This is a genomic window from Pseudoduganella sp. jia 9 (genome assembly GCF_055502615.1).
The window spans coordinates 171,978-229,648 of sequence record NZ_JBUPWE010000011.1 but is presented as its reverse complement, the minus strand read 5'-3'; the positions used below and the strand labels follow the sequence as shown (position 1 = coordinate 229,648).

45 protein-coding genes and 1 tRNA gene (1 of these 46 only partly in view) are annotated in these 57,671 nt (G+C 67.5%); 35 read left to right on the top strand and 11 right to left on the bottom strand.

Going from position 1 to position 57,671, the window contains the following annotated elements:
- Positions 1 to 178: 178 nt before the first annotated feature.
- Entirely contained in the window at positions 179 to 1,087 is a 909-nt protein-coding gene (locus ACY34H_RS16400) for a LysR family transcriptional regulator (protein WP_464978533.1), read from the bottom strand.
- 117 nt (positions 1,088 to 1,204) lie between these two features.
- Between ACY34H_RS16400 and aceB the strand changes: the two genes are divergently transcribed.
- Positions 1,205 to 2,794, top strand: coding sequence for a malate synthase A (aceB, locus tag ACY34H_RS16395; protein ID WP_464978532.1), 1,590 nt, complete (start codon positions 1,205 to 1,207; stop codon positions 2,792 to 2,794).
- A gap of 55 nt (positions 2,795 to 2,849) precedes the next feature.
- Here aceB and ACY34H_RS16390 read toward each other — a convergent pair whose 3' ends face one another.
- Together ACY34H_RS16390 and gloB are read right to left on the bottom strand one after the other, a co-directional pair.
- Positions 2,850 to 3,497: a DsbA family protein gene (locus ACY34H_RS16390; RefSeq protein WP_464978531.1), complete on the bottom strand. Its 648-nt coding sequence runs from the start codon at positions 3,495 to 3,497 to the stop codon at positions 2,850 to 2,852.
- A gap of 11 nt (positions 3,498 to 3,508) precedes the next feature.
- The gene (gene gloB / locus ACY34H_RS16385; RefSeq protein ID WP_464978530.1) at positions 3,509 to 4,297 is read right to left on the bottom strand and encodes a hydroxyacylglutathione hydrolase; all 789 of its coding nucleotides are present in this window, start codon (positions 4,295 to 4,297) and stop codon (positions 3,509 to 3,511) included.
- A gap of 107 nt (positions 4,298 to 4,404) precedes the next feature.
- Between gloB and ACY34H_RS16380 the strand changes: the two genes are divergently transcribed.
- The 4 genes from ACY34H_RS16380 to ACY34H_RS16365 all read left to right on the top strand — a co-directional run bounded on the left by ACY34H_RS16380 (position 4,405) and on the right by ACY34H_RS16365 (position 6,619).
- On the top strand, positions 4,405 to 5,175 hold the full coding sequence (locus ACY34H_RS16380) for a class I SAM-dependent methyltransferase (RefSeq protein ID WP_464978529.1): 771 nt from the start codon (positions 4,405 to 4,407) through the stop codon (positions 5,173 to 5,175).
- Positions 5,168 to 5,608 carry a ribonuclease HI gene (rnhA, locus tag ACY34H_RS16375; RefSeq protein WP_137312780.1) on the top strand — a complete coding sequence of 147 codons (441 nt, stop codon included), beginning with the start codon at positions 5,168 to 5,170 and terminating at the stop codon, positions 5,606 to 5,608. Before ACY34H_RS16380 ends, rnhA begins: the two co-directional genes overlap by 8 nt.
- A gap of 170 nt (positions 5,609 to 5,778) precedes the next feature.
- Positions 5,779 to 6,477, top strand: coding sequence for a DNA polymerase III subunit epsilon (gene dnaQ / locus ACY34H_RS16370; protein WP_464978528.1), 699 nt, complete (start codon positions 5,779 to 5,781; stop codon positions 6,475 to 6,477).
- Between the two features lie 67 nt (positions 6,478 to 6,544).
- Positions 6,545 to 6,619 (top strand) — tRNA-Val (locus ACY34H_RS16365).
- Positions 6,620 to 7,310: 691 nt separating this feature from the next.
- Here the strand turns inward: ACY34H_RS16365 and ACY34H_RS16360 are convergent.
- Positions 7,311 to 8,018, bottom strand: a complete 708-nt coding sequence (locus ACY34H_RS16360; RefSeq protein ID WP_464978527.1) for a choice-of-anchor J domain-containing protein — start codon at positions 8,016 to 8,018, stop codon at positions 7,311 to 7,313.
- Positions 8,019 to 8,734: 716 nt separating this feature from the next.
- Between ACY34H_RS16360 and ACY34H_RS16355 the strand changes: the two genes are divergently transcribed.
- From ACY34H_RS16355 to ACY34H_RS16345, 3 genes are all read left to right on the top strand, one after another.
- The gene (locus tag ACY34H_RS16355; RefSeq protein ID WP_464978526.1) at positions 8,735 to 9,688 is read left to right on the top strand and encodes a tyrosine-type recombinase/integrase; all 954 of its coding nucleotides are present in this window, start codon (positions 8,735 to 8,737) and stop codon (positions 9,686 to 9,688) included.
- Positions 9,689 to 9,867: 179 nt separating this feature from the next.
- The gene (locus ACY34H_RS16350) at positions 9,868 to 10,881 is read left to right on the top strand and encodes an aldo/keto reductase (RefSeq protein WP_464978525.1); all 1,014 of its coding nucleotides are present in this window, start codon (positions 9,868 to 9,870) and stop codon (positions 10,879 to 10,881) included.
- 207 nt (positions 10,882 to 11,088) lie between these two features.
- A complete protein-coding gene (locus ACY34H_RS16345) occupies positions 11,089 to 11,889 on the top strand; it encodes a hypothetical protein (protein ID WP_464978524.1) in 801 nt (266 codons plus the stop codon).
- A 10-nt stretch (positions 11,890 to 11,899) separates the two neighbouring features.
- On the opposite strand, the gene ACY34H_RS16340 is transcribed toward ACY34H_RS16345, so the two are convergent.
- Together ACY34H_RS16340 and ACY34H_RS16335 are read right to left on the bottom strand one after the other, a co-directional pair.
- Positions 11,900 to 12,454 (bottom strand): FxDxF family PEP-CTERM protein, encoded by a 555-nt coding sequence (locus ACY34H_RS16340; RefSeq protein WP_464978523.1) that lies wholly within the window; start codon positions 12,452 to 12,454, stop codon positions 11,900 to 11,902.
- Between the two features lie 136 nt (positions 12,455 to 12,590).
- On the bottom strand, positions 12,591 to 14,885 hold the full coding sequence (locus ACY34H_RS16335) for an FdhF/YdeP family oxidoreductase (RefSeq protein ID WP_464978522.1): 2,295 nt from the start codon (positions 14,883 to 14,885) through the stop codon (positions 12,591 to 12,593).
- A 118-nt stretch (positions 14,886 to 15,003) separates the two neighbouring features.
- On the opposite strand from ACY34H_RS16335, the gene ACY34H_RS16330 reads away from it, so the two are divergent.
- Positions 15,004 to 15,735 (top strand): hypothetical protein, encoded by a 732-nt coding sequence (locus ACY34H_RS16330; protein ID WP_464978521.1) that lies wholly within the window; start codon positions 15,004 to 15,006, stop codon positions 15,733 to 15,735.
- 19 nt (positions 15,736 to 15,754) lie between these two features.
- Here ACY34H_RS16330 and ACY34H_RS16325 read toward each other — a convergent pair whose 3' ends face one another.
- Positions 15,755 to 16,225: a cyanophycin metabolism-associated DUF1854 family protein gene (locus tag ACY34H_RS16325; protein ID WP_464978520.1), complete on the bottom strand. Its 471-nt coding sequence runs from the start codon at positions 16,223 to 16,225 to the stop codon at positions 15,755 to 15,757.
- Entirely contained in the window at positions 16,212 to 18,494 is a 2,283-nt protein-coding gene (locus tag ACY34H_RS16320) for a cyanophycin metabolism-associated ABC transporter (protein ID WP_464978519.1), read from the bottom strand. The genes ACY34H_RS16325 and ACY34H_RS16320 overlap by 14 nt, the downstream gene beginning before the upstream one ends.
- Before the next feature lie 284 nt (positions 18,495 to 18,778).
- Here ACY34H_RS16320 and ACY34H_RS16315 point away from each other — a divergent pair, with 284 nt between their 5' ends.
- From ACY34H_RS16315 to ACY34H_RS16285, 7 genes are all read left to right on the top strand, one after another.
- On the top strand, positions 18,779 to 20,956 hold the full coding sequence (locus tag ACY34H_RS16315; protein WP_464978518.1) for a cyanophycin synthetase: 2,178 nt from the start codon (positions 18,779 to 18,781) through the stop codon (positions 20,954 to 20,956).
- A gap of 49 nt (positions 20,957 to 21,005) precedes the next feature.
- The gene (cphA, locus tag ACY34H_RS16310) at positions 21,006 to 23,576 is read left to right on the top strand and encodes a cyanophycin synthetase (RefSeq protein WP_464978517.1); all 2,571 of its coding nucleotides are present in this window, start codon (positions 21,006 to 21,008) and stop codon (positions 23,574 to 23,576) included.
- A 95-nt stretch (positions 23,577 to 23,671) separates the two neighbouring features.
- Positions 23,672 to 25,033, top strand: a complete 1,362-nt coding sequence (locus ACY34H_RS16305) for an acetylxylan esterase (RefSeq protein WP_464978516.1) — start codon at positions 23,672 to 23,674, stop codon at positions 25,031 to 25,033.
- Positions 25,034 to 25,078: 45 nt separating this feature from the next.
- On the top strand, positions 25,079 to 25,612 hold the full coding sequence (locus ACY34H_RS16300) for a hypothetical protein (protein ID WP_464978515.1): 534 nt from the start codon (positions 25,079 to 25,081) through the stop codon (positions 25,610 to 25,612).
- A 329-nt stretch (positions 25,613 to 25,941) separates the two neighbouring features.
- Complete coding sequence (locus tag ACY34H_RS16295; RefSeq protein ID WP_464978514.1) at positions 25,942 to 26,436, top strand: FxDxF family PEP-CTERM protein; 495 nt, start codon at positions 25,942 to 25,944, stop codon at positions 26,434 to 26,436.
- 164 nt (positions 26,437 to 26,600) lie between these two features.
- A complete protein-coding gene (locus ACY34H_RS16290) occupies positions 26,601 to 26,972 on the top strand; it encodes a DUF2784 domain-containing protein (protein WP_464978513.1) in 372 nt (123 codons plus the stop codon).
- 56 nt (positions 26,973 to 27,028) lie between these two features.
- On the top strand, positions 27,029 to 28,195 hold the full coding sequence (locus ACY34H_RS16285) for a tyrosine-type recombinase/integrase (RefSeq protein ID WP_464978512.1): 1,167 nt from the start codon (positions 27,029 to 27,031) through the stop codon (positions 28,193 to 28,195).
- 24 nt (positions 28,196 to 28,219) lie between these two features.
- On the opposite strand, the gene ACY34H_RS16280 is transcribed toward ACY34H_RS16285, so the two are convergent.
- The 3 genes from ACY34H_RS16280 to ACY34H_RS16270 all read right to left on the bottom strand — a co-directional run bounded on the left by ACY34H_RS16280 (position 28,220) and on the right by ACY34H_RS16270 (position 31,355).
- Positions 28,220 to 29,017, bottom strand: a complete 798-nt coding sequence (locus tag ACY34H_RS16280) for a phosphate/phosphite/phosphonate ABC transporter substrate-binding protein (protein ID WP_464978511.1) — start codon at positions 29,015 to 29,017, stop codon at positions 28,220 to 28,222.
- On the bottom strand, positions 29,014 to 29,970 hold the full coding sequence (locus ACY34H_RS16275; RefSeq protein ID WP_464978510.1) for a fatty acid desaturase: 957 nt from the start codon (positions 29,968 to 29,970) through the stop codon (positions 29,014 to 29,016). The genes ACY34H_RS16280 and ACY34H_RS16275 overlap by 4 nt, the downstream gene beginning before the upstream one ends.
- A gap of 341 nt (positions 29,971 to 30,311) precedes the next feature.
- Positions 30,312 to 31,355, bottom strand: coding sequence for an AfsR/SARP family transcriptional regulator (locus ACY34H_RS16270; protein ID WP_464978509.1), 1,044 nt, complete (start codon positions 31,353 to 31,355; stop codon positions 30,312 to 30,314).
- Positions 31,356 to 31,575: 220 nt separating this feature from the next.
- On the opposite strand from ACY34H_RS16270, the gene ACY34H_RS16265 reads away from it, so the two are divergent.
- The 19 genes from ACY34H_RS16265 to ACY34H_RS16175 all read left to right on the top strand — a co-directional run.
- Positions 31,576 to 32,214 (top strand): Pvc16 family protein, encoded by a 639-nt coding sequence (locus tag ACY34H_RS16265; protein ID WP_464978508.1) that lies wholly within the window; start codon positions 31,576 to 31,578, stop codon positions 32,212 to 32,214.
- A complete protein-coding gene (locus ACY34H_RS16260) occupies positions 32,211 to 33,599 on the top strand; it encodes a hypothetical protein (protein ID WP_464978507.1) in 1,389 nt (462 codons plus the stop codon). Before ACY34H_RS16265 ends, ACY34H_RS16260 begins: the two co-directional genes overlap by 4 nt.
- Before the next feature lie 17 nt (positions 33,600 to 33,616).
- On the top strand, positions 33,617 to 36,817 hold the full coding sequence (locus tag ACY34H_RS16255; protein ID WP_464978506.1) for a phage tail sheath family protein: 3,201 nt from the start codon (positions 33,617 to 33,619) through the stop codon (positions 36,815 to 36,817).
- Positions 36,818 to 36,844: 27 nt separating this feature from the next.
- Positions 36,845 to 37,285 carry a phage tail protein gene (locus tag ACY34H_RS16250; RefSeq protein ID WP_464978505.1) on the top strand — a complete coding sequence of 147 codons (441 nt, stop codon included), beginning with the start codon at positions 36,845 to 36,847 and terminating at the stop codon, positions 37,283 to 37,285.
- Between the two features lie 81 nt (positions 37,286 to 37,366).
- Complete coding sequence (locus tag ACY34H_RS16245; protein ID WP_464978504.1) at positions 37,367 to 39,367, top strand: phage tail sheath family protein; 2,001 nt, start codon at positions 37,367 to 37,369, stop codon at positions 39,365 to 39,367.
- Positions 39,367 to 39,921, top strand: coding sequence for a phage tail protein (locus ACY34H_RS16240; protein ID WP_464978503.1), 555 nt, complete (start codon positions 39,367 to 39,369; stop codon positions 39,919 to 39,921). Before ACY34H_RS16245 ends, ACY34H_RS16240 begins: the two co-directional genes overlap by 1 nt.
- Positions 39,922 to 39,947: 26 nt before the next feature.
- Positions 39,948 to 40,145 (top strand): hypothetical protein, encoded by a 198-nt coding sequence (locus ACY34H_RS16235; RefSeq protein ID WP_464978502.1) that lies wholly within the window; start codon positions 39,948 to 39,950, stop codon positions 40,143 to 40,145.
- An 18-nt stretch (positions 40,146 to 40,163) separates the two neighbouring features.
- The gene (locus ACY34H_RS16230; RefSeq protein ID WP_464978501.1) at positions 40,164 to 40,856 is read left to right on the top strand and encodes a CIS tube protein; all 693 of its coding nucleotides are present in this window, start codon (positions 40,164 to 40,166) and stop codon (positions 40,854 to 40,856) included.
- Between the two features lie 18 nt (positions 40,857 to 40,874).
- Entirely contained in the window at positions 40,875 to 42,134 is a 1,260-nt protein-coding gene (locus ACY34H_RS16225) for a phage late control D family protein (RefSeq protein WP_464978500.1), read from the top strand.
- Positions 42,131 to 42,634, top strand: a complete 504-nt coding sequence (locus tag ACY34H_RS16220) for a phage baseplate assembly protein V (protein ID WP_464978499.1) — start codon at positions 42,131 to 42,133, stop codon at positions 42,632 to 42,634. Before ACY34H_RS16225 ends, ACY34H_RS16220 begins: the two co-directional genes overlap by 4 nt.
- Before the next feature lie 12 nt (positions 42,635 to 42,646).
- A complete protein-coding gene (locus ACY34H_RS16215) occupies positions 42,647 to 43,345 on the top strand; it encodes a hypothetical protein (protein ID WP_464978498.1) in 699 nt (232 codons plus the stop codon).
- 16 nt (positions 43,346 to 43,361) lie between these two features.
- A complete protein-coding gene (locus ACY34H_RS16210) occupies positions 43,362 to 43,763 on the top strand; it encodes a GPW/gp25 family protein (RefSeq protein WP_464978497.1) in 402 nt (133 codons plus the stop codon).
- Positions 43,764 to 43,807: 44 nt separating this feature from the next.
- Positions 43,808 to 45,808 carry a putative baseplate assembly protein gene (locus tag ACY34H_RS16205; protein WP_464978496.1) on the top strand — a complete coding sequence of 667 codons (2,001 nt, stop codon included), beginning with the start codon at positions 43,808 to 43,810 and terminating at the stop codon, positions 45,806 to 45,808.
- The gene (locus ACY34H_RS16200) at positions 45,805 to 48,036 is read left to right on the top strand and encodes a phage tail protein (RefSeq protein WP_464978495.1); all 2,232 of its coding nucleotides are present in this window, start codon (positions 45,805 to 45,807) and stop codon (positions 48,034 to 48,036) included. Before ACY34H_RS16205 ends, ACY34H_RS16200 begins: the two co-directional genes overlap by 4 nt.
- A gap of 12 nt (positions 48,037 to 48,048) precedes the next feature.
- The gene (locus ACY34H_RS16195; protein ID WP_464978494.1) at positions 48,049 to 49,647 is read left to right on the top strand and encodes a hypothetical protein; all 1,599 of its coding nucleotides are present in this window, start codon (positions 48,049 to 48,051) and stop codon (positions 49,645 to 49,647) included.
- A 16-nt stretch (positions 49,648 to 49,663) separates the two neighbouring features.
- Positions 49,664 to 51,436 (top strand): hypothetical protein, encoded by a 1,773-nt coding sequence (locus tag ACY34H_RS16190; RefSeq protein ID WP_464978493.1) that lies wholly within the window; start codon positions 49,664 to 49,666, stop codon positions 51,434 to 51,436.
- Between the two features lie 100 nt (positions 51,437 to 51,536).
- On the top strand, positions 51,537 to 53,930 hold the full coding sequence (locus tag ACY34H_RS16185; RefSeq protein WP_464978492.1) for a tail fiber domain-containing protein: 2,394 nt from the start codon (positions 51,537 to 51,539) through the stop codon (positions 53,928 to 53,930).
- Between the two features lie 10 nt (positions 53,931 to 53,940).
- Positions 53,941 to 55,605 (top strand): hypothetical protein, encoded by a 1,665-nt coding sequence (locus tag ACY34H_RS16180; RefSeq protein WP_464978491.1) that lies wholly within the window; start codon positions 53,941 to 53,943, stop codon positions 55,603 to 55,605.
- Positions 55,605 to 57,671, top strand: the 5' portion of a protein-coding gene (locus ACY34H_RS16175; RefSeq protein WP_464978599.1) for an ATP-binding protein. The gene runs 162 nt beyond the window's last position; the window shows 2,067 of its 2,229 coding nt (coding positions 1-2,067); it begins with the start codon at positions 55,605 to 55,607; the stop codon falls past the right edge of the window. Before ACY34H_RS16180 ends, ACY34H_RS16175 begins: the two co-directional genes overlap by 1 nt.

Sequence of the window (57,671 nt, the reverse complement as noted above, 5' to 3'; positions counted from 1 at the left end):
CTCGGTTTCCGGGGATTTTTTTTCGCCTGTTGTCGGGAGATCCCGGGGCGACGATTCATGGCCAAACGCTTCGTGGATGGCCAAATGCTTCGTGGATGGCCAAACCGTCGCAGCACCATCGGCCGGATCGCCGGGCATTCATCGGCGAAGCGACAGGGATTCTGCTCCGCCAGTCCTGTCAGCCTTTGGCCCAATATCCCGGCTGCCCGTAGGTGCGCCGCAGGAAGTCGACAAACACGCGGATCCGCAGCGGCAAGTGCCGCCGCTGCGCGAATACCGCATAGATATTGTCGTTGCCCGGAGCGGCAAACTCGTCGAGCACGGTCACCAGGCGCCCGGCCTGGATGTCGACGCCGACTTCCCACATCGAACGCCACCCAAGGCCTTTGCCGGCAAGTACCCAGTCATGCAGGACCGCGCCGTCATTGCAGCTCATATTGCCGGTGGTGCGCAACGTGACGTTCTTGCTGCCATCGCGGAATGTCCAGCCGCGCTGGCTGCCGGCGCTGCTGATCGCCATGCAGTTGTGGCGCGACAGGTCATCGAGCGTTTTCGGTACGCCGTGGCGCTGCAGGTAGGACGGTGCGCCGACGACCACGCGGCGGTTGTCCGCCAGCTTGACGCTGACGAGATTGGAATCCTCCAGGGTGGCGATGCGGATTGCCACGTCCACCCCTTCGCCGATCAGGTCGACGACCCGGTCATTCAGGTTCAGCGTCACCGTCACATCGCGGTGCTCCGCCACGAACGAAGGGATCAGCGGCGCCACATGGTGGCGGCCGAACCCTGCCGGCGCGGAGATCAGCAGGTGACCGGTCGCGCGTGCGCTGCGCTCGGCGGCAGCCGCTTCCGCGCTTTCCAGGGCCGCCAGGATGCGCTGGCAATCCTCGAGGAAGGCGGCGCCTTCGTCGGTCAGCGCGAGCTTGCGCGTGGTACGCTGTAACAGCTTGACGCCCAGCCGCTGTTCCAGCGCATCGAGGCGGCGGCCGATCACGGCCGGTGCGATACCTTCGGCGCGCGCCGCGGCAGACAGACTGCCCCGCGCGACCACTTCCACGAACGTGGAAATTTGCTTGAACTGTGCCATGCGGTCGATTTATGACAAATTCGCACAGATGAAGTGATTATTTGTCTTGTTTAGATAAGTTTGCAGTCAATATACTGCAAGGCATCCAATTTCACCAGAGCACAAAAGGAGATCGACATGAGCATCACGTTACCGGCAGGTATGGAAATCAGGGGCGAGATCAAGCCCGGCTATGAAAGTGTTCTGACGCCGGAAGCGCTGGCCCTGGTGGCAAAACTGTCGCGTGCGTTCGAACCGCGGCGCCAGGAATTGCTCGCGGCGCGTGTCGAGCGCGCGAAGCGCCTTGATGCCGGCGAGCGTCCCGACTTCCTCGCCGAAACCGCGCACATCCGTGCCGGCGACTGGACGATCGCGCCGATCCCCCAGGCCCTGCAGTGCCGCCGCGTGGAGATCACCGGCCCGGTCGAGCGCAAGATGGTCATCAATGCCCTGAACTCCGGTGCCGACAGCTACATGACGGACTTCGAGGATTCCAATACGCCGAACTGGGATAACCAGCTCACCGGCCAGATCAACATGATCGATGCCGTGCGCGGGACGATTTCGATGGAGCAGAACGGCAAGTCCTACAAGCTCAACGACAAGACGGCGACGCTCGTCGTGCGTCCGCGCGGCTGGCACCTCGACGAGAAGCACGTGCTGGTCGACGGCAAGCGCATCTCCGGCGGCGTATTCGATTTTGCGCTGTTCATGGTCCACAACGCGCGCGAGCAGCTGGCCCGCGGCGCTGGCCCGTATTTCTACCTGCCGAAGATGGAATCGCATCTCGAAGCACGCCTGTGGAACGACATCTTCGTGATGACGCAGGACGAACTGGGCCTGCCGCAGGGAACCATCAAGGCAACCGTGCTGATCGAAACGATCCTGGCCGCGTTTGAAATGGACGAGATCCTGTACGAACTGCGCGAACACAGCGCCGGCCTGAACGCGGGCCGCTGGGATTACATCTTCAGCTGCATCAAGAAATTCAAGGTGGACAAGGACTTCTGCCTGGCCGATCGCCCGAAAGTGACGATGACAGCGCCGTTCATGCGTGCCTACGCGCTGCTGCTGCTGAAAACCTGCCACAAGCGCAATGCTCCGGCGATCGGCGGCATGTCGGCCCTGATCCCGATCAAGAACGATCCGGACAAGAACGAAACCGCGATGGCCGGCGTTCGCAACGACAAGTCGCGCGACGCTACCGACGGCTACGACGGCGGCTGGGTCGCCCACCCGGGCCTGGTCGGCCTGGCGATGGCCGAGTTCACGAAAGTGCTGGGCGATGCGCCGAACCAGATCGGCAAGCAGCGTCCGGACGTCGAAGTGACTGCGGCCGACCTGCTCGACTTCCAGCCGGAGGCGCCGATCACCGAGGCCGGGCTGCGCTACAACATCAACGTCGGCATCCATTACCTGGGCAGCTGGCTGGGCGGCAATGGCTGCGTGCCGATCCACAACCTGATGGAAGATGCCGCGACCGCCGAAATCAGCCGCTCGCAAGTGTGGCAATGGATCCGCTCGCCGAAGGGAGTACTCGACGACGGCCGCAAGGTCACGGCCGACATCGTGCGGGCGATGATCGCCGAAGAACTGCCGAAAGTGAAGGACTCCGCACCGGACGGCGGCAGCCCGAACTACGAGCGAGCCGCGCAGATCTTCGAACAGATGTCGACCTCCGAGTCGTTCGCCGAGTTCCTCACGCTGCCGCTGTACGAGGAAATCTGATCGCCGGCCGGTTCCCGGCCTCTCCGTGGCCCGCTCCGGGCCACGTTTTCCTGCCTCACACCCCGCGCTCGGCCAGTGCGGGGCGGCCCAGGAATTCCTTCAGCCTCGACTCGTCGATCCGATGCCCGGCAATGCGGCGCAGCAGCAGGTCGATGCGGTCACCACCCCAGAACAGCTCGCCCATATAAGCGAACGTCGGCACGCCGAAGACGCCGGCTGCCGCCGCGTTTTCCGTCGCGTCGATCAGCGCCTGCTTGATTGCGGGTTCGCCCGCGGTGGCCACCAGAGCATCACCGTTCAGGTCGCACTCGGCGGCCAGCGACTTCAGCACGGCCGGGCTGGAAAGATCCAAGCCCCGCTCCCAGCAAGCCTGCGAGAGCATGAAGGTAAAGCGGCGCCGGCTCGTCAGCGACGGTATCGCCAGGCACATCCGTAGTGCCAGCAGGGGATTGAAGGGGTGGCCCGGCGGGCCGCGGAACGGCAAGCCGTGCGCATCGGCGATCCGCATCACGTCGCGGAACAGGAATTCCCGCTTGGCCGGCACTTCGGCCGGGCCTTTCGTGCCGTGCGCCTTCAACAGTCCGGCCAGCAGCACGGGTTCCATTTCCAGGTGCACGCCCGCGGCTTCGATGCGGGCGATCTGCTTGGTTGCCAGCCAGGCATAAGGGCTGATCGGGTCGTAGTAAAACCGGACTTTCTCCATAGGTAATCCTGTCAAAAATGGTTTTTCCATTCGCGCAGCGCCGCGAATACGGCCAGCGGCGCGGCATCGGCCGTCACCTTGCCCGCCGTGGCGAGGCGCTGCGCGATCACTTTTTCGCGGTAGCGCAGGAAAGGATTCGTTGCGCGCTCGACGGCAATGGTGCTCGGCACGGTTGGCACGCCGCGCTCCCGCTTGCCGGCCTCCAGTGCCACACGCGCCTGCAAGTCATCGTTACCAGGTTCGACCGCCAGGGCGAACCGCAAGTTCGATAGCGTGTACTCGTGCGCGCAAAAAACCTCGGTATTTCCCGGCAGTGCCGCCAGCTTGTCCAGCGATGCGGCCATTTGCGCCGGCGTTCCCTCGAACAGGCGGCCGCAGCCGCCCGCGAACAGCGTATCGCCGCAGAACAGCCAGCGCTTCCCTGCGCCGCCGGCACCGTCGGCACCCTCGGCAACATAGGCAATGTGGCCCCGGGTGTGGCCGGGCACGTCGAGCACCGCCAGTTCCAGGCCCAAGCCCGGCAGCGTGATCCTGTCGCCTTCGTCCAGCGGCTGGGTGACGGCGTCGATACCGTCGTGCCGCGGCCCGTACACGGGCACGTCGAACCGCTGCAGCAGGGCAGGCACACCGCCGATATGGTCACGATGATGGTGGGTGAGTAGAATGGCGGTAAGCGTCAGCCCGCGATCGCGCAGCGCCGCCAGGATCGGTTCGGCATCGCCGGGATCGACGACCGCGGCGTGGCGGTCATCGTGGATCAGCCACAGGTAGTTGTCGTCGAATGCGGGAACGGGAAGCACGCGCAGTGCCGCTGGCGTTGCGGCTGCCGTTGCCGCAGCCGTTGCCGTTGCAGCATCTGCTGCGGGCGAGGATGTAGTGTCGATCGAGGTCATTGCCAAGGAAACGCATGGATAGCGCAGCATCCGAAAAATCCATTATAGCGCTGGACAGCTGGCTTCAAACGCCGGCTGGCTGCTATGTGCGCGCCTGGGAGCAAAGCCGCCTCGATGCGCTGACTGCCGACATCTTCGGCTATAACGCGCTACAGATCGGCATGCCGCAGGTCGATGCGCTGGCGGCCAGCCGGATGCCTCACAAGTGGCTGGCCGACACGCTGCCGGGCCGCTCCGTGGAAACGCCCGGGCGGCAGATCGCGCTGACGCTGGACCCGATCGAACTGCCGTTTCCGTCGCAAAGCCTGGACCTGGTCGTGCTCCCGCATGTGCTGGAATTCGCGGCCGAACCGCACCAGGTGCTGCGCGAAGTGGAGCGCGTGCTGATTCCGGAGGGCCAGCTGATCATCTGCGGCTTCAATCCGGCCAGCCTGTGGGGGTTGCGGCAGATGCGGGGCAGGGTGACGGGCACCCGCTACCTGCCGCGCGGCGAGCAGATTTCGATGCCGCGCATGAAAGACTGGTTAAAATTACTGAACATGGGCGTCAGCCACAGCCACTTCGGCTGTTATGCTCCTGCCTGCCGCACGGAACACTGGCTGGCCAGGTACGCCTTCATGGACCGTGCCGGCGAGCGCTGGTGGCCATATTTTGGCGCTGTCTACCTCGTCCAGGCGATCAAGCGGGTCAAGGGGATGCGGCTGATCGGGCCGGCATGGAGCAGGAAAAAGGCAAAGTCCCCCGTGGCGGTGCCTGCAACGAACAAACACAAGGATCATGGATAAAGTCGAGATTTTTACGGACGGTGCGTGCAAGGGCAATCCCGGCACCGGCGGTTGGGGTGCGCTGATGGTGGCGGGCGAAGCACAGAAGGAACTGTTCGGCGGTGCGCTGAACACCACCAATAACCGGATGGAGCTGCAGGCGGTCATCGAATCGCTCAATGCGTTGAAGCGGCCTTGCGAAGTGGTGCTGCATACCGACAGCCAGTACGTGCAAAAAGGTATCAGCGAATGGATCCATGGCTGGAAAGCGCGCGGCTGGAAAACCTCGACGAAGGAACCGGTGAAGAACGCCGACCTGTGGCAGGCGCTCGATATCGCGCAATCGGTGCACAAGGTCGACTGGCGCTGGGTGCGCGGCCACAACGGCCACCCGGGCAATGAACGGGCCGACATGCTGGCCAACCGCGGGGTGGATGCGGTACGCGGCAGGTAGCGCCTGGCCGCGGCTGTTTCACCGCAATTTGCCGCGCGCTTCCCTTCCAGTACACCTGAGCATTGCCAGCCACATTACTTCGCCGCATTACTTTCGCATTACTTTTCGTATTACTCTTCCTATTGCTCTTGTATACTGCGCGGCTCTTCCAGAAAAAAGCATCCTGCACCATGCGCCAGATCGTCCTCGATACCGAAACCACCGGTATCAACCCCAAGCTCGGCAACCGCGTCATCGAGATCGGTTGCGTCGAGCTGGTTGACCGCAAGCTGACCGGCAACAACTTCCACCGCTACATCAATCCCGACCGCGAGTCGGAAGAGGGCGCGCTGGCCGTGCACGGGCTGACGACGGAATTCCTGTCGGATAAGCCGCGTTTCAGCGCCATCGTCGAGGAACTGCGCGAATACATCCGCGGTGCCGAAGTCATCATCCACAACGCGCCTTTCGACCTGGGTTTCCTGAACCACGAGTTCCGCATGTTGAACCTGCCATCGTTCGACGAGCATATCGGCGGTGTCATCGATACGCTGGTACAGGCAAAGGAACTGCGGCCCGGCAAACGCAATTCGCTCGACGCGCTATGCGATCACTACGGCATTTCAAACGCCCACCGCAAGCTGCACGGCGCATTGCTCGACGCCGAGCTGCTGGCGGACGTGTACCTGGCGATGACGCGCGGGCAGAACAGCCTGGGCATGGATATCGAAGTGGAAGAGGTATCGTCCGGCCTGGATCTCGAGCAGGTGGCGCTGGCCGAAATCCTCGTCGTCTGCGCCTCCGGCGACGAGCTCGCCGCGCACGAGGACCTGCTCAACGGCCTGGACAAGGCAGTGAAGGGCACATGCGTCTGGCGTGCCGCGGCCTGATGCGGCCATCGCCAGCTCAGCCGGTGCTTGACCTGGCACAAGGCGACACCTATAATAACGCTTCTTCGGGAGGTTAGCTCAGGGGTAGAGCACTGCATTCACACTGCAGGGGTCGCAAGTTCGAAACTTGCACTTCCCACCAGGATTTGGTTCACCATCAAAGGCTTGCAACGCTGTGTTGCAGGCCTTTTTTGTATTGTGCGCAGCGTTTCTCGGCCGGGCGACGTGCGGTGGCAAACCGCTGCGGGAGGCGAGCCGATATCGGAAAAAGTCGGCCCATATTCAGTTGCGAAATTCGGTTGCGAAATTCGGTTGCGAAATTCGGTTGCGAAATTCGGTTGCGAAATTCGGTTGCGAAATTCGGTTGCGAAATTCGGTTGCGAAATCTGTTTCTCGTCGACAGCGATGCACGCGGCCGATAGCAGATGGCAGGCCTGTTTCCCGCACCACTGGGACCGGGGAAAAAAATTGTCTTCAATCGGAATGCGCGAGAAAGGCTTGCTGGTTTTTATTAACGGAGCTCGAGGCTCGCACAAGTCCAGGCCAACAATGCGGCGCGCTGTCAGGTTGTTTGAACGGCTGTTCTCTCGTTTGCAACCGCCAGTGCGGAAAATGAATATCGCGGTAACTCATCGAAATTAATATCAGCGCCGCGCTGGAGGATGCCCGGTATTAAAGGATTGGCGAAAGAATCATCGACCTGCTTGCGGTGAATAACGTTTCGATTTCTTGCTGTACTCCTGCTTCACGCATGGGTCGGGCCGTCGATGGCCCGACCGCGGATGCCGGCGCGCCGCTGCCGCGGTGCGCCGCTGAACGCTAGACGCTGAACGCTAGACGCTGGCTTTGCGCCTGCGCATGAAGGCGAGCAGGCCGACGCCTGCGCCCAGCATCATATAGGTGCTCGGCTCCGGCACGGCGGACACCGATACCGAATCGATACCGATATAGTTCGAGTCGTTGCCGAATGCGCCGCCATCCGTGACAGAGTAGCGGAACGCGAATGCGCCACTGGTGGCGCCGGACAGGCCGCTCAGTGTCACGCTGTACTGCGTCCATTCCTGGGGATAGCCGTCAGCCTGCTCATCTGGATTCACGCTCAGAAGTAGTGTGCTGAACGTGCCGACGCTGTTCTCGTCGTCGCCCACGTCGGTACCGCCGACACTGCTGAAACGAACCTCCAGGGTGTCCGACCAGATGGAGCCCTCGGCCGTACGGGTAAAGAACGACAGGGTGTCACCATTGTTATAGGTACCGGTCGGCATAATCAGCCAGGTGCTGATCGGGCCGGCGAGGTCTACGGAGTTGTAATTGGCCGCCAGATAAGAATCCCCCGCGCCTTCATAAGCGTCGAACACTTCGGTGCTGCCCTGGTACCAGCTGGTAGTACCAGGTGGGTTGCTGAGGTTGTTGATGGTCCAGCCCGAGGGCACGCCATCGTCGAATCCTTCGGTCAGCGCATCGGCGGACGCGGCGCCGCTGAAGCCGAGGGAAAATGCCAGTGCCAGTGGGAGTAGAGCGGATTTAAAGGAAACAGCCATCGATAATCTCCATCAAAAGGTTGAGGTGACATTGTTGCAACAGCTGTCTCTACAGTAGCACCATGGTTAAATTAAAGTAAAGTTAAAAAATAAACTTTAGAAATGCTTTTCATGTTTTCAGTATTGCCTACTTAAATGAAAGCTTGAGGCGCATGAAGTTTCGATTGATAGAAAATACCAAGCGTGAAGGGAAGGCAGCTTGTTGCCAGCCATTTTCAAATGAAATCTGAGCCGAGACCGAAGAAAATTCGGTACAGGGCTTTCGCTGTTGCAGAGGGTTAATACTATGCATGCCTTCAAGTCAGGGCCATGGCGTTGCGTGAAAGACGAAAGCCATCGATATTTCCGTCCTGTGAAGAGGTAGCGATTCGACGGTAGGTGGTAATGAAATATCTCTTGAAAATGAGCATTTAAAAATGCTGCCACATTCTCGAGCCGGGCATATTGTCTGTGAACGTGATACTGGCGAGGTCGTTGCGGACGCCGAACGCCCGCGGTCATCGATCAAATATTGGTGGCCGAATCCCGTCACGATCCAGGAGCATTACCGGCGCAGCGAGCTGCAACGCACATAATAAATGCAACTAACCGAAAGATTGGTCATTTCAGCGACATCGCCATCCTCGACACTCAGGCACCATGCCTCCAGACAATTGCCGGGCTATCGCAAGCGGGGCGAGACCAGGCACGATTCACCCCGGTGATAAGATACAGCCATGAATATCAGCGCCTGGGACCGCAATCCCGTTACAGCATTCGAGCAGTTCCTCGACAGTGCCGCTTTCGCGCAGACCGCCAAGCGTGCCGCACCGCCGTTGTCCACCGCATCGGCAGAGGTGTACACCTTCATGTTCGGCCGCTTTGCCAAATGGCTGCGCGCGCACGGCCACCTGATGTCCAGGCTGCAGCCGGGCGACCTGCTGGAGTTCCTTGCCACCCGCGACGCGCGCAACCGTCCGCTGCACAGCAAGATCGCCTACCGTTACCTGCGTCTGCTGGAGCGATGCTACGAGCACATCGGGCGGGTGCCGAATCCGGCCAGTGCCGCCATTGCGATGATGGCCGCCGACCGCCCGGTGCGAGACCGCGAGATGGTTGCACTGTCGCCTGTGCAGGCGGACCAGGTGGTCGCCAGAAAGCCGGAGGCGACGTCGTGGAAGCGGCAGCGGGACCGGGCGATGCAACTGGTCATGCTGTGCGCGGGATTGCGCGTGGCGGAAGCAATCGGGCTGCTGACCGGCGAGGTCGCCGCCGAACCGGAAGAGGATGGCACGCTGCGCATCCGCCTCACGCCGGCGGGCAAACAGCCGACCAGCCATCCGCACGAAACCTTCCTGCAGGCGCATGCCGTGGACGAACTGCGCGATTGGCTCGCCACGCGCGAGCGGCTCGGCATTCCTGGCAGCCTGGCTTTCCCGGCGGATCCGGAAGGCCGGCCACTGCACAAGAGCACGGTTTACCGGCAGGCACGCAGTGCATTGAAGGAAGCGGGCGTGGCGATCCCGCACGTCGGCGGCCGCACCCTGCGCAATGGCTTCGCGGTCGTGGAACTGACCGCCGGCACGCCGGAAGAGGCGATGCGCAAGCGCCTCGGGCTGGCGCGCGCGCCGGCGCTGGACACCTACCTCAGTGCAGCCCGCAGGCAGCGCGAAGGCAAGGGATCTTCCTGATCCGTGCCCCTGGCGCTGCCCCCGCGGCGGCATGATCTTCCGGATACCACCGTGGGATGTCTGCCGTGCGGCGCCCGATGAATCATGCGTCCTGTGAATCGTGCATCCTGTGAATCGTGCGCCCGCCCGCCGCGGTGTAGCATGAGCTCGTCGCGAATCGCCGCGCATCGAGCAACCGGATGAAGGGACGCAATGTGAACCAGCGCTATCGACCGATCACGCACCTCGGCCTGGGCGGCACCGGCCTGGGCGACATGTACCATGCCACCGCCGACGCAGCCGGCGCCGCCACCGTCGATGCCGCCTGGGATGCCGGCATCCGCTATTTCGACACCGCGCCGCATTACGGCACCGGCTTGTCCGAACAGCGCTTCGGCCAGGCGCTGCGCCGGCGCCCGCGTGGCGACTATACGCTGTCGACCAAGGTAGGCCGCCTGCTGGTGCCGGACGTGGCGGGCGACATCGCCAACCCGTTCGTGTCGTCGCTGCCGTTCAGGCGCGTGCTCGACTACACGGCCGACGGCGCGCGCCGCTCGGTCGAGGACAGTCTCCAGCGCATGGCAACCGGCAGCATCGACATCGTCTACGTGCATGACCTGTCGCCGGACTTTTTCGGCAACGAGTTCGAGCATTATTTCCGTATCGCCGCCGGTCCCGGCGGCGCTTTCGCAGGCCTTGTCAGGATGCGTGAGGAAGGCCTCATCAAGGCGTGGGGGCTGGGCGTGAACACGGTCGAACCCTGCATGCGCGCGCTGCAGCAATCCGATCCGGATATTTTCCTGCTCGCCGGGCGCTACACGCTGATGGAACAGACACCGCTGGAAGCACTGTTCCCGCTGTGCGCCGAGCGCGGCGCCCACGTGGTGCAGGGAGGGCCGTTCAATTCCGGCTTTCTTGCCGGCGGCAACCACTACGACTACGGGCCTGCCAACCCGGCGCAGCACCAGCATCGCGAGCGCCTGCGGCAAGTAGCGGCGCGCCACCATGTCGACCTGGCCGCGGCCGCGCTGCAGTTCGGCCTGGCGCACCCGGTCGTCGTGGCCACCATACCCGGTGCGAGCAGTCCCGAACACCTGCGCCGCAATGCCGCCTTGCTCGATATCGCGATTCCCGACGTCTTCTGGCACCAACTGCTGGCCGAGGGATTGCTGCCGCCGGAAGCGCCGATCCCGTCCCGGATACCGGGGCGGTAGTCTGCGCCAGGTCACGCGGAACAGGTGGCCCGGTAACGCCGCGCCGCCGTCCGGCGTTCCTGCGCCACGCCAGGCGCAAAAATCGTACTCTACCGTATGCGCGAACATTCTTCCATTCCACCAGAGCAACCTGGACCGTCGGCTGACTCCGCCGACGGCGCAGCTGCGGTCCCCGATTCCGCCGGCAGGCAGGCGTCCACGGACAGCATGGACTTTTCCCCGCCGCCGGCCGCGCCCGTGACGGACCAGACGTCCGCTGGCCGATGGCGGCAGCGATGGCTGTGGTTGATCCTCGCACTCGTCATTCTTGCGACCGCCGCGGCAGCGGCCGCACTGGCGCGCAAGTGGCAGGGCGAGCAGGCATTGCGTCAGGTTGCGCGCGCAGTTGCGCTGCCGGGTGCCGTGCCTGCGCAAGTCGTTCCGGCCGAGAAGGCCCGGCTCGCGGAGGCAAGCGGGAACGGACCCGCGCCGGCCGGCGAGCCTGGTGCAACGGTGGTGTCGCGGGATGCCGCGCTCCCGGCCACGGCAACGCAGCAGACCCGGGCCGGCCCGGCACCGGCGCAGCAAAACGATATCGCAAGCGATCCAGCGCCAGGGCAGGGTGGACGTCTGGACGCGGATTCTCCCGTAGGCACGGTCACACCGATCGCTGCCGACAGGGCAAGCGCGGTCGCTGGAGCGGACGCAGGTGCGCAGCCGCCACAGCGCGATCGCGCGGGACACAACGGCGAAAAAGGCAGCGGCGCTGCGCAGAAGGGGGCGGCAAAGGGCGTATCGAAGGGAACGTCCAGGGGAACGGCAAAGGCAACGGCAAAGGAAACGTCAAAAGGAAAGCCAGCCGGAACGTCGAGGGAGGCGTCGAAGCGCGCGGTGCGCGCCGGCAGCGGAACATTCAAGCGCTGCCCGCCGCTCGGTACGAAAGGCGCGGTGATGTGCCGCTGGCACATCTGTAATGGCGGCGCGGGCAAGGAGCCGGCTTGCCGGCCCTACCTGGAACGCCGTCCATGAGCAATGCCGGTCACCGGCGCCGGCGCGCCAGCAGCGCAAGAACGCCGAGCCCGCCCGCCAGCATGCCATACGTCGCCGGTTCCGGAACCGCCGGCGTGAACGACAGCGAAATGTCGAGCGATGCGTCGCGTACCGCGTTGCCGGTGGCGAGCAGCGTATAAGTGCCCGGCCCCAGGGTGCCCAGGAAGCTCGAGTGCGCAAAGCCGCCGAGCACGCCTTCAAATGCATCGCTGGCCACCACGGTCGATGTGGCATCGAGAATGTCGATGTTGACACCCACCAGCCGGGGGCCCTGGCCCTCCGCGGTATCGATGATCCAGCCGGCCAGTCCGTTGAAATGGGCATCGTCGGCCAGCGTGAAGGTGGTGGTCTGGTTCAGGCTGCCGTGCTCGGTGGTAAAGGTGTCGACGAACAGGTTATCGCCGGGATCGAGCGGTACGGCAAGCACGGCGCTTGCCGTCAGGTTGCCGTAGTAAACCGATTGCGTATCGGCGAAAGCAGGGGTTGCCGACAATGCGGCAAGCGCAGTCGCCCCGGCCCATCTGGTGAGGACAGATGCAGGCATGATTACTCCAGTCACAAGTAGTTGAGGTTGGGTTGCGCGCTACTCCAGCGTAGTCCCGGTGGTTCTTTTGTCAACCTCGAGAACCTGTTATTTTTTAAGGAACCTCAACTGCCTCGGACTGGTGTGTACGATCCGGTCAATGCACGGCTGCGCGCCGTACCAGCACATCGATGGATTTCGCCGCCGGCACCTTGCTGTCGATGGCGTGATGCCACAGCGGGATCAGCGGATTGCATTCCGGGTAGTAGCCGGCCACGCAGCCTGCCGGTATGTCGTACGGCACCACGGTCAGGCCGCGCACGTGGCGTGGCGCGTCGTCGCTGACGGCGGTGAGCAGGTCGACCACGTCGCCTTTCTCGAGATGCAGCCGCGTCATGTCGGCGCGCGACATGAACAGCACCATGCGGCTGCCGCTGACGCCGCGGAAGCGGTCCTCGTGGCTGTAGATCGTGGTGTTGAACTGGCCGTCGCTGCGCACCGTGAAGAGCCGCAGCGCCGCTGGATCCGGGCTGTCCGTGTCGGCGTCGACCTGCAGCGATTCCGGCACGGTGAACTCGGCCCGCTTGCTGGGCGTGTCCCATACACGCTCGGCGGCCCCGAGCGGCTTGCGGAAGCCGCCCGGCGTCCACATCCGTGCGCTGAAATCCTTGAAGATGTCGGGATAGGTGGTTTCGATCGCCTTGCGGATGCGTCCGTAGTCGGCCACCCAGGCATCCCAGTCCACCTTCGGGTTCGGCGCCAGCGTCGCCTTGGCGATGCCCGCGACGATGGCGGGTTCGGACAGCAGCGTTGCCGCCGCGGGCTCGGCCATGCCCCGCGAGCCGTGCATGTAGGCCGTGCTGTCTTCGATGGATACCGCCTGCGGAATGCCGCGCTGGCGGTCGATTTCGATCCGGCCCAGGCAGGGCAGGATGTACGACGCCTTGCCGTGGATGACGTGATTACGGTTCAGCTTGGTGGAAATCTGCACCGTCAGCGGCAGCTCGCGCCACGCCGCTTCCATCCGCGCGGTATCCGGCACGGCGCGCACGAAGTTGCCGCCCAGCGCGATGAAGGCCGGCACCTTGCCGGCCAGGATCGCCTCGCACGCTTCCACGGTGTTCATGCCGGTCTTGCGCGGCGGTTCGAAGCCGTACTGTTCCTTCAGCTTGTCGAGCGGCGCCAGCTCGGGCTTTTCCGTGATGCCGACCGTGCGCTGGCCCTGCACGTTCGAGTGGCCGCGCACCGGGCAGATGCCGGCTCCCGGCTTGCCGATGTTTCCGCGCATGAGCAGGAAGTTGACCATCATCGTGACGTTCTGTACGCCATGGCGGTGCTGCGTCAGGCCCATGCCATAGATGCCCAGCACCGCGGCGGACCGGCAGTAGACATCGGCGGCCGCCTCGATCGCGGCCCGGCTCAGCCCGGCTTCCGTCTCGATGGCGGCCCATGAACAGTCGCGCACGGCCTGTTCGAACTCCGCGAAGCCATGCGTATGCTCCTGCAGGAACGGCATGTCCAGCACGCGCTGGGCGCCGCCGTCACGGGCCGCGTCGTCGTGCGCCAGCACGGCCTTGCACAGCCCCATCAGGGCAGCGGTGTCGCCGCCCGGCTTTACCTGGTGGTACTGGGTGCTGATCGGCGTTTCCTGGCCCGTCAGCATTTCGACCGGCGATTGCGGGTTCGTGAAACTGACCAGGCCGCGTTCGCGCAGCGGATTGAAGGTAATGATGGGCACGCCGCGCTTGCGCGCCTCCTGCAGCTGGTGCAGCATGCGCGGGCTGTTGACGCCCACGTTCTGGCCAAAGAAGAAAATGCAGTCGGTATGCTCGAAATCGTTCAGCGACACGGTGCCGACCCCGACGCCGATGGTCTTCTGCAGCCCGACGGACGTGCTCTCATGGCACATGTTCGAGCTGTCCGGCAGGTTGTTGTTGCCATACATGCGCGCCATCAGCTGGTACATGTACGAAGTTTCCAGCGATGCCCGGCCGGAAGTATAGAACACCACGTTCTCGCGGTCGCAGGCCTGCAGTGCCGCGCCGATCTCGGCGAATGCCGTGTCCCACTCGATGGGGCGGTACCTGTCGCTGGCGGCATCCCAGCGCAGCGGCACTGTGAGGCGGCCCAGGTCTTCCAGCGCGTGATCGCTCCAGCTTTCCAGTTCGGTGACGGTATGCCGTTCGAAGAAATCGGCGCCGATCGACTTGCTGGTGGTTTCCCATGCGGTGGCCTTCGCCCCGCTTTCGCAGAATTCGAACGGGTGCGGATTGGCGGGCTTGGCCCAGGAACAGCTGACGCAGGCGTAGCCATCCGGCTTGTTCTGCTTGAGCAGCAACCTGCTGTCCTTCAAGGGCACGTGCTCGTGGAACAGGATATTGGTCACTTCCTTCACAGAGCCCCAGCCGCCCGCAGGCATGTCCGCCGACTCGATCTTCAACTCGTCGCTCATGGTTCCTCCTCGATGACGAGCCACGGTAGCGCCGCACGGCCCCGTGGTCGGTGCGCAGCCGCACAATGCCGTCCATCATTGTGCGCCGCGTCATGCGTTGCTGGAGTATCCTGTCGGGATGGAACCGGACAGTCAAATACCAGGGACGCCGCCAGGCGAAGCGGCATCGCCGGACGCGGCGCATTTCTCGGCCGCCTCATCAGCCACCTCATCTGCCACCTCATCTGCCGCATTCGCCGCTACCACCTCGCCGTCCTACCGCAGGATCGCCTGGGCGGCAACGGCTTTTCTCGCGGCCGCCATCGCTGCCGCGGCGGTCTGGGGCGTGCAGACCTGGCGAACCAACCGTGCCATCGCAAATGTCGAGAGTTCGGTAGCTTCCCGGCCATCGCCTGCCGCGGCCGCCCGCGCGGCGCCGGCAGACACGGCAATGCCGCCGATGCCGTTCGGTCCCGCGCGGACGGAGCAGCCGGAGCAGTCGGAGCAGGGCGGCCCGGCGCAAACGGTCGCCGCGGCGCCCGTCACGGCCGACCGGCTGCCGCCGCTGCTCCTGCCTGGCCAGCCGGTAGCGGCCGCCGTGCTGCGCGACCTGCCCGAGTGGGTGGCCGCTGACATGACGCCGGTGCAGACATCCGGTGCTTCCGGCGACGAATCCGCGGCGCCCGCGGTGCCGCAGGCGCCGACGCAACCGCGGCGCGAGCGCACCGAGGCCGCACCCCGCAAGGACCGTTACGGCGCCGTGTTCGCGCGCTGCCCGGGGCCGGGCGAATCGGGCGCCGTCGAATGCCGCCGCGCGGTGTGCGACGGCGCGGCGAAAAAGACCGCCGCCTGCGCGCCGTACCTGAAGTAGATTCGTAGCTGGCCGGCGATTACAGGAAGCGGTCGAGGATCTTCTTGCTGTGCCTGTCCAGCGCGTACTGGTTCCGGACCAGGAACTGGATCCCGTGAGTGTCCGAGATCAACAGGGCCTCGGTGCCGATGCGGCGGATGTCTTCCTCGCCGCGCAGCACGAAGTCGGCGCTGCCGCGGTCCGTTTCGACGGTCCACGTGCAAGGCGTGGCGAAGCTCGTCACGTCGACGATGCGGCGGATTTCCGGCATGAACTCCCGGCCGGACAATTCCTCCCGGATCAGCGCCGCGATGTCCGCCGGCAGGTCCTCGACACGCTCGATCCAGATCACCTCCTTGCCGTCCGTGTTGACGAGGGCGAGTCCTTCGTCCGGCGCCTGGATCGGGAATGCGCGCACCGGCGCCACGCCTTCGTGCACCGTGCCGTTCGCATCGGTCAGGGAGAGGCGGCCGAATGCATCGCGCCGCAGCTGGAAATCAATTGTCGTCATCGCGTTCTGCTCCCTTGTCATCCAGGTCGGTATCGACATTGCGGGCCTGCGCCTGGTACAGCCGGTAGTAGGCGCCTTCCTGCGCCATCAGTTCCTCGTGCGGTCCTTCCTCGACCACCTTGCCGCGGTCCATCACCACCAGCCGGTTGGCGCGCTGCAGCGTCGACAGGCGGTGGGCGATGGCGATCGTGGTGCGGCCGGCCACCAGGTTGTCGAGCGCCTTCTGGATCTCCTTCTCGGTCTCGGAGTCGACCGAGGCGGTCGCTTCGTCGAGGATCAGGATGCGCGGATCGATCAGCAGGGCGCGGGCAATCGAGATGCGCTGGCGTTCGCCGCCGGACAGGCCCTGGCCCCGTTCGCCCACCATCGAATCGTAGCCCTGCGGCAGGCGCAGGATGAAATCGTGGGCATGCGCGGCGCGGGCCGCGGCCATGATCTCGGCGCGCGTCGCATCCGGCTTGCCGTAGGCGATGTTCTCGGCGATCGTGCCGAAGAACAGGAAAGGCTCCTGCAGCACGAGGCCGATATTGCGGCGGTAGTCGGACACCGCCAGCGAGCGGATATCCACGCCGTCGAGCAGGATCGCGCCTTCGGCCACATCGTAGAAACGGCAGATCAGGTTCACCAGCGTCGACTTGCCCGACCCGGAATGGCCTACCAGCCCGATCATCTCGCCGGCCTTGATTTCCAGGTTGACGCCGCGGTTGACGGCCCGGTTGCCATAGCGGAAGCCCACTTCGCGCAGCGTGATGTTGCCGTCCACTTTCGCCAGCTTGACGGGGTTGGCCGGCTCCGGCACCGACGACACGTGGTCCAGGATATCGAAGATGCGCTTGGCGGCCGACGCCGATTTCTGCGTGACGGAAACGATGCGGCTCATCGAATCGAGGCGGCTGTAGAAGCGCGTCGAATACGTCAGGAACGCGGTCAGCACGCCGACCGTCACGTGCGACTGCGATACCTGAAAGATGCCGAACACGTAGATCACCAGCAGGCCGATCTCGGTCAGGAACGACACGGTGGGCGAAAACAGCGACCACACCTTGTTCAGCTTGTCGTTGACGGCCAGGTTGTGCCTGTTGGCGATGCGGAACCGGTGGGCTTCACGCGATTCCTGCGCAAAGGCCTTCACCACGCGGATGCCGGGAATCGTATCGGCCAGCACGTTGGTCACCTCGCCCCACACGCGGTCGATCTTCTCGAATCCGGTGCGCAGGCGGTCGCGTACCAGGTGGATCAGCCAGGCGATGAATGGCAGCGGTACCAGCGTGACCAGCGCCAGCCACGGATCGATCGTGAACAGGATCACGCCGGTCATGATGATCATCAGGCAGTCGGAAGCGAAATCAAGCAGGTGCAGCGACAGGAACACGCAGATCCGGTCGCTCTCGCTGCCGATCCGCGCCATCAGGTCGCCGGTGCGCTTGCCGCCGAAGTACTCGAGCGACAGGCGCAGCAGGTGTTCATAGGTGGACGTGCGCAGGTCCGCGCCGATGCGTTCGGACACCAGCGCCAGTACGTAGGTCTTGCCCCAGCCGAGGATCCACGCCAGGATCGCCGAACCGAGCAGGGCGGACATGTACATCGTCACCAGGCTGGTGTCCACCGGCTGGCCGTTCTGGTAGGGAATCAGCACATTGTCCATCAGCGGCATGCTGATGTACGGCGGGATCATGTGCGCGGCGGTCGACAGCAGCATCAGCGTGAAGCCGCCCGCCAGCGCCCAGCGGTACGGGTGGGCGAAGCGCCACAGGCGGAACAGCGTCCACGTCGACGGCGGCGTGTGCACCACCTTCGTGCAGATCGGGCATTCATCCTGGTCCGGTTCGAGCGGCGCCTTGCAGGTCGGGCAGGCGTGTTCCTCGGGGCGCGCCACCGGCTGGCCCGTCAGCGCCGCCTCCAGCAACGGGCCGAAGGCCTCGGCCAGCTTGAGCGCGTACAGGTTCTGGCCCAGGGTGAAGCGCCAGGCGGCAAGCCGGCCGTGCTCGTCGAACAGTTCCAGGTGGCCCACGCCGGCGTGATCGTGCAGCTTCAGCACCATGCCTTGCCGGTAAGGCCAGGCCTGCCAGTCCTGGTTCGGCGCGCGGGCCAGCAGGCGGCGGTCCGTCAGTACGACGATGCCTTTGGCGAAATGCAGTTTGCCATCGAGGTCAACCTCCAGCGCACTTTGGACGTTTTCCCCAGGAGCAAGCTGCATCTGCGTGTCTGAACGCCAGTTTTCCGGCAGTTCGATGCGGGCCAGCCCAGGGGGAAGATCGGTTCTTGTCATTGTCTGGATTGCTCCGTTAGCTTGCTGGACGGCTTTGCCGTTTGGCAAGAATGTAAAATAGGTGGGAAAATATCAGGATGTAACGGCTCAGGCTAGCAGTGCGCTGACACGATTAACGCACGGGAGAATGGGCCTCCAATTTATTTATTGTATTCTTCAGGGATGATTCGGAAGAGGAAGCCGGCGCCTGTGGCGCCCTCGGTGGCGCACCGGGCAACGCAGTGGCGACGCAGCGAGCAGGATGCATCGGCGAAGTATACAGCAAGAGGTACTAGAGCAAAAACATGACAAAGAAGAAAGATATCGACGTTCTCCGCGTGACGCACCTGCGTGGCCCGAACATCTGGACCTACCGCCCCGTCATCGAAGCCTGGCTCGATATCGGCGAGCTTGAAAACTTCCCATCCAATACCATCCCTGGCCTGTACGAAAGACTGACCGCGCTGCTGCCCGGCATGATCGAACACCGCTGCGGTGTCGGCGAGCGCGGCGGCTTCTTCGAGCGCCTGCGCGACGGCACCTACGCCGGCCACATCCTCGAACATGTGGTGCTCGAGCTGCAGAACCTGGCGGGCATGCGTACCGGTTTCGGCCAGACGCGCCAGACGGCCGAGGGCAGCGGCATCTACAAGATGGCCTTCCGCACCCGGCAGGAAAACGTCGGCCGCGCCGCGCTGGCCGCCGGCCGCGACCTGCTGATGGCCTGCATCGAAGACCGGCCCTATGACCTGCAGGCCACGGTCGACAAACTGACCGACATGGTCGAGCGCCTGTGCCTGGGCCCGTCGACCAACAGCATCGTCGACGCGGCGATCGACCGCGCCGTGCCGCATATCCGGCTGACGGACGGCAACCTGGTGCAACTGGGCCACGGCGCGCGCCAGCGCCGCATCTGGACGGCGGAAACGGACAACACCAGCGCGATCGCCGAAGGCATCGCCAGCGACAAGGACATGACCAAGAGCATCCTCGCTTCGTGCGGCGTGCCGGTGCCCGAAGGCGCGCTGGTCGACACCGAGGACGAGGCGTGGGAAGAGGCGCAGGACATCGGCCTGCCCGTCGTCGTCAAGCCGTCGGACGCCAATCACGGCCGCGGCGTGACCCTGAACCTGGCCAGCGAGGCGGATATCCGCAAGGCCTTCCACATCGCCGTCGAACGGGGTGACAGTTCGTCGGTGATCGTCGAACGCTTCGTCCCCGGCGACGAACACCGCCTGCTGGTGGTGGGCCGCAAGGTCGTGGCCGCCTCGCGTGGGGAGTCCGTCTGGATCACCGCCGATGGCCGGTCCACGGTCACGCAACTGGTCGACGCCCAGATCAATTCCGACCCGCGCCGCGGCCCCAACGAGGAACATCCGCTGAACCCGGTGGAGCCGGAAACCTCGCCGGAAGTACAGCTGGTATTGCAGGGCCAGGGCCTGGTCCACGATGCCGTGCCGGAAGCGGGCCGCAAGGTGCTCATCGCCATCAACGGCAACGTCGCCAACGACGTGACCGACCTGGTGCACCCGGCCGTGGCCGAGATGGCGGCGCTGGCCGCCCGCGCGGTGGGGCTGGACATTGCCGGCATCGACCTGGTCGCGCAAGATATCTCGCGCCCGCTGGAAGAGCAGGGCGGCGCGATCATCGAAGTCAATGCCAGCCCTGGCCTGCTGGCCCACCTGAAGCCGGCACCGGGCGGCACGCCGCGGCCGGTGGGCGCGGCAATCGTAGACGAAATGTTCGCGCCCGGCGAGAACGGCCGCATCCCGATCGTCGGCGTGGCCGGTACCTGCCACACGGCGCTGATCGCGCGGTTGACCGCCTGGGTACTGCAGATCTCCGGGCGCTACGTCGGCGTCGCCTGCGAAGAGGGCGTGTACCTCAACGGCCGCAAGATCGCCCGCGGTCCGCTGAGCGAATGGGAATCCGGCCAGCGCCTGCTGCTGAACAAGAACGTCGAATCGGCGGTCTTCGCCAACGGCAACCGCATGATCCTTGCCGAGGGCCTGGCCTATGACCGCTGCACGGTCGGCGTCGTCACCGACACGCGCGGCCACGACAAGCTGGGCGAGTTCTACATCGAGGATCCGGAGCAGATGTTCCGCGTGCTGCGCACCCAGGTCGACGTGATCCTGCCCGACGGCGTCGCCGTGCTCAACGCCGGCGACGAACAGGTGGCCGGCATGGCCCGGCTGTGCGACGGCGACGTGCTGTTCTACGCCGTGCACGAAGATGCCGCGCCGCTGCTGGCGCACCGCAACGAAGGCGGCCGGGTCGTGTTCGGCCGCGGCGGCTCGTTCGTGATGGCGGTCGGCGCCGACGAAGTGGCCGAACTGCCGGCCAGCTGCCTGCCGAACGATGCCGATGAATGCCGCGAAGCCGTGCTGGCCGCGATCGGCACCGGCTGGGCGCTCGGCCTGTCGCCGGACCTGATCGCCGCGGCGCTGCGCACGTTCGAATGGAAGAACCGCGCCGCATGATGGCCCAGCAAGCATCGCCCGTAAAAGAACACCACACAGGAATCAGTACATGGAAGTGATCCGCACCCGCGCGCTGCGCGGCCCGAACCTCTGGAGCCACCACACCGCCATCGAAGCCATCGTTTCGTGCACGCCCGAAGAACTGGCGGCCGACCGGCTGCCCGGCTTCGAAGTCAGGCTGCGCGCGCGCTTCCCCGGCATCGGCCAGTTCCAGCCGCATGGCCACTCGGACGCGGTGCCGCTGGCGCACGTGCTCGAGCTGACGGCGCTGGCCCTGCAGGCCGAAGCCGGCTGCCCGGTCACGTTCAGCCGCACCACGCCCACGGTCGAGCAAGGCATCTTCCAGATGGTGGTTGAATATACCGAGGAAGAAGTCGGCCGCCTGGCCGTGGAGCTGGCTGAAAAGCTGGTCAATGCGGCGCTGCAGGACACGCCGTTCGACCTGAACGCGGCACTGGCCGAGTTGCGCGACCTGGACGAGGACGTGCGCCTGGGCCCCAGCACCGGCGCGATCGTTCATGCCGCCTTGGCACGCAAGATTCCTTACCGCCGCATGACCTCCGGTTCGATGGTGGCCTTCGGCTGGGGCAGCAAGCAGCGCCGCATCCAGGCCGCCGAGATCGATTCGACCAGCGCGATCGCCGAGAACATCGCGCAGGACAAGGAACTGACGAAGAAGCTGCTCGATGCGGCCGGCGTGCCGGTACCGACCGGCCGCACGGTGGAAACCGCGGAAGAAGCGTGGCAGGTGGCACAGCTCATCGGCCTGCCCGTGGTGATCAAGCCGAAGGACGGCAACCAGGGCAAGGGCGTGACCGTCAACATCACCACCGAAGCGCAGACGCATGCCGCATTCAATACGGCGCGCGAGTTCCGCGACGACATCATGGTCGAACGCTTCCTGCCCGGCCATGACTATCGCCTGCTCGTCATCGGCAACCGGCTGGTGGCGGCGGCGCGGCGCGATCCGCCGCACGTCGTCGGCGACGGTGTGCACTCGGTGCGCGAACTGGTCGACATCGTCAACGCCGATCCGCGCCGCGGCAGCGGCCATGCCACCTCGCTGACGAAAATCCGCTTCGACGACATCGCGCTGGCGCGCCTGCAGATGCAGGGCCTGGATGCGGACTCGGTGCCGGCCCAGGGCCAGCGCGTGATCCTGCGCAACAACGCCAACCTGTCGACCGGCGGCAGCGCCACCGACGTGACCGACGACGTGCACCCCGAAGTAGCGGCGCGCGCCGTCGAAGCGGCGCAGATGATCGGCCTCGACATCTGCGGCGTGGACGTGGTCGTCGATTCCGTGCTGCGCCCGATCGAGGAGCAGAACGGCGGCGTGGTCGAAGTCAATGCCGCGCCAGGATTGCGGATGCACCTGTCGCCATCCTACGGCAAGGGCCGCCCGATCGGCGAGGCCATCGTCGGCACGCTGTTCGACGAAGGCGACGATGGCCGCATTCCCGTGGTTGCCGTCACCGGCACCAACGGCAAGACCACCACCGTGCGCCTGGCCGCGCACCTGATCGCGTCGTCCGGCCTGCGCGTGGGCATGACCAATACCGACGGTGTGTACGTCAACGGGCGCCAGATCGACAGCGGCGACTGTTCCGGCCCGCGCAGCGCGCGCAACGTGCTGCAGCACCCGGACGTGGACGCGGCCGTGTTCGAGACCGCCCGCGGCGGCATCCTGCGCGAGGGCCTGGCATTCGACCGCTGCAAGGTGGCCGTGGTGACCAATATCGGCGCCGGCGACCACCTGGGCCTGAACTACATCACCACCGTCGAAGACCTGGCCGTGCTGAAGCGCGTGATCGTGCAGAACGTCGACGAGAACGGCTGGGCGGTGCTGAATGCCACCGATCCTATCGTGGCGGCCATGGCCGGCGCGTCGAAGGGCAAGGTCATCTTCTTCGGCGCCGACCGCTATCACCCGGTGGTGGCCACGCACGTCGCGCAGGGCCGCCGCACCGTGTTCGTCGAGCGGGGCGACCTGGTGGCCAAGGAAGGCAAGTTCGAGCAGCGCATCGCACTGGCCGACATTCCGTTGACCCGCAACGGCACCATCGGCTTCCAGGTCGAGAATGCCATGGCGGCAGTGGCCGCCGCGTGGGGTGCGGACATCGACTGGCAATCGATCCGCCTGGGCCTGAAGACTTTCACGACGGACAGCCATAATGCCCCTGGCCGCTTCAATGTCTTCGACTACCGCGGCGCCACCGTGATCGCCGACTACGGCCACAATCCGGACGCGATGCTCGCGCTGGTGCAGGCGGTGGAATCGATGCCGGCGAAACGCCGCTCGGTGGTGATTTCCGGCGCGGGCGACCGGCGCGACGAGGACATCAGCCAACAGACCGAGATCCTCGGCAAGGCGTTCGACGACGTGGTCCTGTACCAGGACCAGTGCCAGCGCGGCCGCGAGGACGGCGAAGTGATCGCCTTGCTGCGCCAGGGACTGGACGGCGCCCCGCGTACCTCGCACGTCGACGAGATCGATGGCGAATTCGTCGCCATCGACACGGCCATGGACCGGCTGGGCGAGGGCGACCTGTGCCTGATCCTGATCGACCAGGTCGAGGAAGCGCTGGCGCACATTGCCAGGCGCGTCGCGGCGGGCTGAGGCCACCGCGCAAGCGGGTGAGTTCTTGAAAGGGCGGCATTGACCGGGATGGCGATCCGTCCTAGGATTTGCCGTCCTTTCACTCATCCGCTCACATGACCCTTCGTCCCCTGCGCCTGCTGATTGCCGTCGCGCTGCTCGCGGCAAGCCAGCTTCATCCGGCGGCCACCGCCGCATCCTCCGCATCATCTGAAGTCCGCCTGCTGAACGCGGCACCGGCCGTCGGCCCGCTCAGCGTTACGCTGGACCGCCCCGACTGGACCTACAAGACCGGCGAGCGCGCCAGCGTGCGCATCCGGCTCGATGTGCAGCCATATCCCGCGCAAGGCATCCCGGTCCGCTATCGCCTCGGCCCGGACATGCTCGAAGGTCCGGAACGCACCATCGTGGTACCGAAGGAAGGCGTGTCGCTGCCGGTGCCGGCGCAGGCGCAGCCTGGTTTCGTGCGCGCGTTCGTCGAAGCCGCCGTCGATGGAAAAGTCGTGAAAGCCAGCGCCACCGCCGCTTTCAGCCCATTCGACATCCGCCCGCTGCAAACCGAGCCGGCCGATTTCGACGCGTTCTGGGCCGCCCAGAAGGAACAGTTGGCGAAGGTCGATCCGCAATGGACACTGACGCCGGCGCCCGGCCTGTCCACCGCCGCGGTGGAAGTGTCCTACCTCCATTACCAGAACGTGGGGCAGGGCGGCCGGCCCACGCGCATCTACGGCGTGCTGGCCGTGCCCCGCGCGGATGGAAAATATCCGGCGGTCCTGCATGTGCCGGGCGCCGGCGTGCGCGGATACAAGGGCGCGGTCGACCTGGCGGAAAAGGGCGCGATCACGCTGCAGATCGGCATCCACGGCATTCCCGTCAACCTGCCGGACGAACTCTATGAACAGCTGCGCTACGGCGCGCTGGAAAGCTACAACCGCTACAACCTGGACGACCGCGACGCCTATTACTACCGCCGCGTCTACCTGGGCGCGCTGCGCGGGCTCGATTACCTGGTCCAGCATGCGAAATGGGACGGCCGGGCGCTCGTCACGCAGGGCGGCAGCCAGGGCGGCCAGCTGGCCATCGTCACCGCGGCGCTCGATCCGCGCGTGACGGCCACCGTCGCTTCCTACCCCGCCTATTCCGACGTGACCGCCTACCTGGGCGGCCGGGCGGGCGGCTGGCCCGGCCTGTTCCGCAAGGACGCCGCCGGCAATGTGCAGGACCAGCCCGTCGCGCCCAAGGCAAAGACCACCGGCTACTACGATACTGTCAACTTCGCGAAACGCCTGCGCGCGCCGGTGCTGTTCTATGCCGGCTACAACGACACGGTGACGCCGCCGACGTCCACGTTTGCCGTCTACAATGTGATTCCGTCGCCGCGCCAGATCGTGATCGAGCCGGAGCAGGTGCACCTGACGTCGGCCGCGCATCAATCAACGCAGCAGCAGTGGATCCTGAAGCAGGGCGGCAAACGGTGATGGCGCAATGGCCTGCAATCCCGTTCCCATGACTGGAGACATTCGATGAGCACCCGGCACCGCGCCATCGGCCTGCTCTTCCTGGCGGCACTTGGCGGCTGCACGGAGGACGCCGGGCAGGTCGTCGACCGGTACATGGAACAGTCCAGGCACCCGATCGACCGCTACCTGTCCCGGCTGCGTGTGGGCACGGTGTCACCGCTGCCGCGCCTCGACTGGCCGGCCGGCACGCTGCTGTGCCCCATGACGCCTTACCAGAGTTCGCTGCACACTCGAACGCCTGTCGCCGGACGGGTCAACGCATTTCTGGAGCGCAAGCAATTCCTCGGGGACGAAGGACACTGGTCGCTGGTGGCCGTCGCGCCGTCGTCAGCCGGCGATGACGGAATCGAACACCTGGTTTTCAAGCGGGAAAACTACGACGTCGTGGTCGACGCGGAGATGCTTTCGCGGGCTGCGCCAACGCTGCCTGCGAATTTCGTGCAGCAGGAGTGCGTGCCCGTCGAACACAGCCGCGTATTCGCCGTGGCGACCCAGCCGAATCGCAAGATCATTGCTTTTGGGGTCGAAGGGAACTGACCTCGCTGCCACGCGGGTGTCCCTGGCGAGAATGCGTGGTTCTCGCCGAGGTTTTTTTTATCTCTCCCTTTTTGCCTGATCGAGGCGGAGCAGATGCACCTCACGCCGGCTGGGCATTAATCGACGCAGCAGCAGTGGATCCTCCGGCAGGTGGGCAGGCGGGCACGTGGTGAGCCGAACCTGACGGTGATGTACAAGAGACGCTACGGCGTCTTTTTTATTGTAAGTTGACTATTTTATTAAGGAAATTCTAATAAACTGTTGACAATCACTGATGCCTTATATTATCTTGCTTGCTCGATAACGAACATGGCAACTGAGGAAATAAAATGAAACTGCAATCGATCGTCCTGGCAGCAATCCTGAGCACTGCATTCACCGGCGCAATGGCCGAAAACTACACGTCCCCGACGATCGTCCTGGAAGCAGGCGATGCGAACTGGACCGGCGAGTTCGGCACGAGCCACAAGGTCGGCAACTTCACCGACACCTTCACGTTCAGCTACAGCGGCGTGTTCGCTAACGCGACCGGCTTCGTCAGCAACCTGCAAAACAAGAGGAGCAACATCGACTTCTCTTGGGCAACGCTGAACGGCGTCGCGCTGGATCTGTCGAACGAAGGCAAGTACTCCACGGTCGACTTCTTCGACCTGCCGGTCAGCGGCACGCTGACGCTGATCGTCTCGGGCATTGCGACTGGCGACTCCGCCAGCTACGCCGGCACGATCGACGTGACCTCGGCCGTTCCCGAGCCGACCACCTACGGCATGCTGCTGGGCGGCCTGGGCGTCATGGGCTTCCTGGCCCGTCGCCGCAAGGCCTGATCGCCTCGGTTCCCGGGTGTGACAAGAAAGACGCTTCGGCGTCTTTCTTGCGTTTACGCGCACCCGTGCGGTCGATATCATGCATCGGATATCCCGCTCCGATCGACCGCGGCCCGGTTCGGCAAGTGCAGCGCAATCGCCGGGCAAACGCTGGACAATTTGTCATGATCCATTCATTGGCAGCCACGGCAGTGCTGGCGATTCACTTCGCGTTCATCATGTTCGTGCTGTTCGGCGGCCTGCTTGCCCTCCGGCGCCGCTGGATGGCAGCCATCCACCTGCCGGCCGCGGCGTGGGGCTTCCTGGTCGAAGCCACCGGCACCGCATGCCCGCTCACCTCGCTGGAAAACACGCTGCGCGAACGTGCCGGCATGGCCCGCTACAACGGCGACTTCCTTGAACGCTGGCTGCTCTGGGCAATCTACCCGGAGGGGCTGACCCGCAACGTCCAGTTCGCGCTGGCAGGTGTGGTCATCCTGGCCAACCTGCTCATCTATGCATGGGTATTCAGGCGGCGCCGGCCGGCAAGGCCCTGAAAATACTGTATGGAATACTGTACAATACTGGTTATTTACACAGTATTCCGTGCTATATGGGCAAATTCGCGCCAATCGACCTGCAACCGTATACTTCACGCACGGCCGGCGGCCTGGCGCGGCGCGACATCGATCCCGATGCCTGGCGCGACATCCCCGACGATGCAATGACCGATGCCCGCACGGACAGCGAAATCGCCCGCGAGTACATCAGCCACGGCGAGCTGCGGCCGAAATCGGCGGCCAATACGCAGAAGGAGCTGTACCGCTTCCTGACGTGGTGCCGCGAAGAAGCCGGCAAATCGCTGCGCCAGCTCGGCGTGGCCGACCTGAACGCCTACAAGGATTTCCTGAAAGCGCCGCCGGCGGACTGGGTCTCGACCACCAAGTGGCCGCGCACCGACGAACGTTATCGCCCGTTCTCCGGTCCGCTGTCCGATGCCAGCCGGCGCCAGGCGATGATCGCCGTGAAAGGGCTGCTCGCGTTTGCCGAGCAGACCGGCTACCTGCGCCGCGACCCCGGCGCGCTGGTCAGGCAGGTGCGGATCCCCGGCGCCAGCCGCATCACGCGCTACTTGACCCAGCACGCGATCGGCCTGGCACTGGCCACCGTGGAGACGCGCGAGGCGGAAACGCCGGCAGCGCTGCGCCGGCGCGAACGCGACCGCTTCCTGCTCGTGGCGTATGCACACACGGGTGCCCGGCTGAACGAGATCGTCGGCGCCGCCATGGGCTCGATCTACACGGAAGGCAATGGCCGCTGGTGGATCGACGTGATCGGCAAGGGCAGCAAGCCGCGCCGCCTGCCGGTGCCGCCAGACATGCTCGATGCCTTCCGCCGCTACCGGACGGCCTTCGGCCTGCTGCCGCACGCCGGGCGCAGCGACACCACGCCGCTGGTCCTGTCGAGCCGTGGCAAGGGCTTGAACCGCATTACCGACGAAGCCGCGTCCGAAGCGCTGAAAGCCGTGTTCACGGCGGCGGCGCAGGTTGCGGCGGCCAGCGGCGACAGCGACACGGCCGCGCAGTTGCGGCAGGCCTCCACGCACTGGCTGCGCCACAGCATGCTGACGAATCACGCCAACAACGGGGTGCAGCTGAAAACGCTGCAGGAAACGGCGGGCCACGCGAACATTTCCACCACCGCGGCTTACCTGCACAAGACCGATAACGAGCGGCACGACGAGATCCTGGCATCCGTCGCCGGCAAGAATGTGCTCTGATGTGTGCGCTGATGTGCGCCCAGGTCAGCGCAAGGCCGGGTAGCCGAGGCTGGCCGCGTGTTCCTCCATCTGCGCGATCCTGTCATAGTCGCGTTCGTCCCGATGATCGAATCCCCGTATCCGCAGCGGTGCCATCGCCGCCCGCAACCGGGCACCGGGTTCCAGCAGCACGGCGCGCAGGCGCTGCGCAAGCGTCTCCGGCACGGTCTTCCCGGCGATGAACGGCAGGCCCGGCGCGGCGCCGGTGAAGCCCAGCGGCATCAGGCCGTCCACGCTGGCCGGGTCCTCCTGCCGCAGGTAGGCCCAGGTCACGCAATCGATCGCCGCCACGTCGGCTTCGCCTTCCCGTACCATGCGCACGCTGGCGGCGTGGCTGCCGGACCACTTCACGCCGCCAAAGAAGCTGCCATCCAGCGCAAGCGGCGCCACCGCGTGGCGCAGGGCATTCATGCCGCTGTGCGAATGCCGCTCGTTGACGGCGGCCACGCCGCCGCGCGCATCGGCCAGCGCACGGACAGCGCCGCCACCGCGGGCGACCAGCACGCTGGAATAGTCGCTGCCGGCGCACCCGGGCAGATCGAAGGAAGGCGTGGCAACAAGCGTCGCGTGGCCCCGCAGCGCATGCAGCCACGGATAGCCGCAGGCCTGGGAGCACAGCAGGCCGGGGCGCTGCCAGAACTCCAGCAATGGGCCGGTCTCGTCGACCAGTTCGACCGCGCCGCGCACGCCGGCTTCTGCCAGCAGCGCTTCCAGCAGCGTGCCGTAACCCTGCCGCAAGCGCGGCGACACGTTATACATCGGCAGCGCGGCTTGCCAGCTCATGTCGGCAGCCCGGGATGCACCGGCCCATCCACCGGCTGGAAGCCATACCGGCGCAGCAGCACGCCGTAGCCGTGCAGGTGGAAACCGCCGCTGCGGGCGTTATAGTCGGCGCGCCGCGCCGCATACACGCGGGGCAGCAGGTACCACGGCAGCGAGGGCAGGTCGTGGTGCACCAGATGCAGGTTATTGTTCAGGAACAGCAGCCGCAATACCGGCCCCGCCTCGTTCAGCACGATGCGCTGCTTGTGCTCCGCCACCGGCCGGTGCTCGTAATAGGAGCGCACCATCGCCAGCGATTGCGCCGGATAGGCGATTGCCAGCAGGTAGTACAGCGGCGCGACGCCGAAACGGCTGTCGATCCAACACAGCAGCGCGGCGAGCATGGCGGCGTGGCCCAGCCACATCGGCACGTGGCGCAGGTCGCCCCGCAACGCCTGCCGCAGCGCGTCGGCCAGCATCGTCGCGATCGAGATCGCCGGTCCCACCAGCAGGCGCCCGGCGAACGTCCTGTTGAACCAGTACAGCCGGCGCAGCGGCGCGCTCATGCCGGCCCACGCGGCGGGTGCCACGTAATAGCTTTCGGTATCCAGTGCCGGCACCGTCAGGTGGGCATCCACGTGATGCCGCAGATGGCTCTCGCGATACAGGCGGTAGGGATACCAGACGGCCAGCGGCGCCTGGCCGAACAGCTGGTTGAGCGCGGGCCAGCGGGTCGGATGGCCGTGGATCAGTTCGTGCTGCAGCGACATGTACCAGGCGCACCACCAGATCATCAGGAGCGTGCCGAGCGGCGTGCCCAGCTCGCGCCAGAACGCCAGCGTCGCATACCAGCCGCCGTGGATGGCGGCGATCAGCAGCCAGGTGGGCCACTCGGCCGTCCACAGCGGGCGCGTGCGTTCCGCCGCCACGTGGCTGCGCTGGGTGTCGTCCAGGTACTCGGCGCGCTGCTTCATCGTCTTCCTTATTCTGTTTGCATTGGTGGCGTTGCATGCCATCGCTGGAAAAAGTATAAGGAGCCGGCAAGGCGGTGGATACGAAGTTTAACGTCGCTGCTTATGCGGAAAATCGTCTTATGCAGCGGTTTGAAACGGCGCTGCTGGAGGCCCGCGCGGTCGCCGCCGGCGGCAGCCTGCACTGGGCCAGCCTGGGCCAGCGCCAGCGGGTTTCCCGACCAGCCCCATCTCGGCCGCGAATGCCGCAGGCTGTCGGGCACGTCGCCAGCCGACCTGATCGACCGGCAGGCGCGCGATGAAGCTGTACCGCTGCTGGAAGTGACCTGGCGGGCAGCACTTCGTCAGACCGGCCCGTCGCCGCGCGCCAGCTCCTGTCGCAGCCGCGCCTCGATGCGCGCCAGCGTGGATTGCACGCGGGCCAGGTGGTCGGCCAGCGCCGGCAGGCGGGCGGAAGGCTCGCCCCGCCAATCGGCCGCCAGTAAAGAATCGGACAACGGCGCGGATAACGGCGAACCCAGCGGCGTCGACAACGGTGTCGACAACGGCGAACCCAGCGGCGAGCCCAGCGCCTCGTCGAGCAGGGCCAGCTCGCTCCACGGGCTGTCGCTGCGGCCCTCGCGGATCGATTCGTGCAGCGCGCGCGTGGCTTCGGAGGGCCGCACGCCCAGTTCCTGCATCAGCAGCCGTTCGCAGCACCCGTAGGCGCGCAGCGCCTCGGTGCGGTTGCCGGACAGCAGGTGCAACCGCATCAGGTGGCAATGCGCCTGTTCGCGGGCCGGATCGGCTGCCAGCATGCGCCGCGCGTACGCCAGGCCGCGTTCGCTGTCGTGCCGCGCAACGCAGCCCGTCACCAGCTTGTCCAGCGCATCGAGCAGCTCGTTCTGCAGCCGCTCGCGCTCGGCCAGGCACCAGCCCTGTTCCCAGCCCTCGAGCAGGTCGCCGCGGTACAGCTGCACGGCATCCTCCAGCATTTGCCGCTGGCCCGCATCGAGCTGCGGACCGGCGATGCCATGGCAGCAGAGGATTGCCGCCTCGAAGTGCCGCACGTCGACCTGCAGGCACTGGCAACTGTGCAGCTGGATCCACTGGGGGTCGACTTCCAGCACGAACGGCCCGTCGGCGTCGTGTTCACGCTGCAGTACCGCCTGGATCTGCCAGAGCGCCTGGCGCAGGTACTTGCGCGCCTGTTCCAGCGGCGTGTCCTCCCACAGCAGGTCGGCCAGCCGTTCGCGGCGATGGGGCCGGTCGGGATACAGCAGCAGGTAACTGAGCACTTCGCGGGCACGCCGGGCGCCGAGCCCGACGGGGGATTGCCCTTCGCTGCGGACCTGCCCCTGCCTGGTGATGCCGAAACGACCGAAAAGCCTGACAGTCAACGTGCTCATGGCGTGCTCCCGCGCGATCTGGGGAATCCCGATTGTCCGCTCATTTACAGGGGAAAGGTACATTCCGATGCCCTGGAGGCAAAAGCGCAACAGCGCGGCGACAGTCGTGTGCGGGAGACGCTGCCGAGACGCCGCGCAGTCGCCGGCGAGACAGGCAGGTTCTATAACGAAGCACGGCCGGCACCCGCGCCGCCGGATTCCCAACAGGAAGGCACAGGCCATGTACCAGTCGGTGTTAGCCACCAGCAAGACCCTGCAGCATTACCTGGAAACGCAGATCGTCGCCGATCCCTTCCTGGGCGGCAGCGGAGCGGGGGCCGGCCCATTCACGACGCGCGGCATGAAAGTCTCGCTGCGCACGCCGAAGGAAATGGAAACCCTGGAAGAAGGGCTGTCGCTGTGGCTGTACCGTGTGGTCGTCGACGACCAGTCGCTGAACGATCCGCCGCGCCGGATCAGCGCCACGCAGGTGCAGGACCGGCCGCTGCCGCTGCGGCTGCACTACCTGGTCACGCCGCTGACCAGCCGCGACAACGATGGCGACCCGGAAACCGAGCAGTACCTGCTGGGCAAGGTGCTGCAGCTCTTCCACGGCAAGCCGTGCTTCCGCGGCGCCGACCTGCGCGAGCAGCTGACCGGCACCGATGCCCACCTGACGGTGCGGCTGGAAACCATGGGACTGGAAGAAATCACGCGGGTATGGGATGCGCTGGAAGGGTCTTACCAGCTGTCGGTCTCGTACGAAGTCAGCACGGTCCATATCGAGAGCGGCCTGCAGCCGGTTTCCGGCCCGCGCGTCAGGACGGTGCTGCCCGACTATGGCGTCATCGCCCGCGCCGAAGGGGGGAGCCCGGCATGACGCGCCAGACCGTCATCGCCAACGGCGTGGCATGGCTGTTCGCGCCGGACGACCGGCGTGCCGACGCGGAACGCGACTGGGCGGTGGTGACGGGCCAGGTGCTCGACGAACTCACCGGCCGGGCCCCGCGCACGCTGGTGCACGTGATGCCGCGCCAGCACGGGCTGCTGGTGCGCATCGATGCGGATGGCCACTTCGCGCTCGTCGCGCGGCCCTGGTACCGCTTCCCGCCGCTCGCCGCGCCCGGCTATCCACTGGCCATCGATCTCCACGCCGAAGGCTACCTGCCATACACCCGCATGCTGACGCTGCCGAGCGGGCAGCTGCCGCTGGCGGCCGCGGCGCCCGCCACCACCCGCATCCTGGCACTGGCTTCCACCGCCGGCCTGTTCGCCGGCCAGCTGCTGCTGGTCGGTCCCGCCGGGGCGAGCGCCGAACGCTGCACGATTGCCGCCATGGGCCCGGCGGCGGGCCAGCTGACTCTGGCGGCCGATCTCGTCCATTCCCATGCCGCCGGCGATCCCGTGGTTCCCGATGCCTTCGTACCGCTCGACCTGGGCGCGCTGCCGCTGCACCGCCAGCCGGTCTCGGTGCGCGGCCGCACGGTGGCGCGCACGGCGGGCGGCACCGTGCCGGTCGCCAACGCCACGGTCAGGGTGAGCCGGATCTGGCGTAGTACCGCCGAGGTGCGCGATCACCTGCCACCCGTGCCGGCGCGCATGGCCGGCCTGGCCCCGGGGCTCTACGCCGAGCGCGGCGCCACCACGCCCGTGGTCCCCATTGCGCCGGTGATGCCTGCCGGCGAAGAGAAGCTGACGACGGCGCCCGCCATGGCCGGCGCGGGCACGGCCGCATTGGCCGACGGCGTCAATCTGGTCGCGGGCACCAGCGTGCTGGCCATCGATCCGGGCGATCCGGCGCGGCACGAGCGCATTGCCGTGACGGCGCTGGCGCCCGCGTTCAGCCCCTCCGAACCGGTGACGGCCACGCTGCGCTACCCGCTGCGGCTGGCCCATGCGGCCGGCGCGGTGGCCACGCGCGTCGTGCCCGGCGGCCCGGCCGGCGCGGCGAAGCAGCTGGCCGACGGCGCGCTGCCCGGCGACCGGCTGGTGTTCCTCGACGATGCGGCACTGCCGGCCCTGGCCGGCAGCGTGCGCATCGATGCAGGCGCCAACGCCGAATTCCAGCAGTACGCGCTGTTCGACGTGACCAGCGATGCCGACGGCTATTACGCGCTGCCGCCGCTGCACCGCGTGGCGCAGGTCGAAGTGGAGGCCAGCGCCGCCGGCCACCCGGACATCAGCGCGGCGGACAACAACGCGATCGTTTATCAACCCGGCTACGGCAGCGAGCAGGCGTGGCTGGACGTGGTCTTTGACAGCTGAGCCGAAGGAGGCACCCGATGCCCGAATATCTATCGCCCGCCGTATATGTCGAAGAGATCGATACGGGATCCAAGCCCATCGAAGGCGTGAGCACCAGCACGGCCGGCATGGTCGGCATGACGGAACGGGGCCCGGTCGACGTGCCGGTGCTGCTCACCAGTTATGGCGATTTCACGCGCTGGTTCGGCGAACGGCTCGATCCGCTGGTGTTCACCGGCGCGCGCTGCTACCTGCCGCATGCGGTGGAAGGCTTCTTCACCAACGGCGGCAAGCGCCTGTACGTGGTCCGCGTGCTCGATACGATCGCGGCGCAATTCGCCGAGACCCGGCTGTTCGACCGCGATGCCATCGTCGGCGCGTCGACCCGGCTGATCGCGGCGGCAGGCACCGCGCCGGCCACGGCCACCATCTACGTCATCGACGACGCGGGGCTGGGCGTGACCGTACCGCCCACCTGGGTGCAGGTGGGCGACGGCTCGACGGCGGAATTCCGCACCGTCGTGGCCGCGGCAGGCGTCGATAACGACGTCGCGCTGCGCCTGCCGCTGGCGTTCGCCTACGACCATGCCGGGTCCGCCGTCAGCATCGACCATATCGCCGCATTCGGCCCCGTTGTCGATACGCCGGCGCTGGACAATCCGGTGGCCCCGGGCGCGCTGGCACTGACGATCAGCGGCGCCGGCGCCATCGTGGCGGGCGCGGTGCTCCGGCTCGGCACCGTCGCCGCCGGCGACGACGAATACGTGATTGCCGACAGCGTGGCGGGCGGCGCGCCGCCGGCGGCCCGCACGGTCACGCTGCGCACGCCGGCCTTGCTGCCGCACGCGGCCGGCGGCGCAACCATCGATATCCTGCCCGACCCGCTGCCGGCGGTGCTGCCCTATGGCGCCGCCCCGGTGCCGCCGGCCGTGGGCGCCGACCGCACGGTACTGGCGCCCGGCTTCGAACGCGTCGCCGCCGGCAGCAGCCTGCTGTTTCTCGGCGCCCCGGCCCCGTACGCGGCAGGCTTCGTGCTGGTCAGCGACGGCAGCCATGCCGAAGTGCGCGCCGTGGGCAGCCTCGGCAGCCTGGTGCTGGCGGTGCCGGCCTATGCCGACCACCCGGCCGGCACCATCGTCGAAGCCGTCACGATGCCCGATGACGGCGGCAGCGCCGTCAAGCACCTGACAGCCAGCCCGGCAGACGGTTCGGCCGTGCTCGACGTGGACAACCGCGACGGCCTGGCGCCGGGATCGGTGCTGCGCATCGGTCTGGCCGCCGACCCGCAGCGCGAGTACGCCACCGTCATCGACCTGCCGAACCCGCAGGCGTCGCCGAACGCCGGCAAGGTGGTGCTGTCGGCACCGCTGCGCTTCGGCAAGGCCGCGCCATCGGAGGTGCAGCTGCAACTGGCACCCGCCGCCACCGCGCCGGGCGCCACGGCGCTCGCCTTGCCGGGCACGCGCGGCGCCACCGAACTGCTGGTCGGCTCGCGCTCCGGTTTCACGCTGGCCAACGTGATCCGCGTGGGCGGCGCCGCGGGTTCCTATCACACGCTCACCGCGGTCAATGCCGTGAACGCGGCCCCGGTCACGCTGGACTCGGCGCTGCTGCTGCCGCACGCCGCGGGCGAACCGGTGGTGGCGCGCACGCCGCTGCTTACCGTGCGGGCGCTGGACGAAGGAGGCTGGGGCAACCGCCTGCGGGTTGCCGTGCGCGACAGCGACCCGCCGCTGGTTTCCGGGCGCATCCGCTCGATCCAGGACGGCACCCACCTGCGCCTCGATTCCGTCAACGGCGTCGAGCCGGGTACCGTACTGCAGCGCGTCGACGCGGCCGGTACCGTGCTGTCCGCGCACAAGGTGATCCGGCTCGACCGCCAGAGCGACTACCTGATCACGCTCGACGTGGCCACGCCGCTGCCGGGTGCCGCCGCGGCCGGCGACCTGGCGCGCTCGCAGGAATTCCAGATCGACGTCTACCTGCTGCGCCAGCCCGATCCGGCCGTGCCGACACGCAGCGAGAACGTGCTGATGAGCGAGAGCTTCCAGCAGCTGTCGATGGACCCGCGCCACAGCCGCTATGTGCACAAGGCGATCGGCACGACATGGACGCTGGGCGCCTTTCCGCCCGTCGACGACGACACGCAACCGCTGCGCAAGAGCGACCGCCGTTCCGAAGGCCGCTCGTGGCTGGTCCGCGTGCGCGACCTGGAGACCGACCCGGCCGTGCAGCGGCAGATCCGTTCCGGGCCGGCGCCGCTGGTCGATACGCTGGTCACCGGCGCCACGCGGCCGGCGCGCCTGCCGCTGCTGGGCGGCGACGACGCGGCCGGTTCGGTCGGCGACGATATCTATGCCGGCGACGACCATGTCGAACCCGAACTGCGCACCGGCCTGCAATCGCTGCGCAACGAGGAAGACATCAGCATCGTGGCCATTCCCGGGCGCACCGGCAATGCGCTCCAGCAGAACCTGATCGCCCATTGCGAACTGATGCAGTACCGCTTCGCCGTGCTGGACGGTCCGCTGCCGCCGAACGACACCCTGACGGACGTGCAGGCCCTGCGCCAGCACTACGACAGCAAGTATGCCGCGCTGTACCACCCGTGGCTGGTCGTGCCGGAACCGTTTCCGGCGCACCTGGACAAGGTGGCCGACTACCCGATTCCGCCCAGCGGCCACATCCTCGGCGTCTTCGCCCGCACCGACATCGAACGGGGCGTGCACAAGGCGCCGGCCAACGAGGTGGTGCGCGGCATCACCGGGTTGCAGCGGCGCCTGAACAAGGGCGAGCAGGACATCCTCAATCCCTATCCACAGAACATCAACGTGATCCGCGATTTCCGCAACGAGAGCCGCGGCATCCGGGTATACGGCGGGCGCGTCATCACCAGCGATCCTGACTGGAAATACGTCAACGTGCGCCGGCTGATGATCTTCATCGAATCGTCGATCAACCGCGGCCTGCAGTGGGTGGTGTTCGAGCCCAACGCCGATCCGCTGTGGGCGCGGGTGCGCCGTTCGATCAGCAATTTCCTGACGGACGTCTGGCGCAGCGGCGGCCTGGAAGGCACCAAGGTCGAGGAAGCGTATTTCGTGCGCTGCGACCGCACCACGATGACGCAGACCGACATCGACAATGGCCGGCTGATCTGCGTGGTCGGCATCGCCCCCGTCAAGCCGGCCGAATTCGTCATCATCCGCATCGGCCTGTGGACGTCCCACGCCGAAGAGTAAGAGACCAGGCCTCGAGGAGAAACCACCATGGCAACCGGCGAACGCAGGGACCCTTACCGGTCATTCAACTTCATGCTGGAAATCGACGGCATCCCGCTGGGCGCATTCAGCGAGGCGAGCGGCCTGACGTCGGAAGGCGATGCGGTGGACTACCGCGAAGGCACCGACCGCAAGAACCACGTGCGCAAGCTGGTCGGCCTGCGCAAGAGCGCCAACATCAGCCTGAAGCGGGGCTACACGCAGGACAAGTCGCTGTGGCAGTGGTACGGCAACATCGTCAACGGCCTGCCGGACCGGCGCAACGTGACCATCGTGCTGCTCAACGAGGCACGCGAGCCGGTGCTGCGCTGGCACGCGGAAAATGCCTGGCCGAACAAGATCGAAGGCCCGTCGTTCAAGGCCAGCGGCAGCGAAGTGGCGATGGAGTCGGTGGAACTGGTGCACGAAGGCCTGACCATCGACGTCTAGCGCAGAGGTCAGGACAGCATCGAGATCAATGTCCGGATCAATTCCGGATCAAATTCCGGATCACGGTCCAGGAGAACGCAGATGGCAGCCAGTTACGCCACACCGGGAGTGTATTACGAGCGCGCCGATGCCGGCGCGCCCCCCGTGTCGCCGCTGCGTTCCGATATCCCGGCGCTGCTCGGCATCGCCCGCCGCGGCCCGCTGCAGCGCCCCGTGCCGATCGATTCGTGGAAGCAGTTCGTCGCCTATTTCGGCGACGTGACGGGGGCCGGCTATCTCGCCTATTCGGTGCGGGCATTCTTCGAGAACGAAGGGCGGCGCTGCTGGGTGGTGCGGGTGGCGTCCGAGGCGGCGGCCACGGCGGCCGTCGAACTGGGCGCCGGCCCCGCTGTACCCGTATGGCGGATCGCCGCCACCAGCCCCGGTGTGTGGGGCAACGGCCTGTCGGTGTCGCTGCAGCAGACCCACCGCGGCCAGGCGGTGGCCGATCCCGGCCTGTCCCAGCCCGAATATGCGGTGGTCGGCTCCGTCAGCGGCTTCGAACGGGGCGCGCAGGTGCGCATCCGCGTGGCGCCAGGCACCTTCGTGCACCGCCTGGTCAGCGCGGTCGACGCGCAGAACCGGCGGCTGTACTGGATCAACCCGGAACCGCGCATGCGCTTCCCGGAAGAAGCCGCGCTGACCGGCTACGACCCGATGCAGCCGCTGCTGATCGAAAGCATCGACTACACGCTGCTGGTGCGCGACGGCGCACGCATCGCGGCCGTAGTGGAAGGCCTGTCGCCATCGCGCCGGCACGCCCGCTACGCGCCGCGCGAACTGGCCGGCATTCCCGTCTGGGAACCGGGCTCGCCGAACTGGCGCCTGCCGCAGGTGCCGCCGCTGGTCCACGTGGAGGAACTGCGCGGCGAAGCGGCGCTGCTGGCCTTGACGGTGTTCGACGCGCCGGCGGACGCCTGGCTGCCGCTGCACGGCGGGCTGGACGGCCTGGCCGCGCTGGCGGTCGTCGATTTCATCGGCGAACCTGCCGATCCGCTGCTGGACGACGCCGCGGCGGCACGGCGGCGCCGCGGCCTGGCCTGCCTCGACATGGTGGACGAGGTGGGCATCGTCGCCGTGCCGGACATTCACATCCAGCCGCTGCCGGAGCCGGAGCGCCGGCCGCCGCCGCCGTGCGTGCCGGATCCCTGCCTGCCGGCGCCGCCGCCGGGTCCCGCCGCGGCGCCGCCCGAACCGGTGGGCGACCTGCCGCCCGGCTTCAATGAAGCGCAGATCCACGCGGTGCAGGCAGCGCTGGTGGCCCATTGCGAAGCGCTGCGCTACCGCATCGCCTTGCTCGATCCGCCACTGGCCGCGGCCGGCGACCCGCGCCTCGGCATCGCCGCCATTCGCGCCTGGCGCAAGCGCTTCGATTCCAAATACGCGGCGCTGCACTTCCCATGGCCGAAAGTGGCGGACCCGCTGCGCCTGGGCGGCAGCGTGCTCCGCGCCATCCCGCCGTCCGGCCACGTGGCCGGCTTCTGCGCGAAGAGCGACTGGAACGCCGGGGTGCACAAGGCGCCCGCGAACGGCATGCTGAACTGGGTTCAGGACCTCACTTTTTCGGTGGACGACACCGAGCACGGCCTGCTGAACGACGAGGGCGTCAACGTGATCCGCGCCTTCGCCGGCCGCGGCATCCGCATCTTCGGCGCCCGTACCGTGTCGTCCGATCCGGACTGGCGCTACCTGAACGTGCGGCGCCTGCTGATCGTGATCCAGAAAAGTCTGGGTGTCGCCTCGCAGTGGGCGGTGTTCGAGCCGAACGATTTCCGTACGCGCGCCAAGCTGCACCTGGCCTTCACCGGCTTCCTGATGGCGCTTTGGCAGCGCGGCGCGCTGGCCGGCACGGTGCCGGCGGAAGCATTCTTCGTCAAGTGCAGCGATGCCAACAACCCGCCGGATGCGCGCGCCCGCGGCGAACTGCTGGCCGAGGTTGGGGTGGCACCGGCGAAACCGTTCGAATTCGTGGTGCTGCGCGTGGGGCGCGGCGACAACCAGTTCGAGATCAGCGAAGCGGCCGTCTTCGGGGGAGCGTCCTGATGTCCCTGCTGTCCGACACCGGCGTGCGGCATGACCCGCCGCTGAACCACAACTTCATGATCAGCCTGATCGACACCTCGTCGCCGCTGGGCGCCATCGGCTCGCTGGCGCTGTCGGCGGTGCTGGACGTGCTGGTCGGCGGCTTTACCGAATGCAGCGGCCTGGAGATGTCGATGACGCCGGAAGAATACAAGGAGGGCGGACGCAACGGCGCGGTGCTGAAGTTTCCGTCGCGCGTCACGTGGTCGAACCTGACGCTGCGCAAGGGCGTCGGCATTGGCACCTCGCTGTGGGACTGGCACTACGGCTTCGTGGCCGGCAAGGGCAAGCGGCGCGACGGCGTGATCGTGCTGCTCGATGCCGGCGGCATGCCGGTGGCGATGTGGTACTTCAGCCGCGGCCTGCCGATCAAGTACAGCGGCCCGGCGCTGAATGCCACGCAGAACAGCGTGGCGATCGAATCGATCGAAGTGGCCCACGAGGGGCTGTACCAGGTGCCGGGGATCGGCATCGCCGGCGGCGCGGCCGCCCTGATCGGCGGCCTGGTGGGTTGATCGCCGGCACAGGCGGGGAGGCGGGCATGCGCGTGGAAATCGGCGAAGTGGCCAGTTCGGTGCAGATGATGGACAGCGACAGCCTGCTCGACGAGCGCACGCTGGCGCGCATCGTGGCGGCGGTGCTGCAGGCGCTCGACGAGCGCGACCAGCATGACGGCCGCGCAGCGACGGAACGGGGCGTATCGCCGGGCATCGCGCGCGGCGCGGGCCGGCAAACCTGAGCGGAGAGAGGGAACATCATGCAACAACTGCAGAAAGCCATGCTGGTCGCCGAATACGATGCCGGGCTCGATTTCATCGAGGTGCAGTACAACCCGACCGAATTCAGCCTGGAAAAGGGCGCCCAGATCGCCGAAGTGGCGATCCCCGGCATCGATGCGCCGGTGCTGCAGTTCGTCCGCGGCCAGACCGAGAAGCTGACCATCGAACTGTTCTTCGACACCACGGAACAGGGCATGGGCAGCGGTGCCACCAGCGTGACCACGCTGACCGACCCGGTGTATTCGATGGTGAAGATCGAACCCACCCGCCATGCGCCGCCAATCGTCAGCTTCGTGTGGAACACCGCGTTTCCCGGCGCGAACATGTCCAGCTTTTCCGGGAACCAGGGCCGCAACGAGTTCCGCGGCCTGGTCGAAAGCGTGCGCCAGAAGTTTACGCTGTTCAGCCCGGAGGGGGTGCCGCTGCGGGCCACGCTGACCATCACGCTGCGCGAGTACAAGACGCTCGACGAGCAGCTGCACCAGCTCAATCTCAGCTCGCCGGACCGCACCCATGGCCACGTGGTGCAGCAGGGCGAGACGCTGGCCGCGATCGCGCGCCGCTACTACGGCCGCGCCGCCGACTGGCGCCAGATTGCCGACGGCAACGGCATCGAGGACCCGCGCCGCCTGCGGCCGGGTACCGTGCTCGCCGTGCCCACCTTGCGCTGAGGCGCGACCGGACCCGCCATGGAAGAACTGACGCTATCGGACGAATCGGCACTGCAGGGCGGCTTCTACGTGCCGCAGTTCGAGCTGCAGATCGACGGCGTGTCGGCGCCGAACAGCGTGGTGCGCGACATCACCCAGGTCACCTACAAGGACAGCATCAAGGAGATCGACAGCTTTGAAATCACCGTCAACAACTGGGATGCGACGACGCGGCGGCCGAAGTACATCGGCTTCGATACCGATCCGGCGCGCCCCGCATCCGGCGGCGACGCGGAACGGGCCACGCTGTTTGAACCGTGCGGCAAGAAGGTGTCGCTGCGCATGGGCTACGCGAGCGACCTGCGTCTGATGCTGCTCGGCACGTTCACGACCTTGGAACCGAACTTTCCCGCCAGTGCGCCGCCCACCCTCAATGTGCGCGGCCTGAACGTGCTGCACCAGTTGAGGCGCAAGCAGTACAGCACCACCTGGAACGACAAGCGCGACAGCGAGATCGCCGCCAACCTGGCCACGCTGCGCGACAACACGCTGCCCACCGCCGACAAGCGCCGCATCCCGCTGCCGCTGGTGATCGACACCAACGCCATGCAGGCGGAAGACCCGCTGCCGGTGGTCCACGAGGAAAACCAGTACGACATCGATTTCCTGCTGACGCGCGCGCGGCGGCGCGCCTACGTGGTGTATATCCGCGAGGGCGATCCGGCCGCCCGAAATCCCCGCGAACGGGAGCGCCACCTGTACTTCGGGCCATCGAACGGCCGCGGTCCCGGCGTGCGCGACGTGATGTACCGCCTGAAATGGGGACTGTCGCTGATCGACTTCAAGCCCACGCTGACGACGGCGAACCAGGTGAAGTCGGTCACGGTGAACGGCTGGGACCGCACCCGCCAGCGTGCCATCTCGGTAAAGGTCTCGCTCGGCGAGCGCGGCGCAACAGTGAATGCCGACCTGCATAACCTGATCAGCGCCTGCGACGCGCGCGAGGAAATCGTGGTGGACCGGCCGATCCATTCGGAGCGCGAGGCGCGCGAACTGGCCCGTTCGATCCTGGGCGACCAGCTGAAGGAAATCGTGAAAGCCAGCGCCACCTGCATCGGCCTGCCGGACCTGCGCGCTGGCCGCCGCGTCGTCATCGAAGGCCTGGGCCCGCGCTTCTCGGGCACGTATTTCATCACCGACTCCACGCACACGATCGGCGACAGCGGCTATGTCACGAAATTCAATGCGCGGCGCGAACAGGAAGGCTCATTTCCCACATCATTGGCGGGGTTGCGATGAGCGAGGAAACCTATCCGGGCGTCGTCATCGGCACCGTCAGGGAAATCGACGGGGCGCTGGGCCGCATCAAGGTCGATTTCATGTGGATGAATCCACCGCAGCGCTCGGACTGGGCCTCGATCGCGGCGCCGATGGCGGGCGGCGAACGGGGCGCCTACACGATGCCGGAGGAAGGCGACGAAGCGCTGGTGGCTTTCCTGTTCGGCAAACTGGCGCACCCGTACATCGTGGGCTTCCTGTGGAACGGCCAGCACAAGCCGCCGTCGACAGACCCGCGGCTGCGAATCATCCGCAGCAAGAACGGCCACAAGATCAGCCTGTACGACCCGGAACCGGCCGCCGGCGACAAGGGCTACCTGCTGCTGGAAGACGCGCACGGCAACCAGGTCGAGCTGCGCAACGGCATGGTGACCATCCTGAGCAAGGGCCTGCTGCGGCTGCAGGCGCCGTCAGTGCAGATCAACAGCCGCGTGGTGGCGCCGGTCGGCCCGCCGATCTGAGGAGCATCGACGATGACGACCACTATTCCCTGCATCGCGCTGGACGAGATCAGGATCCCGTCGATCCCGCTGCCGACCGGCGGCGAGCTGAAAGGCGTCGCCGATTTCGCCGCGGGCGTGCCGACCAATTGCAAGATCGACCTGAACCTGCTGGTGCAGCTCGGGCCACTGCTGGGGGCGATGGGCTGCATCCTGAAAATCCTGGAGGTGCTGGGCAATATCATCGATTTCGCCAAGGCGGCGCCGGATCCGTTCAAGATGGCCGAGAAGGTGGGGGCGCTGGTGAAATCGTTCGAAGAGCTGTCCGGCTGCATCCCGGCGCTGGCGCCCTTCAATTTCGTACTGATGATCAAGGCCATCCTGGAACTGATCATCAACATCCTGTCCTGCCTCGTCGACAGCCTGGCCAGCATCGTCGACTTCCAGGTCTCGCTCGATTTCGCCTCGGCCGAAGGCAACCCGGCGCTGACGGCGGCGCTGGAATGCGCGCAGCGCAATGCCGACACGTCGATGAGCAACCTGCTGAACTCGATGGGCCCGATCGAGACGGTGATGAAGGTGGTCGGCGGCGTGGCGTCGCTGGCGCAGTTGGAGATCGCGCTGCCCGACCTGAGCGCGCTTGGCCAGGCCGCCGACGCGGCGCAGGCGGTACAACAACTGAAACAGTCGATCGACGGCATGAAAGCCGTCATCGAATCGCTGCCCGGCTAAGGAAGTGGAGAAAACCATGGCGACCCAACGCGACTTCCTCGGCATCGGCTGGAAATTCCCCCTGCAGGTCAATGCGGCGGGCCGCATCGCCCAGGCCCGCCACGAGCAGCGCATCGAGGAGGGCATTTACCTGGTACTGGCCACGGCCAAGGGTGAACGGCCGATGCTGCCGGAATTCGGCTGCGGCATCCACGACCTGGTGTTCGAACCGAACAATCCGCGCACCGTGGCGCGCGCGGTACAGGCGGTGCGCGAGGGTTTGACCCGCTACGAGCCGCGCATCGACGTGCTGGACGTGACGGCCGCCGCCGCTCCGGAGCGGGAAAACCTGCTGCTGATCCGCGTCAGCTACCGGATCCGCGCGAACAATGCCATCGGCAACCTGGTCTACCCGTTCTATATCCGCGAGGCGGGCTGACAGGCTATACGACGCTATCGGCCCCAAGGCAACCGGAGAACCCCATGCCGCTGAGAGACCACCTGCCGCCGATCGACGATCGCCGCTACGACGATATCGTGACGGAGATCCGCACCCGGATCGCGCGCTATGCGCCCGAGTGGCGGCCCGGCGAATCGGCGTGGACGGACGTCAACGAGAACGATCCGGGTGTCACGCTGGCGCAGGTGTTCGCATGGCAGGCCGACATGCTGCTGTACCGGCTGAACAAGGTGCCCGAGCTGTCATATTTGAAGTTCCTGGAGCTGATCGGCATCGAACTGACGCCGGCCCAGCCGGCCCTGGCGGAGGTGACGTTCCCGGTGGCGGCCACGCATGCGGCGGCGATCGTCAGAGTGCCGGCCCGGTCGCAACTGAGTGCCGACCCGCAGGACGGCGGCCCGCCGGTGGTGTTCGAGACGGTACGAGGGCTGGTCGCCTGGCGCGCCGCGCTGAAGGCCGTCATGGTCTTCGACGGCAGCCAGTACCTGCCGCGCACGGCCGACAACGCCGCGGCGGAGCGCGGCTTCGAACCCTTCGGCCCGCGCCCGGACCGCGAAACCGCGCTGCTGCTGGGCTTTGACGACAGCGCCGCGCTGCCGCCGGAGATCCTCGACCTGGCCGTCGTCGTGATGCCCGGCGCCGCGGGCGGCGACACGGTCCGCCAGTACGTGCCGTGCGGCGCCAATCCGCTGGCCTTCGCGCCCGCCACCGTGGTGTGGGAATACCAGACGCCGGCCGGCTGGAGCCGGCTGAACCTGCTGAAGGACGATACGCTGGCCTTCACCCGCAGCGGCCACGTCAGCCTGCGGCTGCCCACCGCCGGCATCGCCGCCAAGACCAAGCTGCAGCCGGCCGACCCGCTGCCGTTGTACTGGCTGCGTGCCCGCGTGCTGGCGAGCCAGTACGAGCGGGCGCCGCGCCTGCTGGCCGTGCGCACCAACACCGTCGCGGTGGAAGCGGCGGAAACGCTGGCCGACGAAGTGCTGGGCGGTTCGGACGGCAGCCGCAACCAGGTGTTCCAGTTGTCCGGCAAGCCGGTCGTGGCCGGCAGCCTGCAGCTGGAGATCGAGGAAAGCGACCGCGGTGCCGAACGGTGGACCGAGGTGGCGGATTTCTTCGGTTCCGGTCCCGCCGACCGCCATTTCGTGCTGAACCGCTCGACCGGCGAGATCTTTACCGGGGACGGCGTGCATGGCGCGATTCCGGTCGCCTATGTCAACAACCCGAACGGCAATGTGATCGCGCGCCTGTACCGCGTCGGCGGTGGCCGGCGCGGCAACGTGGCGGCCGGCGCGATCGCCACGATGGCCTACCGCGTCGAAGGCATCGATGAAAACGGCGTGGCCAACCTGCAGGCGGCCTTTGCCGGCAGCGAAGAGGAAACCCTCGACGAAGCGCGCAAGCGCGCGCCGCGATCGCTGAAGAGCCGCGAGCGCGCCGTGACGGCCGAGGATTTCGAAACGCTGGCCCAGGCGGCCGGCAACGTGCGCCGCGCCAGGGCGCTGCCATTGTTCCACCCGGACTTTCCGGGCGAGCGCATTCCCGGCGTGGTCTCCGTCGTCGTGGTGCCCGATGCCGACGGGCCCCGGCCGATGCCGAGCGAAGGCACGCTGAAGAGCGTATGCGCCTATCTCGACGAGCGCCGCCTGCTGACGACCGAACTTTACGTGGTGAAGCCGGGCTACCAGCAGATCGACATCCGCGGCGAGGTGGTGGCGGCCGACGATGCCGACCTGGCCGAGGTGGCCGATGCCATCGATGCCCAGCTGTTCGCCTACTTCCACCCCTTGCGCGGCGGTGAGGATGGCCAGGGCTGGCCGTTCGGCGGCCGGATCTTTTATTCGCGCGTGTACCAGCGGGTGTTCGGCGTGCCCGGCGTGGCCAGCATCGCCCGCCTGGTGGTGGTGCTGGACGGCATCGAGCAGCCGGAATGCACCGACGTGCCCATCGCGCCGCACGGCCTGCTGTACTCCGGCCAGCACCAGGTCAGCGTGAACTACGATTTCGACGGGGAGCCGCGATGAACGCGCCGCTGCCCGGCTTCCCGCGCATGCCGCATATCCCGGTGCCGCCGTTCGAGCCCACCTCGCTACTGCTGAACGCGCGCACCGGCTGGCAGGTGCAGGCGGCCGCCTGGAACGGGGTCGAGGCGGGGCTCGACGGTACCCTGCAACTGGCCGGCGACCCGGCGAGTGCCCGTGCGTTCACCGAACCGTCGGGCAGCTTCGGCGGGCTGGTGCCGCCCAGCCACGCCGCGGTGGCCGGCGACGGCGCCGTCTACCTGCTGGACCGGGAGCACCATCGGCTGAAACGCTTCGATCCATGCCGCTGCCTGTTCGCGGAAGTGGCCTGCATCGGCGGCGCGGGCGGCGGGGCCCGCGAGTGGCGCGCACCCGGCGGCATCGCCATCGGCTGCGGCAAGCTGTATGTATGCGACAGCGGCACGGACGATGCGCCAAAGCACAACCGGCGTGTCGCTGTCTTTTCCCTGACCGGCCTGGCCCTGTACGGGCACCTGCTGCCGCAAGGCGTGGCCGGCTGGCGGCCGGACTGCGTCGCCCTCGATGCACGCGGCTACGCTTATGTCAGCGACCGGCAGAATGGCATGGTCCACGTGTTTTCTCCGCTGCTGCGCTTCGTGCGTTCGCTGGGCGGCTTTTCACACCCGGGCGCCATCACCGTCGACGCCTGCGGCCTGCTGTATGTGCTGCATGACGGACCGGCCGGCCGCGTCTTGCGGGTGGTCGATGCGCAAGGCAGCGAGCAGCCGGCGCCGCAGCGTGTCGATGCGGTGGCGGATCGCTTCGCGCCGTTGCCGTTCACCGTCGATGCCCTGGGCCGGATGGCGCTCCATGCGCTGTGCGCCGGCACGCCGCCCGGCTCGCTCGTGTTCGGCTCGGATGGAGAACCTGTGCTGCCCGAACCCGTGCCCGGCGCCGCGCTGTTCGCCACCACGGGCAGCGCGATCGTCGGCCCGCTGGACAGCAGGATCCATGCGTGCGTCTGGCACCGCGTGCTGTTGCGGGCCGGCGTGCCGGCGGCGGGCCGCATCCTGGTGGAGTCGTTCACGGCCGACGCGGTCATCCCGCCGGACCAGCTGGCCGACTTCGCCCGCTGGGAAACCGGCCAGGCTGCCGGCCCCGGCGGCAACGGCGCCGGTGACGAAAACGAAGACCAGGACTGGGATTGCCTGCTGCGCAGCGATGCCGGCCGCTACCTGTGGCTGCGGCTCACGCTGACGGGCGACGGGCTGGCCACGCCATCCATCGCGGGCATCGAGATCGAATTTCCCCGTATCGGGCCGCGCCAGCACCTGCCCGCCGTGTTCGGCGCGGAAGCCGGCAGCGCGGACTTCACCGACCGCTTCCTGGCGCTGTTCGACACCACGTGGCGGGGCATCGAACGCAGCGTCGATACCTTGCCGGGCCTGTTCGATCCCTTGTCGGCGCCCGCCGTGCGGGTCGACGGCGCACCGACCGACAGCCTGACGTGGCTGGCTTCCTGGATCGGCCTGCGCTTCGACCGCAGCTGGGATGAGAACAAGCGCCGGCGCCTGCTGAAGGCTGCAGGCCGGGCGCTGGACCGCCGCGGCACCGTGCAGGGCTTGCGCGACGCGCTGGTGCTGCTGCTCGGTCTGGACCGCGGCCCCGCCTGCGCCTGCCCGGCCGAACCGGTGACGCGCTGCGGCTGCCGCCCGGCGAACTGCGCGCCGCCGGCGCCGCGGCCGGCCGCCTGGCGCGTGCCGCCGCTGGTGCTGGAACACTTCCGGGTGCGCCGCTGGCTGTACCTGGGCCAGGGCCGGCTGGGCGAGCGCTCGATGCTGTGGGGCCAGCGTATCGTCAACCGCAGCCAGCTGGACATGAACGCGCAGGCCGGCGTCACGCAGCTGATCGCCCGGCCCGACCCGCTGCATGACCCGTTCTCCAGCCACGCGCACCAGTTCACCGTGTTCGTTCCGGCCTGCGTGCGCGACGACGATGCCGGCCGCAAGGCGCTGGACAACCTGCTGGCGGCCGAGAGCCCGGCGCATACGCGCTGGTATGTCGAATACGTGGAACCGCGCTTCCGCATCGGCGTGCAGTCCACGCTGGGCTTCGATGCCGTGATCGCGGCGCCGCCGCCGACGCATGCGCTGGGCGGCCAGCCGCTGGGCACGGGCACGGTGGGCCAGTCCGCCCGCGACGCCGCCGGGGGACGCAAGTGGCAAACCGGGATCCGGGGCCGCCTGGGTGCGACCAGCCGGATCAACTAGAGGAGCAGCACCATGGGTACGAGCACCATCCTGCACGATCAAGCGCTGTCGCCGGAGACGTGCCCGGCCTGCGAATTCGGGCCGTTCACCCGCAATGCCTACTGGATGGGCAAGCTGATGCTGCCGCGCGATTTCATCGACGAGCAGCACTACGTCATCGACAAGCTGCGGCACCATCACGTGCACCTGCATGGCTGGGGCGTGGTCTGCGGCCTGAAGGTGGTGCCGCATGAAACGGCGGCATGCCGCCACCGCTTCGTGTGCGTCGAGCCGGGCGTTGCCATCGACTGCTGCGGCCACGATGTGATCCTGCCGGAACGCGACTGCATCGACCTGCTGGCCGTGCCCGCGATCCGCGCGCTGCAGGAGTCCGGCGATACGGCGGAGCACACGCTGCAGGTCTGCATCCGCTACCGCGAATGCCCGACCGAGCAGGTACCGGTGCTGTACGACGACTGCGGCTGCGAGACGGGCTGCGATGCGGAACGCTGCGCGCCGAACCGCATCCTGGAATCGTATGAGCTGGGCGTGATCGTGGACCCGGCGCCGCCCGCGGAACCGCCGCCGGCGCTTCCATGCGGCGATCTGTGGGCCGACCGGGCCGCCTTGTGCGAGCTGTGCGACACCGCCGACTGCGTGCTGCTGGCCACGATAACAGCCTACGTCGTCGGCCAGCCGGTCGAGGAAACGCAGATCGACAACAAGGTCCGCAAGCTGCTGCCCAGCAACCAGACGATCAAGGAAGTCATCGACTGCCTGTTGAATAGCGGCGGCGGTGGCGGCGGCCTGGACGGGGTCGAACTGACGATGGTCGATTGCGGCCAGCCCGCGTCGGCCGTCCTCGAGGTGGATGGCGCGGGCCAGCAGATCCTCAAGCTGGACATTCCGAACGGCTGTCCGCCGGGTATCGCCAGCGCCACCGTCACGATGGTCGATTGCGCGACCCCGGCTGCGGCGGTGATCGAGACCGACGGCGCCGGCAACCGCATCCTCGAGCTGACCATTCCCAGCGCCTGCGGCCAGGAGATCCCGCCCGGACTGGACGACATCACGCTGACGATGGTCGACTGCTCGGAACCGGGCAGCGCGGCGATCGTCACCGATGCCGCCGGCAACCGCATCATCGAGCTGCGCATTCCCACCTGCTGCGAAGCGCTCAGCCACCTGTGCGGCATCAGCTGGCCGCATGGCGGCACGATGAACGCGGGAGAACTGGTCGAACGGGGGCTGTTCATCGCCTTCGACGCCAAGGTGCAGGCGGCCGACCTCGTCAACGCTGTGGTGCTGCTGGGGCGCGAAGAGGAAACCGGCTGCTGGTGCGAGATGGACCTTGAACTGGAGCCGGGGAATTTCCCGGAGCAGTGCGTGATCGATCCCGCCGCGTTCCAGGGCTCGAACGATCCGTTCGTGACCGCCGTGCGGATCCGGCCGTTCCGCCAGGGACTCAGGCGACGGATCCGCGTGCTGGTGAAGGGTGACTTCCTGCGCGATGCCGAAGGCAAGGGCGTCGATGCCAACCACCTGCCACCCTGGTTCGGCGGCGCGCCGGCCTACCGCACGGGCGACGGCGTCGAAGGCGGCACCTTTGAGAGCTGGTTCACGCTGGATTGAAGAGCCGAGGATACCCATGGCAACCTACCCGTATTCCCCCTCGGCGCTGTCTGCCGCCGACTACCCCGGCTGCGGCGAGCAGCGGCCATGCGATCCGGCGCCGGCCTGTCCCGCCTGCGGCGGACTGCAGACGCTGTGCCGGCCGCGCTTTTTTGCCGGCCAGCTCCTCACCGAGGACGACCTGAACCGGCTCGACCGCTACATGACGGACAAGAACCGCCTGCACAACCGCCACCTGCACGGCTGGGGCGTGGTGTGCGGCCTGGAGGTGGTATGCGCGCCGTGCCAGGGCGAGGGCGATCGGGGCAAGGTGCTCGTCCGGCCCGGCTACGCGCTGTCCCCTTGCGGCAACGACATCGTCGTGCCCGCGCCGAAGACCGTCGACATTTGCGAACTGATCGACCGTTGCCGCCCCCAGAAGGATCCGTGCTTCACTCCGGGCGCGGACGACGGCTGCGCCGATGCCGAGGAGACCTGGATCCTGGCGGTCTGCTACCACGAACAGAGCGCGCGCGAGGTGGCGGCGCTGCGGGCCGGCCGCTGCGACGAAGGCAAGCAGCCGGCCGGCAAGTGCGGCTGCAATGGCCAGTGCGGCGGGCAGTGCGGCTGCGGCGGCGATGGCCGCCAGGGAACCCAGGGCGGGACGGCCAGGGCCGGCAGATACCAGGCGCCGGCCGGCGCGAACGTGTCGCGCGCGGCGCAATGCGAGCCGACCGTGGTGTGCGAGACGTTCTGCTTCCGCGCCTACAAGGTGCCACCCGTTTCCGGCCGGGCGCCGCCCGAAATGGGCGCGCTGGTGCGCCGCTTCGTCTGCTGCCTGGTGCCGTTCATCGAAGACCTGGGTGGCCTGCCGGCGGCCGGTTCCACGCCGGCGCAGCTGCAGCAATGGCAGGTCAACCTGAAGGAGGCGATGCGCCAGTTCCTGCTGCGCGAATCGCTGTACGACTGCGAAGTGGCGCGCAGGCTGGCCGCCATCGAGCTGCCAGGGCTGAACACCGACAACTACGTCGGCGCCTGGACCCTGAGCACCGTGCAGATCCTGGCGATCGTGCTGCTGGTGCTGCAGAAATGCCTGTGCTCGGCGCTGCTGCCGCCATGCCCCCCGCCCGCGCCGGACGACTGCGTGCCGATCGCCACCATCACCGTGGGCCGCAAGCCCTGCCGCGTCGTCAAGGTGTGCAATATCGCCGGCCGGCGCTTCCTGCTCACGTGGCCGAACATCCATTACTGGCTGTCGTGGACGCCGCTGTTCGGCCCCGCCACCGGTTCGGCCGCCCCGACCACGCTGCGCGACCTGATCGTGCGGCTGTGCTGCACCACGCTGGGCGAACGCTTCGACGTGCGCGCCAGGGGCAGCATCGATGCCTACATGCGCGGCGGGCAGCAAGCGGTGCCGGGGCGCACGGCCGCCGGCACCGGCCAGCAGCAGCAACAGGAGGAAGACCGCAGCGTCTTCGCCAGCCTGCTGGCCAGCGCGCTGGCCGACCACCCCGCCGGGGCCGACATCGGCACGCTGCTGCTGGCCGCGATGGGCGCGCCGGACGAACAGGGCAAGCCGCTGATGTCCGGCCTGGAACTGGACCACCCGGGCGAATTCGGGCTGCTGAACGAGATCCTCGTGCCGGCCCTGCGCATGAGCCTGCCGATGAGTGGGCCGATGAGCGGGAACGGGCCTGAAGGAGGGAATGCCGGCGACATCGGCGCGCTGCGCGAAGAGATGGCGGCACTGGCCCGGCAGCTGAAGGCACAGGAAGAAACCATCAACGAGCTGAAAAAGCGCCATAAGTAATCGTCACGGGTAAAGGTCGCTCATCAACGCCGGAATCAATCAGCACAGACGCGCGGCACCGTTGAAGCGACATTGGCAGCGACGTCACGGGAGAATTGGCATGAACCAGATCGACCGCCCGCGGTTCTTCGAGGGGCAATACCTGGGCGCCGCCGACCTGGCCGCCTGCGTGGACTACACCCGCGTGCGCACCGCGCGGCACGAGCTGGGCGGCCACCTGTGGGGCATCGCCACGGGCCTGGACCTGGTCGAGCAGCCGCTCGGCTCGGGCGCGGTGCAGGTGTCGATCGCGCCGGGCCTGGCGTGGGACGGCCACGGCCGGCCGCTGGTCGTGCTGGCGCCCGAGCCGCTGCCCGCCGACCTGTTCCGCAATTACGTCACCGATACCGCGCCGGAAGGGGACATCGTCAAGATCTGGCTCAGCTACGCGGAAGACGGCAGCCGCAATCCGGGCCCGGGCTTCGAGGTGTGCCAGGGCGACCAGCACGCCCGCGTGGCCGAGACGTTTACCGTCGAAGCCGGCGAGCTGGATACGGTGCACAACGTCGTCGTCGCGGCCCGCACGCTCGATGCGAAGGCCGTCCGCAAGGCCTTCAATGCGACCGCCCCGGACCTGCATGACGAATCGGTGCCGTACCAGGAGCTGCCGGACGGCGGCGCGCTGCCGCGCTGGCCGATCCTGCTGGGCTACGTACGCTGGTTCAAGCAGGGGGCAGCGCCGGGCTACCTGAAAGCGCGCGTCGCCGGCGGCACGATGCCCGATGCCGACCGGATCCGCGCGATGCGGCGCTACATCGGCGTGGTGGCGGAAGAGGTGCTGGGCGCGGATGGCCGCTTGCGGCTGCGCGACCGCAACAAGGCGCCGTCGTCGAACTATCTCGCACCGGGCCTGGCGGGCGGCACCGACCTGCTGTGGGTCGAGGGCCATGCCCGCATCGAAGGCGACGTGCGCCTGCTGGGCGGCCAGCTGGAATGGCGCCAGGCCGGCGGCACGTTCGCCGACGTGCCGATGTTCGCGCGCCGCACGGAAGCCAATCCGCAAGGCGGCAAGAGCCTGGAACTGGCGTTCGCGCCGACGCTGCCGGCGCCGGCCGGCAAGCACCGGCTGGCGCTCGGCATCGTGCCGAAGGCCGGCGATGCATGGGGCGCGCTGGATCCGAAGGTGGTGGTGCAGGACGACGGCAACGTGGGCATCGGCACCGCCACGCCGCGTGCCCGGCTGGAAATCAAGGGCCGCGCCGACGTATGGGGCACGGCCCTGTTCGTGCCCGACGCGGCCAAGGGCACGCTGACCTCGCACGTGCACTGGGACGCCACCGGCGACTGGTATATCCGTTCGGCAGCACCGGCCGGCAAGGTGATCCTGCAGGATACCGGCGGCAACGTGGGCATTGGCACCAACGCGCCGAACCGGGCCGTGACGGTGCAGGGCCCCGCGGGCACCTACCTGAACGTGAAGGGCGACGCCGGCAGCGAGGAACTGCTGATCGGCGCCGACGGCGGCGGCGGCATCGTGTCGACGATGACCAACCATAACCTGCAGTTGCGCGCCGGCGGCAACAGCACGAAGATGCTGATCCAGGCCGACGGCAACGTGGGCATCGGCACCACGGCGCCGCGCACGCGGCTGGAAGTGCTGGGCCGCCCGGAACAGCCGGGCACCGCCTATTTCGTGCCGGACCCCGGCAAGGGTGCCAATATCTCCCACGTGCACTGGGATCCCACCGGCGACTGGTACATCCGCTCCGCCTCGGGCACCGGCAAGGTGGTCATCCAGGATACCGGCGGCAATGTTGGGGTCGGCACGGCGTCGCCGGCGCAGAAGCTGCACGTGGCCGGCCAGTTCCTGCGCGTGGACGGCGTCGGCGCGGCCCAGGCCGAGGTGGGCAGCGAAGGCAATGGCAGCATCGTGTTTGGCACCCGCAACGCGGGGATCGCGCTGGCCGACTTCCGCAACCTGACGGTGCCGTTCGATACCGGCAGCGCCGCCGCCTGGCTGACGCTGTGGTGCCGCTCGGTCACGGAAGTGTCCGATGCGCGCGCCAAGACCAATGTCGAACCGCTGTCCGGCGCGCTGGCGAAACTGGTCCAGCTGCGCGGCGTGTCGTACCAGTGGAAAGGCGATGCGGAACCGGGGCGCCAGGTGGGCCTGATCGCGCAGGAAGTGCAGCAGGTGGTGCCGGAGGCGGTATCGATCGGCGCGCGTGGCGCCGGGATCTCGTACTCGGCGCTGATCCCCGTGCTGATCGAGGCGGTCAAGGAGCTCAAGCTGGAGGTGGACACGCTGCGCCCGCTGGCGGCCCGGATGGCGCAGCTCGAAGCCGAGGTGGCGCAGCTCGAAGCCGAGGTGGCGCAGCTGCGCGCCGAACCGGCGGCACGGCCTGCCGGCAAGGCGGCTGCCAGGTCCGCCGAAAAGACGGCTGACAAGGCGTCTGAAAAAGCCGCCGACAAGCAAATCGACAAGCCGGCCGACAAGCCGGCGGACAGGCATTAGACGGGCGCCCATGGAAGCCGCCGCCATCGCGATCCGCCGTTTCTCCAGTGTGTACCGGTGCGCGCCGCGGGGCGACGCCGGCCAGCGCGTGCGCGAGCGGCTCGACGGCGTGGCGCGGCGCGCGATCGCCGCGCAGGTCGAGGCGCTGGCGGCTGCGCTCGGCCGCGGCGACGACTGCTCGGTGTGGGTGATCCGCCGGCTGTCGTTCAGCTGCGTGGTGAACGGCGCATGGGACGACGACCGCATCGCCCAGGCCTGGGCCAGGCGGCTGGTGTACGCGCTGGCGCTGGAACTGGCGGCCGGCGGCTCCGACGACGTGATCCGTTTCGCCAGCCCCGCAGAACAGCTGGCGCGTTTCATCGTCGACCTGGCCGGCGGCGACGCCTACGGCAAATGGTACAACGCCGGCTTTGCCGGCCTGCGGGGCCTGCCTGCGTCGATGGCGATCCGCACGGCGCTGGCCGAAGCCGGGGCCGACGGCGCCGAAGCGCTGCGGCTGCTGTCCGCCACGCAGTTGCACACGCTGCTGCATACGCTGGCACCCGCCGATGCGCTGGCCGTGCTGCACCGCTTCGCGGCGATCGCCGACGCCACCGCGCCGCCCGGGTTCGCGCTGCTGGCGGAAGCCATGCTGCAACCCCGCCCGCCGCATCCGGTGGAGGATGCCCGTTGGGGGCTGGCCGCGTTCGTCGCGGCCGCCTGGCGCTACCCGGGCAGCGTCCGCTCCCTGGTGGAAGCGGTCGCCGCCACTGCTCTCTATACACTGGAGCGCAGGGCGGACGCGGATGGGCGGCCAGCCACGGCACCGGCGCATACCGGCTGGCCGGAAACGCTGGGCGCGCGCGAGATACTGGAACGCCTGCCTGCCACCGCACGCGCCTGCATGCCCGACCTTGCCAGCGCCGCCGCGCCGCCCGGCCACACCGCCTTCGGCGGCGCCTTCCTGCTGCTGCCCGTGCTGGCGTCGATGCCGTTCGACGAATGGGTACGCGGCTGGCCTCCGGTCGACGGGATCGCGTCCGCATGCCTGGTGCGGGCACTCGTTCTCGGCACCTGCCTGGGCCCGGACCTGCTCGGCGATCCGCTGTGGCGCGACCTGCTCGAGCTGCCCGGCGATATCGACTGGCCCGCTGCCGGTGCCGCGCTCGGTGCGCTGCAGCCCGGTGCCCTGGGCGGCCTGCGCAAGGGGCTCCGCGCCCACGCCCGCGACCATGGCGCCTTGCCGCAACTGCACAAGACGGTGCGCGCGGCAGGGGAGGACTGGCGGATCGACCACGATGCGGCGGGTTACTGGCACCGCATCGCCGCCGTCAGGCCTGGCCGGCACCGGTTCGCGGCCGACGCCGATGTGCACTACCTGGTATCGCGCCTGCCGCTGTCGTTGCCCTTGCCGCTGCCGCCGGCCTGGCAGCGCCTGCTTTGCCTGGCGGCCCAGCAGGCACTGCGCCGCTTTGCCCGCCGCCTGCCCGGTTTCGCCCTGTCGCACCTCGACTACCTGCAGGCGAATTTCCTCTGCCTGCCGGCGACCGTGGAAATGCGCGGCACGCAAGTCGTCGCCGGCCTGGGCCGGCCCCCGCTGGCCTTGATGCTGGACCTGGCCGGCATGACGCGCACCACTTTCGAGCTGCCGTGGCATCCGGGGCGAACCTGCGTGCTGCATGCGGAGCGTGCGTGATGGAACTGGGCGATCCCGCGGCGGGCGCGTTCGGGCACGGACCGGGACCTGGGCCCGGGCCCGACCCCGCTGCCGTTGCCGAAGCAGCGCCGTTCGCCACCCGCCTGCGCCACCTCGATTGTGCGATCGAGCGCGAGGTGCTGCGCCTGCGCGGCCGCTACCAGCTGTCGCTCGACGAGTATCGCGGCCTGTATGTCAGCGACGAACAGGTCGACCGGCTGATCGACGACGCGCTCGGCGCGGGCGCCGGGGTTGACGAAAACGTGCTGCACATCGCCCGCCTGACACGCCAGGCCCAGCTGCTGCGCGCCAGCGCGCGCGCCGTGCCGGACCGGCTGGGCAGGCTGGCCGGCCTGTTCGGACTGGGGGCGCTGGAGTGCGAGCTGGTGTTCCTGGCGCTGGCACCGGAGCTCGACGCGAAGTACGAAACGCTGTTCGGTTACCTGAACGACGACATTGGCCGCAAATGGCCGACGATCCAGCTTGCGCAGCGCCTGCTGGACGAGCGCGCGGCGGCGGGCAACCCGGTGCGCGCGGCACTGTCGCCGGGCGGCACGCTGCTGCGCGCGCGGCTGTTGTTGCTGGGCGAGGCCGGCGGCCGCCTGCGCAGCGGCAGCCACCAGGGGTTCGCGCTGGCGCCGCCCGTCGTGCAGTACCTGCTGGACCTGCCGCCCGGCAGCGCGGTGCTGGCCGATTGCGCCGTGCGGCGCACGGCGGCGCTGCCATGGCAGGCCGTGCCCGTCGAAGCGGCGCTGGCTGCCCGCTTGCGGCGGCTGCCGGCCGTGCTGTCGCACGCGCTGCCGCCGCTGCTGGTGTTCATGGGCGAACCGGGCAGCGGCAAGGAGGAAGCGTTCCACGCACTGGCCGCGGACCTTGGCCTGCCGGCGATGGCGGTCGACCTGGCCGCCGTGGTTCCCGACCAGGCGGCAGCGACCTTCGATGCGCTGGCGCTGGAACTGGCGCTATGGCCGGCGCTGCCCGCCATCCGCGGCCTGGAAACCCTGCGCGACGGCGAAGGCCATGCCAATGCCGTGGCCGGGCCGTTCCTGCGCTGGCTGCGCGGCTGGCAGCGCGCGGCCGTGCTGGACATCCCGCGCGGCTTTTCCTGGCGCCGCCTGCTGCCCGAGCTGCGCGGCATCGAATTCGACTTCGACGGCGGCGGCTACGCGCAGCGCAGCGCCTTGTGGCGGGCGTTGCCGGCTGCCTGCGGCGTGGCGCTGTCCGGCGCCGAGGCGGCCCTGCTGGCCGGCCGCTTCGACTTCAGTGCCGGCCAGATCGCCGCGGCACTGGCCGACGCGGCCACGCTCGCCCAGCTGGAAGGCGACGCCGTGCCGGTGGCGTTCGGCCATATCCTGCGCGGTGCGCGGGCCGGCGCGGACCAGCACCTGGGCGCCCTGGCAGCGAAGGTCGTCCGCGGCCAGGGCTGGGACGACCTGGTGCTGACGCCGGGTACCCGCGCACGGGTGCGGGAATTCTCGATCGCCATCCGCCAGCGCCACGTGGTGTTCGCCGAATGGGGCTTCGGCGCCCGGCTCGGGCATTCGGGCAGCCTGGTGGCGCTGTTCGCCGGGGCCTCCGGCACCGGCAAGACGATGACGGCCGGCGTGATCGCGGCGGAGCTCGATATCGACCTGTACAAGGTCGACCTCTCCGGCCTGGTCAGCAAGTACATCGGCGAAACGGAGAAAAACCTCGACCGCATCTTCGACGTGGCGCGCAAGGCCAATGCGATGCTGTTCTTCGACGAGGCCGACGCGCTGTTCGGCAAGCGCTCGGAAGTGAAGGATGCGCACGACCGCTACGCCAACATCGAAACAGCCTATCTGCTGCAGAAGCTGGAGGAACATCCCGGCGTGGTCATCCTGGCCACCAACGTGAAACGCAATATCGACGAAGCGTTCGCGCGGCGGCTGCAATACGTGATCGAATTCCCGCTGCCCGACGTGCGCGAGCGCGACAGGCTGTGGCGCGGCATGTTCCCGGCCGCGGCGCCGCTGAGCGGCGATGTCGACTTTGCCTTCCTGGCGCGCCAGTTCGCGCTGTCGGGCGGGAATATCCGCAACGTG

Excerpts from the sequence above, each read along its gene's own strand:
- ACY34H_RS16215 (WP_464978498.1), top strand. The coding sequence starts at position 42,647 with ATGACGACCACTATTCCCTGCATCGCGCTGGACGAGATCAGGATCCCG.
- ACY34H_RS16255 (WP_464978506.1), top strand. The coding sequence starts at position 33,617 with ATGCCCGAATATCTATCGCCCGCCGTATATGTCGAAGAGATCGATACG.
- ACY34H_RS16265 (WP_464978508.1), top strand. The coding sequence starts at position 31,576 with ATGTACCAGTCGGTGTTAGCCACCAGCAAGACCCTGCAGCATTACCTG.
- ACY34H_RS16260 (WP_464978507.1), top strand. The coding sequence starts at position 32,211 with ATGACGCGCCAGACCGTCATCGCCAACGGCGTGGCATGGCTGTTCGCG.
- ACY34H_RS16190 (WP_464978493.1), top strand. The coding sequence starts at position 49,664 with ATGGCAACCTACCCGTATTCCCCCTCGGCGCTGTCTGCCGCCGACTAC.
- ACY34H_RS16235 (WP_464978502.1), top strand. The coding sequence starts at position 39,948 with ATGCGCGTGGAAATCGGCGAAGTGGCCAGTTCGGTGCAGATGATGGAC.
- ACY34H_RS16240 (WP_464978503.1), top strand. The coding sequence starts at position 39,367 with ATGTCCCTGCTGTCCGACACCGGCGTGCGGCATGACCCGCCGCTGAAC.
- ACY34H_RS16250 (WP_464978505.1), top strand. The coding sequence starts at position 36,845 with ATGGCAACCGGCGAACGCAGGGACCCTTACCGGTCATTCAACTTCATG.
- ACY34H_RS16195 (WP_464978494.1), top strand. The coding sequence starts at position 48,049 with ATGGGTACGAGCACCATCCTGCACGATCAAGCGCTGTCGCCGGAGACG.
- ACY34H_RS16270 (WP_464978509.1), bottom strand. The coding sequence starts at position 31,355 with ATGAGCACGTTGACTGTCAGGCTTTTCGGTCGTTTCGGCATCACCAGG.
- ACY34H_RS16295 (WP_464978514.1), top strand. The coding sequence starts at position 25,942 with ATGAAACTGCAATCGATCGTCCTGGCAGCAATCCTGAGCACTGCATTC.
- ACY34H_RS16315 (WP_464978518.1), top strand. The coding sequence starts at position 18,779 with ATGACAAAGAAGAAAGATATCGACGTTCTCCGCGTGACGCACCTGCGT.
- ACY34H_RS16300 (WP_464978515.1), top strand. The coding sequence starts at position 25,079 with ATGAGCACCCGGCACCGCGCCATCGGCCTGCTCTTCCTGGCGGCACTT.
- ACY34H_RS16380 (WP_464978529.1), top strand. The coding sequence starts at position 4,405 with ATGGATAGCGCAGCATCCGAAAAATCCATTATAGCGCTGGACAGCTGG.
- dnaQ (WP_464978528.1), top strand. The coding sequence starts at position 5,779 with ATGCGCCAGATCGTCCTCGATACCGAAACCACCGGTATCAACCCCAAG.
- ACY34H_RS16400 (WP_464978533.1), bottom strand. The coding sequence starts at position 1,087 with ATGGCACAGTTCAAGCAAATTTCCACGTTCGTGGAAGTGGTCGCGCGG.
- ACY34H_RS16205 (WP_464978496.1), top strand. The coding sequence starts at position 43,808 with ATGCCGCTGAGAGACCACCTGCCGCCGATCGACGATCGCCGCTACGAC.
- ACY34H_RS16245 (WP_464978504.1), top strand. The coding sequence starts at position 37,367 with ATGGCAGCCAGTTACGCCACACCGGGAGTGTATTACGAGCGCGCCGAT.
- ACY34H_RS16340 (WP_464978523.1), bottom strand. The coding sequence starts at position 12,454 with ATGCCTGCATCTGTCCTCACCAGATGGGCCGGGGCGACTGCGCTTGCC.
- ACY34H_RS16320 (WP_464978519.1), bottom strand. The coding sequence starts at position 18,494 with ATGACAAGAACCGATCTTCCCCCTGGGCTGGCCCGCATCGAACTGCCG.
- ACY34H_RS16180 (WP_464978491.1), top strand. The coding sequence starts at position 53,941 with ATGGAAGCCGCCGCCATCGCGATCCGCCGTTTCTCCAGTGTGTACCGG.
- ACY34H_RS16390 (WP_464978531.1), bottom strand. The coding sequence starts at position 3,497 with ATGGAGAAAGTCCGGTTTTACTACGACCCGATCAGCCCTTATGCCTGG.
- ACY34H_RS16350 (WP_464978525.1), top strand. The coding sequence starts at position 9,868 with ATGAAGGGACGCAATGTGAACCAGCGCTATCGACCGATCACGCACCTC.
- ACY34H_RS16185 (WP_464978492.1), top strand. The coding sequence starts at position 51,537 with ATGAACCAGATCGACCGCCCGCGGTTCTTCGAGGGGCAATACCTGGGC.
- ACY34H_RS16305 (WP_464978516.1), top strand. The coding sequence starts at position 23,672 with ATGACCCTTCGTCCCCTGCGCCTGCTGATTGCCGTCGCGCTGCTCGCG.
- ACY34H_RS16290 (WP_464978513.1), top strand. The coding sequence starts at position 26,601 with ATGATCCATTCATTGGCAGCCACGGCAGTGCTGGCGATTCACTTCGCG.
- ACY34H_RS16275 (WP_464978510.1), bottom strand. The coding sequence starts at position 29,970 with ATGAAGCAGCGCGCCGAGTACCTGGACGACACCCAGCGCAGCCACGTG.
- aceB (WP_464978532.1), top strand. The coding sequence starts at position 1,205 with ATGAGCATCACGTTACCGGCAGGTATGGAAATCAGGGGCGAGATCAAG.
- ACY34H_RS16330 (WP_464978521.1), top strand. The coding sequence starts at position 15,004 with ATGGAACCGGACAGTCAAATACCAGGGACGCCGCCAGGCGAAGCGGCA.
- ACY34H_RS16345 (WP_464978524.1), top strand. The coding sequence starts at position 11,089 with ATGGACTTTTCCCCGCCGCCGGCCGCGCCCGTGACGGACCAGACGTCC.
- ACY34H_RS16225 (WP_464978500.1), top strand. The coding sequence starts at position 40,875 with ATGGAAGAACTGACGCTATCGGACGAATCGGCACTGCAGGGCGGCTTC.
- ACY34H_RS16280 (WP_464978511.1), bottom strand. The coding sequence starts at position 29,017 with ATGAGCTGGCAAGCCGCGCTGCCGATGTATAACGTGTCGCCGCGCTTG.
- ACY34H_RS16285 (WP_464978512.1), top strand. The coding sequence starts at position 27,029 with ATGGGCAAATTCGCGCCAATCGACCTGCAACCGTATACTTCACGCACG.
- ACY34H_RS16220 (WP_464978499.1), top strand. The coding sequence starts at position 42,131 with ATGAGCGAGGAAACCTATCCGGGCGTCGTCATCGGCACCGTCAGGGAA.
- ACY34H_RS16335 (WP_464978522.1), bottom strand. The coding sequence starts at position 14,885 with ATGAGCGACGAGTTGAAGATCGAGTCGGCGGACATGCCTGCGGGCGGC.
- ACY34H_RS16200 (WP_464978495.1), top strand. The coding sequence starts at position 45,805 with ATGAACGCGCCGCTGCCCGGCTTCCCGCGCATGCCGCATATCCCGGTG.
- ACY34H_RS16325 (WP_464978520.1), bottom strand. The coding sequence starts at position 16,225 with ATGACGACAATTGATTTCCAGCTGCGGCGCGATGCATTCGGCCGCCTC.
- rnhA (WP_137312780.1), top strand. The coding sequence starts at position 5,168 with ATGGATAAAGTCGAGATTTTTACGGACGGTGCGTGCAAGGGCAATCCC.
- ACY34H_RS16230 (WP_464978501.1), top strand. The coding sequence starts at position 40,164 with ATGCAACAACTGCAGAAAGCCATGCTGGTCGCCGAATACGATGCCGGG.
- ACY34H_RS16360 (WP_464978527.1), bottom strand. The coding sequence starts at position 8,018 with ATGGCTGTTTCCTTTAAATCCGCTCTACTCCCACTGGCACTGGCATTT.
- ACY34H_RS16210 (WP_464978497.1), top strand. The coding sequence starts at position 43,362 with ATGGCGACCCAACGCGACTTCCTCGGCATCGGCTGGAAATTCCCCCTG.
- ACY34H_RS16355 (WP_464978526.1), top strand. The coding sequence starts at position 8,735 with ATGAATATCAGCGCCTGGGACCGCAATCCCGTTACAGCATTCGAGCAG.
- cphA (WP_464978517.1), top strand. The coding sequence starts at position 21,006 with ATGGAAGTGATCCGCACCCGCGCGCTGCGCGGCCCGAACCTCTGGAGC.